Here is a 57671-nt window from a genome sequence, read left to right as displayed (position 1 = left end):
CAGCAAGACGGCCAGCAGCAGTGTCAATACGCTGCCCTTGAGTGGAACGTCGAAAGCGAAGTGCGCGAGCAACGCCATCAAGACGAAGTTGAGCATCGCGAGCAACACGTACGGCACCTGCTTGCCGACTAAAAACTCGGTTCGTGTGACGGGCGTCACATAGAGGTTCACGATCGATCCCAGCTCGCGCTCGCGCACGACCGATAGCGCCGTCAGCATGGCCGGCAGCATCAGGAGCAGCAGCGGGATCACGGCCGGCACCATCGCCGGCAAGCTTTTGACGTCGGGGTTATAGCGGAATCGCGTCTCGATCGTGACGCGCTCGACGGCCTCGACACCTAACCGATGGCGCATCTGATCGCGCAACCATTGCTCGTGCATGCCGACCACGTAGCCGCGGATCGTTTCGGCCCGCAGCGGCATGGCGCCGTCGATCCATATGCCCAGTTGAACGGGCCGGCCGTGCGTCAAGTCGCGCGCGAAGCCGGACGGGATCTCGACGGCCAACGACAATTCGCCCGCGCGCATGCGGCGATCGAGATCGTCGTAATCGACGATCGGGCGCTGCTCGATGAAGTAGCGCGAGCCCGAAATGCCGAGCGCATAGTCGTGACTCAAGCCCGACTGATCTCGATCCAGCACCGCGAAGGTCAAGTTCTCGACGTCGAGGCTGATCCCGAGTCCGATCACGCACATGAGCACGAGCGATCCGAGCAGCGCCAGCGCGCCGCGCACAGGATCGCGGCGCAACTCCAAAGCTTCGCGCCAAAGATACGTGATCGCACGCGCGAGGCTGAACGCCCGCCGCGCCGCGGGGAGCGCATCCCTTGCCGGTTCGGCCGACGCGTCGGCGGGCTCCGGCGTAGGTTGGGGCTCGGCCTGCGCTTGCCCGCCCGCATCGACCAAGTAACCGACGAACGCTTCCTCGAGCGTGTGCGCGCCGCGCTCGCGGACGAGTTGCGCCGGCGGCCCGCTCGCGAGAACGCGCCCCGCATGCATCAGCGAAATTCTGTCGCAGCGCGCGGCTTCGTTCATGAAATGCGTGGAAATGAAGATCGTCACACGGTCGCGCCGCGCGAGATCGATCATCAGCCGCCAAAAGTCGTCGCGGGCGACGGGATCGACGCCCGAGGTCGGCTCGTCGAGAATCAGCATCTCGGGCCGATGGACCATCGCCACCGCCAGCGACAAACGCTGCCGAATGCCGAGCGGCAAGCGATCGGGCAACGCATCCAATACGCCCGTCAAGCCGAAACGTTCGCTCATCTCGCGCACGCGCTCGCCGATATGCTCCGGCGCGACTTGGAACAACCGCGCGTGCAGGACGAGATTTTGCCGGACGGTCAGTTCGCTGTAGAGCGAGAATGCCTGGGACATGTACCCGACGCGGCGCCGCGTATCGAGGTCGTTCGCATCGACGTGACGGCCGAACAGCGTGGCCTTGCCTTCGGTCGCACTGAGCAGCCCCGTGAGCATTTTCATCGTCGTCGATTTGCCGCAGCCGTTGGAGCCGAGAAATCCGAAGATTTCGCCACGGCGAATGCGGAAGCTCACGTGATCGACGGCAACGAATGCGCCGAAGCGCATCGTCAAGCCTTCGGCCTCGATCGCCGCTTCGTCGCCCTCGTCCCCTTGCCATGGTTCGACGACGACGCTCTGATGGCCGCGCCGTTTTTCTTCCGGAAGCAGTGCGATGAACGCCTGCTCGAGCGTATCGGCATGCGTGCGTTCGAGCAGCGCCTGGGGCGTGCCCGTCGCCAGCACCCGACCCGCATCCATGGCCACGAGCCAATCGAGCCGCGCCGCTTCGTCCATATAAGCGGTGGCGACCATGACCGTCATCGCTGGACGCGCGTTGCGCAGCGTCTCGATCAAGTTCCAAAACTGCGCCCGTGCGAGCGGATCGACGCCGGTCGTCGGCTCGTCCAGGATCAAGAGATCGGGATCGTGGATGAGCGCGCAGCACAAGCCGAGCTTTTGCTTCATGCCTCCCGATAGCTTCCCCGCGGGGCGCGATAGAAACGGGTACAGCCCCGTGCTATGCGTCAACGCATCGATGCGGCGCCCGCGCTCGGTTGCGCCGTGACCGAACAAGCGCGCGAAAAACTGCAGGTTCTCCTCGACCGAGAGCGTCGCATAAAGATTTTTGCCGAGCCCTTGCGGCATATAGGCAATATTCGGGCAGACCGTTTCCCGATGGCGGGCCGAACCCATGTCGCCCCCCAGCGCGTGTACGCTGCCCGATTGAATGGCCCTCGCACCCGAGACCAGCGCAAGCAGGCTCGATTTGCCTACCCCGTCCGGTCCGATCAATCCCACCGTTCGGCCCTTGGGGATGTCGAGCGTCACATCCTCGAGCGCCACGCTCTTTCCGTAGCGCAGACAGACGTTGCGCATGCTGACGACAGGCGCCGCCGCGTCCGTCGCCTCGACGCGCGCGTCGGCACTCGCCATGTCCGCGACCCCGGTCACCGCGGAACCCTGACTTCGAGCTGCCGCGGCCAAACGGCTTTGGGATCGATCTTGACCCAAGCGACACCGGGCACGCCCGTCTTGACGATCTTCAGGTGCCGCAGCAACAAGTCCCGGTTGATGCGCGCCTTCACGCGGAACATGAGTTTCTGCCGCTCGCTTTGGGTCTCGACGGTTTTCGGCGTGAACTGAGCGGTGGCGGAGACGAACGATACCGTCGCCGGAATGACGTACTGCGGCGCCGCGTCGAGCACCAAATGCACTTCGGCCCCCATGGCCACCTTGCCCGCCACGGTCTCCGGCAGGAAGAACGTCATGTACACGTCGGACAAGTCGACGAGGTTGAGAACCTTGCCGCCGGCAGGCAGTACCTCCCCCGCCTGCGCGACACGGTACTGGACGCGGCCGTCGCGCGGCGCCAGAAGCCGTGTATCGTCGATGTCGGACTGCACGCGCTGGACCGTCGCTTTCGCGGCCGCCACCGTCGAGCGCGCGGCGACGAGTTGCGCGCGCGTCGCATCGATAGCCGCTTGCGCGGCGGCCACCTGGGCTTGCGCCGCACGCACCGTCGCCTCCATGCCGCGCACCCGCGCGCGATCGTCGTCCCGCTCTTGCATCGACGACGCCCCTTCGCGCGAGAGCGTTTCCGACCGCGCTAGACGCCGGCTGGCCGCGTCGAGTTCGCTGGCCCGCTGGGCGACGATCGATTGCGCCGCGACCTTGTCACTTTCGCGCTGTACGACGAGCGCCGCCACGCTCGCCACCGTATTGACCGCTTCTTGCTCGCGCGCGCGAGCCTCGTCCAATTGGGCATCGAGGGCCAGTACCTCCATCTTCGCGAGCGGCTGTCCGGCTTTCACGAAGTCGCCTTCGTCGACGAGAATGTCGTCGATACGGCCAGGCAGCTTCGTCGCCACGTCGATTTCGGTCGCCTCGATCCTGCCGTTGCCGCTGGCGAAGCCATCGCCAGGCCCCGTGTCGTGCCAGTGGAGCCATGCGTAGCCGCCGGCCAGCGCGATCGCCGCGGCCACGACCAATGCGATCAGCGTCGATTTATTCGTGAGTTTCATGGTCGGTCCGGGAGTTGCGCACGGCCGCGAGACCGTCCGAATCGTTCGCAAGGCCGGCGCTCGAGGCGGCGGTTGCACCGCCGAGCGCCGTATAAAGTGCGACGCGGCTCGAAAGCAATGCACGACGCGTCTGCACGAGTTGCTGCTCGGCGCTGAGCGAATCGCGCTGCGCATCGAGCACTTCAAGGAACGGCGTCACGCCGTCGTCATAACGCAGACGGGCAAGGCGCGCTCGTTCCGTCTGCGCATCGAGCGTCGCGCGCGCCGTCTCCACTTGCGCGCCGAGCCACGTCGTCGCGGACAACGCATCGGCCACGTCGCGGAACGCGTTTTGTATCGCCTGCTCGTACTGCGCGGTCGCTTCGTCGCGCTGCGCCTTCGCCAATTGGAGGTTCGAGCGGTTGCGGCCCGCATCGAAGATCGGCAGCGTGAGATTCGGAATAAACGCCCAGGCCCCCGCGCTCGTGGAAAAGAGGTTGCTCAATTCGGTGCTGCTGCTGCCGAACGAACTCGTCAAGGCGATACGCGGAAAAAACGCCGCACGCGCCACGCCGATGTTCGCGTTCGCCGCCCGCAGACGCTGCTCCGCGGCGACGATATCGGGTCTGGCCTCCAGGAGCGAGGACGGCAAGCCGGCTACGAGCGAAGGCATCACCGCCGCATCGTCGAGCGGCCGGTCGCGCATCTCCAAGTGCGCCGGTGCACCGATCAAGACATCGAGCGCATGCGCCTCCCCAGCGCGCGCCTGAGCGAGTTGCGCCTCCAAGGTCCGCGCTTGTTCGAGCAATATTTCGGACTGCTCGAGATCGAGCTTCGAGGTGGCGCCCACTTCGTAGCGCCGCGCAAAGATATGGCGGGAGCGCTCGCGGCTGGCGATCGTCTCCCGCGTAAATGCGAGACGCTCGTCGAGTTCGCAGATCCCGAAGTACGTGTCGGCCACGCGGGCGATCAAACTCAACGCCACGGCCTTGCGCGTCGATTCCACCGCGAACAACGTATCGAGCGCGGCCGCCTTGGCCTCGCGCACGCGTCCCCATAGATCGATTTCCCAACTGCTTTCCAGCAGCCCCGCGTCGTACAGATCGCCGACGACGGGCCGCGGACTCAATAGCCCGGCCGGCAGCCGAAAGCGCGCCGCCGTGGCCGTCGCGTCGATACCGGGGAACTGCGCCGAACGGCGAATGCCGACAACCGCGCGCGCCTGCTCGATCCGCGCCGATGCGACGCGCAGATCGCGATTGTTCGTCATCGCTTCGTCGATGAGCGCACGCAAACGCGGATCGCGAAAGTAATCGTGCCAATCGGGCAGCACCGGCTCAGCCGCGTCGTTGCGAGTATCCGCGCTCCCGGTGTCGGCCGGGTAGCTCGTCGGCACGGGCAGCGCGGGGCGCGTATAGCCGGGCGCGAGCGAGATGCATCCCGCCAACGTCGCGATCGACGCGGCCGCGAGCAACCGACGCACGCATGACCGACCGATGCGATGGGCCGACGGTTGCGCGTGCTCGTTCTCGATTGACGCTGGATGGGACATAGCGGCGGCTGATGAATGGCGTTGATGATGGCCCGGCCGGATATCGGCTGATCGGGTGCGCTTCGTACGATCGTTCGTTCGAGCCGCATGCCCTTTATATCCGAGGAAACCCTAGGCGGGTCTTGATCCACGTCAACCGCGATCCGTCCCTGACTCGCCGCGCGGGCGTCGCGAGACGGTCGAGGCCAGTCTAGGCCGAGCCGGCAACGTGGCGTTGATCGACGTCAACGGGGACCTCTTGACTCGCGTCAAGTCGCGCCGAGGCCTCGCGGCGAACAATGGAGGCACGAACACGCACCTTCCATCAACAGGAATCGAACGATGAAACTACCCTTGGAGATCTCTTTCGAAGGCCTCGCACGCTCCGAAGCCATTGAAGCCGCGGTGACGAAACAGGCCGATAAGCTCGATCGCTACTACGGCGAACTGATGCGCTGTCAGGTTCGAATCGTCAGCGACGACAAGCACAAGCATCAAGGAAAATCGTTCGCGGTTCGGATCGATCTGACCTTTCCCGGTCATGAAATCGTCTCGAACCGCGAATCGGACGAGGATGTCTACGTGGCGCTGCGCGACGCGTTCGATGCCACCGCGCGGCAATTGGAAGATGCGGTGAGGAAGATGCGCGGCAACGTGAAGACGCATGCCGCGCCGCAGCCATAAAGCGAAACCACAAACGCACGTAGCCGCGGCGCCCCGGGCAATCCGGGGCACTGCGGCTGCGCACGTTCGGTCCCGGTCAGGCTAGCCCTTCGTCATCGGGCTCTTCCGCCAGCAAAATGTCGTACACGCGGGCGGCCTTGCCGTGCAGTTCGTATTCGAGCTTCTTTTCCTGCAATTGATCGGATCGATAGCGTGTGTAGGCATCGAGCACTTCGGCGCTCGTGGCCCCGACCTCCACGATCCGCGCAATGACTTCATCTTCGAGTGGACCGACGATCCCACGGATATCGCTAGCCGTGGCAGCCGGCAATTGAGGGCTTGAATGGGCGCTCATCATGCTTCTCCAGTCGACGCGCAGCATGCGTTAGCGTACCGAAGCCGCTCCGAATATGCACGAGGCACGTGACGTCAAGTCGGCAAATACCGCGAAAGATGTTTGAATGCGTTTTCCACGTACGCGTCCTTCTCTCCGACCGGCGCCACATAGTGCAGCGCCGCCCGGGCGGCTTCGACGCCCTCCGAACGCGCGATGATCCACGCCGCCAAATACGGCGAAGCCATGCACCCGCCGGCCGTGGCGATATTTCCTTCGGCGAAGAACGGCGCGTCGAGCACGCGCACGCCGGCTTCTTGCATCCAAGGTTTGGTCGTCAAGTCCGTGCAAGCGGGGATGTCGGCGAGCAACCCTAGTTTCGCCAAAATCAATGCACCGGAGCACTGGGCGGCGATGAGTTGCCGGGACGCGTTCAGCGCGAGGCGCGACATCATCGACGGATCGGCGGCTACTTGCAGCGTCTTCGAACCGCTGCCGATCAGCACGGCGTCGGCTTCGCGCGCCTCTTCGAGCAATGATTGTGCGCGAACCAAGAGCCCGTTCATCGATTCGATTTCGGCAGTCGGGCCGCAGAGCGACACGCGCCAATCCGGCTTTTTGATGCGGTTGAGAATGCCGTAGGCGATCAGGGAATCGAGTTCGTTGAATCCGTCGAACGAGACGATGGCGATGTGCATGTAAGGACCCAGGTGATGGCGGTTTGAATGAAGGCGCAAGCCATCTTATGACCAAGATCCAATACAATCAAAAAATTGTACTCAATACATCGCCCAATGACGAAGCCGCGATTTCAACCGCTCGTCGACGAGTTGGCTTCCCAGATACGCAGCGGCCGCTACGCGCCCGGCACACGGTTGCCGACGCATCGACGCTTTGCGCAGATGCATGGCATCGCGTTGGTCACCGCCACGCGCGTATACGCTCGGTTGGAAGAGATGGGCCTAGTCAGCGGCGAGGTGGGCCGGGGCACGTTCGTCCGCGAGGGCGCCTTGCCCCGAGAACTCGGCGTCGACCAAGTGGCGGTCGCCGAAGGTCTCGTCGACTTGAACTTCAACTACCCTTCGCTGCCCGAACAAGCCAAGCTACTGAGCGGTGCGCTGCGGCGGATCGCGGGCGGCGGTGATCTCGAAGCCTTACTGCGCTATGGCCCCCACGGCGGGCGCCCGCACGAACGCGCTTGCGTCGCACGGCATCTGGCATCGCACGGACTCGCCGTGCCGCCCGAGCAGGTGCTGATCGTCGATGGCGCCCAGCACGGCTTGGCCGTGGCGGCGCTGGCGATGCTCAAACCGGGCGACGTCGTTGCCGTCGATGCCCTCACCTATCCCGGTTTCAAGGTCGTCGCCGAGATGCTGCGCCTCGAACTGGCGCCTGTCCCGGCTGCCGGAGAGGGCTGCGATTTGGATGCATTGGAGCGGCTTTGCACACGCCGCCGCGTGCGCGCGATCTACGTCATGCCGACGCTTCACAACCCGCTCGGCTGGGTTAGCTCCCTGGCTTGGCGCCGGCGATTGGCCGCGATCGTACGCAAGCACGGGCTCACCGCGATCGAAGACGCGGCGTACGCATTCCTCGACGAACGCCCGCCCACGCCCCTCGCGGCGATTGCGCCGGAAGCGACGATCTACGTCTCGGGCATTTCCAAAAGCGTGGCGACGGGCCTGCGGTTCGGATTCATGGTCGTGCCTCCGCCCTGCGTGCCGGACTGCGTGCGCGCGATCCGCGCGACCACGTGGAGCACGCCGGGCATCGTGACGAGCCTGGCCTGCGCTTGGCTCGAAGACGGCACGGTACGCCGTCTCGAAGCCGAAAAGCGCCGCGACGCGGCGGCCCGGCAAGCAATTGCCCGGCGAGCGCTGGCGGGTCTCACGCTGACCGCGCATCGGGCGTCGTACTTCACTTGGCTCTCGCTACCGCAAGACGTGCGCGCCGAGCGCGTTGCCGCCGCTCTGCTGGAACGAGGGATCTCGGTATCGATCGCGACACCATTCGCCACGACGAAGCAAGCGCCGCAGGCGATGCGCCTCGCCCTCGGGTCCGTCCCACTGGAGCGGCTGAACGAATCGCTTGACGCCGTCAAACGTTTGGTCGATCGGGAAACGTATTGATCGGACGCCGGCATTCCCGTTGTCCGACGATTTTTCGCCGCGCCGGCAACTCGCCGGTCTTGGCGAAGTCGAAGTCTTTTGGATCGCAGGCGCGGCGTTTCTCCCGGCTTGATGCCGATCAACAGCCGCTTCACGAGCGGTGCCTACCATAGCGATAATTGTCGCGTGTGCCCGTGGCGCCGAGGCGCGTACCGAAACGAGGGCCGCATCGATGCGGCAAGGAGCATCGAATGGACGAGAACCACGAACGCCGGGCCTTGCTGTTGCACTTGGGCGGCGTGTTGCAGACGGCGAGCCTGCTGATGGAGCACGAGGGCGCAGACCAAACGCTGGGCGAGCTGATCGAGCTGCAGCCGCTGCTGGCCGACGTTCCACTGCTCGAATACGCCTACGAACGCATGACCGTGCCGGAGTTCGCGGCGGCAACGCTGCGCGCGTTCTGCCTATGGCCGCAACTGCTGCTCGAAACGCCGCTCGATCACGCGGCCCTGGCCACGCCGGTACGCGAGCATTTGTTCGCGGGCAACCCTCAAGGCTGGTCCGCCTACGCGGCCTCGTTGCAAACCGAAGTGCCGTGGTTCGGCAAGCCCGTGGCCGTGCCGAACGGTCAGTCCGGCGATATCGACGTACGGCGCACCGCATAGCGCGACGACGCCCGCAAACGGCACGCACACGCGCGATTGGATTGAACTCGCGCCGATCGTCCCCAGATGAGACCTCGTACGAGCGCCGCGCATGCGCGAGCGCTTTCGTAGGGTTCCTCGCGGGCTGCACGCGCAACCCGGGGGTGTCGTCTCTCTGCACGAGCGGGTCGTTCCCGTCGATCACATGAATCTGCATACGAACGCATCGTCCGGCGCGCGCGCTCCCGGCATGAGCACCGAGCACCCCATCCATGCCGACACGCTCGCCCAGTTGCTCGCAGTCGCCGCGCGGCAAGGCTATTTGACCGAAGCGGATCTGGCCGATGCGCTGCCCGACGATCAAAGTCTCGCCGATACCGTACGCACCGCCTTAGCGGAGACAGGCATCGCCATACTCGAGGAACGGCCGCCGGCCGACGGCTTCCAAATGGAGGAACCGTCGGGATACATGGACAGCGACTCGCTCGAACAGGCCGGCGACGTGCTGCGAGAAGCCGCGGCGGGCACGCGCGCATCGACGGAGCCGTTGGCCGTCTTCACGCGGCGCATGCACGCGGTGCCCCTGCTCACCCGTGAAGACGAAATCGCGCTGGCGATGGAAATCGAAGCCGGACGCGAGATATTGGCGCAGGCCGCCGCGAACGAGCCCGCGAGCCCGGCCCGGCGGCGCGACCTCGCGGCCGCCCAGGCGCGCGTTGCACGCGCCACGGCGCGCATGGTCGAGGCCAACCTTCGACTCGTGCTGTCGATCGCCAAGCGCTACCAACATCGAGGGCTCGACCTGGCCGATCTCGTCCAAGAAGGGAGCCTCGGGCTCATGCGCGCGGTCGAGAAATTCGAGTACCGGCGTGGCTTCAAGTTCTCGACTTATGCCACGTGGTGGATCCGCCAAGCCGTGTCGCGCGCCGTGGCCGACCGCGCCCGCACGATTCGCGTGCCGGTGCACGTGAGCGACGAGGCAAGCCGCGTCCGGCGCATCGCCCACCAAGCGCATCAACGTACGGGGGCGAAAGCCGGCGTCGACGAACTGGCCGAACTCACCGGTCTGCCGCGGGAGAAATTGCGGATGTTACTCGCTTTGCCGGCCGAACCGCTGTCGCTCGACGCGCCCATGGCCGACGGCGAAGCGCCGCTCGTCGATGCGCTCGAGGATGAGGCGGGCACGGACCCGTTCCAGGTGCTAGCGGCTCACCGTCTGAACGCTTGCGTCGCCGCGCTGCTGCAGACGATGCCGGCCGCCCAGGCCGACGTCTTACGTCAGCGCTTCGGCATCGGCGACGACGTCCCGCGCACCTATGATGAAATCGCGCAGCGCACGGGTTTGTCGCGCGAGCGCATCCGGCGGATCGAAAGGCAAGCGCTCGACGCGCTGCGCGCATCGGCCGACGCGCGCGCGGCCCACACGTTTATCGAGGCGGCTTGATTCGATTAGCCGGCAAGAAAACACGGCCGTGAACCGCCCGCCCGGCATTTCACCGGGCGGGCGAAACGGCTCAATGCGATTTCGGCTGGAAGGCGCCAGCGCCGGTCTGCCAGAGCGAGAACGCCCATTCGTCCGCGTAGCGGTCGGCCGTTTGCTTCACGCTCGAGCCGATGCCGTGGCCCGCGTCGTAGTCGACGCGCAGCAAAACCGGGCGCCCGCTCGATGTGGCCGCTTGGACGCGCGCCGTCATCTTGAGCATGTGCCACGGCGATACGCGCGGATCGTTCGCGCCCGTCGTGAACATGACCGCCGGATACGGCGTGCCGTCGTGGATGTGCGCATAGGCGCTCATCGAATAGACGCCGTGAAAGCCGGCTTCCGTTGCCGTGGATCCCATCTCGGGCACGTTCGGCGGTCCGTTCGGCTCCGTCTCGAAGCGCAGCGTATCGGAGACGCCGACATCGTCGAGCACCACGCGGAACAGGCCCGGATCGATCGTCAACGCGCCGCCCATGACGATGCCGCCCGCGCTGCGGCCGTTCGCGACGAGGTATTGGCGCTGCGTATAGCCATGATCGATCATGTAATGCGCGCCCGCTAGGAAGTCGAACATCGTATTGATCTTCCACTGCTTCTGGCCGGCTCGATGCCAAGCGTCGCCGTACTCGCCGCCGCCGCGCATATGCACCACCGTCATGACGCCGCCTTGCTCGAACCAGGCGCGCCAGGCCGGCTGGTAGCTCGGATCCATCGACAAGCCGTAGCTGCCGTAGCCGTAGATGATCGTCGGGTGCGTGCCGTCGAGCTTGATGTCCTTTTTCGAAATGATCGACACCGGCACGCGCGTGCCGTCGTAGCTCGTGGCGAACGTCTCTTGCGCCTGCAAGTCGTCCGCTTCCGTCTTCGACGGCGGAATCAGGCCCGTATCGGCCGCGGCCGGCGCGCCCGGCGCATAGGCAAGCTCGCGCGGCGATTGGGTCCAGCTATGCAGCGCGAACATGACGCCGGGCAACGTCGAGTCGACGGCCAGATCGTGGATCGCGCCCGCGAACGGCAGCGCGATATTCGTATCGCTCTTGCCGTCAAAGCCGGTTCGATGCAATTCGAACGTGGCCCCCGCGCGCTCCGACAAATAAATGCCGTCGGCGCCCAGTTCGAACGAATCGATGACGTTCGCGCCCTCGGGCACGATCGCTTGCGCGCGTGCGAGATCGGGATGCGCGAGCGGCGCCGAAACGACCTTGAAACGCGGGGCGTCTTTGCCGGTCAGCGCATAAAGCCGGTCGCCGCGCAGTTGGACATCGACCACGCCGTCTTCCGGGGTGGCGATCTTGCGCCACGGCGTATCGGCGCCGTGAATGTCCGCGATGCGCGCGACATAGAACGTGTTCGGGTTGTTATCCATGTTGTGGTTGGCCACGGCCACCGCGTAAGGCGAACCGGGCGAGACCATGACATAGGCGGCCTGCCCTTCCGGCACGTCCACCTTCGGCGATACGCCACGGCCGAATACGGCCACGTCGCCGTCGCCGTTCTCGTGTTGCCCGAGAACGTGCACGTGCGCCACGGCGTTGTATTCCTGCAGCGCCGGCGGCGTATCGGGGCCGACCTTCGGGTAGCGCAGGTAGAAGAAGGACCGGTTGTCGCTGCGCCAAGAGACGACACACGAACTCGTCCGGTCGATCGATTCGGCAAGCTGGCGCCCCGTTTGAACGTCGATCACATGCAAGACGCTCTGCTCCGAGCCGCCTTCCGAAATGCCATAGGCGACATAACGGCCGTCCCACGACGGCATGTACCAATCGAGCGCGAAATGGCGCGCGCTGTCGGTGGAAAGCTTCGCCGGATCGACGAGTACGTGCTCTTCTCCGTTCACGCCGTCGCGATACGCGAGCTTGAGCAGGTTATCGCCCGCGGCCGCCGTCTGATAGAACAGGCGATGGCCGCGGCGGGTGAAGGTCACACGGCGCAAATCGCCGCCCATCAACGTTTCGACGCGCTGGGCGAGCGCCTCGCGCGCCGGAATCCCCGCGAGGACCCGACGCGTGTAATCGTTCTGCCCCTTCATCCAGCTTTGGACCTCGGGGTCCTGCAGGTTCTCCATGTAGCGGTAATTGTCCACGACGGGCGTGCCGAAGTAGACGTTCTGGACGGGACGCACGGGGGCGACGGGGGGAAGATCGGCGGACCAGGAAGCGCTCGAGGCGGTCAGACAGGACAACAGTGTTACGGCTAACAACGGATTGTTTTGTTTCATTGTTGTGTTCGCTCCAAGTAACGACGCGCAAGATTAACGTGCCGCGCGCAACGGCGATAGTAGAGCGTTTGATCGAGTTTCGACGTGAACCGCGCACGCGCGCGGCCAGCGGGATTCAGAGCGCGCCCTCGAACGCCTGCGCGACGACGTCGATGAACGCCTGGATACGGGCTGTTTTGTACAAATCCGCATGGGCCACGAGCCAAACGTCGAAACGATCGGCGCGGTTGGGCATCACGCGCACGAGCTCGGGCTCCTCGTCGGCGCGGAAACACGGCAGTTCGGTCACGCCGATACCGGCCACCGCGGCTTCGAGCAGCATCGTGGTGGATGAGGTCTGGAACGCCACGCGTCCGCGGTGGGTGGGCTCCCCGCACAGGGAATCCCACATCGACGGTACCAGGTTGCGCTGGTACATGAGAAGGTCATGGCCTTCGAACGCACTGCCCTCGCTCGGCGCGCCGCGTGCCGCCACATAGGCGCGGGAGGCGTAGATGCCCGCCTCTAGCTGAGCCAGGCGGCGCACGATGAGATCGGGCGATTCCGGCCGCAAGGTGCGGATCGCGACGTCCGCCTCGCGCCGCGTCAAATTCGCAATCCCGGGCGACGTGACGCACACCACCTCGATTCCCGGATGCGCGGCGTGCAGCTTCGCGATCGCGGGCACGACGAACCGTTTGCCGAGGGAATCGGTCGTGGCGACGCGGATCGTCCCGCACAATTGATCGTCCATGCCGACGATGCGGCGCTCGATCTGATGCACGGCCTGCTCCATCGCCTCGGCCGGCGCGATCAGCGCCTCGCCCGCGCTCGTCAGGACGTACATCGCGGGCGTGCGCAAGAAGAGTCTCGCCGACAGCGTCTGTTCCAGCGCGGCGATGCGCCGGCCAACCGTCGCCTGATCGACACCAAGCCGCGACGCGGCGCCGCGCAGCGTGCCCGTGCGCGCCACAGCGAGGAAATAGCGGGCATTATCCCAGTTCATCATGGTTTTACGAGCATTCGTAGTGCTTCGAGTGCGAATCGGCGTGATGCATATTTGCATCGCCCTCCTGCAGATTCACTACTTTATCGCAGCAATACCGGTCTATACACTTCGGCTATTGGCGGTATCGAACGATGCCGAGATCCGGAGGCGTGTATGACCGACTGTGCAGTGGAACCGCTCTACCCCAACCCCGCGCGCGGGCGCGCCGCCATCCTGCGCCGGCGCTTGGCGCTCGTGCTCGTCGCAAGCGGGATGTTCATGGCGGTGCTCGATACGACGATCGTCAACGTTGCGCTGCCGTCGATGCGCGCGCGTCTCGATGCGTCCGTGGCGGGCTTGGCGTGGATCGTCGATGCCTACACGCTCAGTTTCGCCGCGCTGATCCTGGCCGGCGGCGTCGCATCCGACCGTTTCGGCGCAAAAACGATCTATCTGTCGGGTCTCGCGCTGTTCGTCGCGGCGTCGGCCGCATGCGGGCTCGCGCCCTCCGTGGGTACGCTCATCGCGGCCCGCTTCGCCCAAGGCACGGGCGCGGCGCTGTTCCTGCCTGCTTCGCTCTCGATCGTGCGCGCCACCTTCACCGATCCCGCCGAGCGCGCGCGTGCGATCGCCGCCTGGGCCGGCATCGCATCGGTTGCCGCGGCGATCGGCCCGGTGGCCGGGGGACTACTCGTCGATGGGTTTGGCTGGCGGAGCGCGTTCCTCGTGAACGTGCCGACCGGCCTCGTCGCGTTGGCGGGCGCTTGGATGGTCGTGCGGGCCGATGTCAAGCCGGCGCGCCCGAGCGCCTTCGATTTGGGCGGCCAACTCGCCAGTACGATTGCGCTGGCCGCGCTGTGTTTCACCGCGATCGAGTTGCCGACGCGCGGCATCGCGTCGCCGCAGGTTTGGATCGCCGTACTGGTCGCGATCGGCTCCACCGCCGCCCTGATCGCGATCGAACGGCGCGCGGCAGAGCCGATGGTGCCGCTCGCCTGGTTTGGCAATGCGAAGTTCGTCGCCATGAACGCAAGCGGAACGCTCGTTTATATCGGCTACTTCGCCGTACTGTTCCTGTTGAGCCTTTATCTGCACGGCGTGCGCGGGCTCGATGCGCGGCACACGGGACTTGCGATGTTGCCGATGGCCGCGAGCCTATCGTTCGGCAATGTGCTGGCGGGCAAGCTGCAAGGCCGCCTGAGCGCCACGCGCATGATGACGATCGGTCTTGCGACCGCCACGCTCGCCGGCCCGGCCATGACCGCGCTGTTGGAGACGAGCGCGCCCTGGGCGTTCGTGGTGGCGGCGATGGCCGCCTTCGGCGCGGGTACGGCGCTATCAGTGCCGCCGATGATTTCGACGATTCTCGAACAAGTGCCGGGCGAATCGGCCGGGGTGGCGTCGGGCTTGCTCAACGCCTTGCGCCAAGCAGGCAGTTTGCTCGGCGTTGCCTTCGCCGGCGCCAGCGCCGTGCTCACCACTCATTTATCGATCGCGCTGACGATCGTGGGCGTGCTGGCAGGCGTGACGTACGCGGGTGCCGCTTGCCTTGCGGCAAGAGCGAGCCGTACGCGCCCGTTACCGCACCGTGAGGGCCTCGCGCCGCGTTAACCATCCACTCGGGCCGAGCATCGCCTGCCGGTCGCCCTCACGCCGACGTCAGCCCGACCTTGCGTTGGCGCCATAAGCACAGCAAATCGCAGGCAACGTGCGCCGCGGCGATCGATGTGATGTCGGCATGATCATAAGCGGGCGCCACTTCCACGACGTCGGCCCCGACGATGTCGAACCGGCTCATTGCGCGCACGATGGCGAGCGCTTGCGCCGACGAAAGCCCCCCTGCCACGGGCGTGCCCGTGCCCGGCGCGAACGCGGGATCGAGACAGTCGATATCGAACGTCAAATAAGCGGCCCGCTCGCCCACCACCGCGCCGATTCGCTCGACCGCCGCGCGCGTGCCGTGTTCGTGAATCCAACCGGCGTCGATCACGTGCATGCCCATGAAGTCGTCGTTCCACGTCCGGATACCGATTTGCACCGACCTGGCCGGATCGATGAGCCCATCTTTCACGGCCTTGTAGAACATCGTGCCGTGATTGAGGCTATCGGGCGTCTCATCGGGCCATGTATCGCAATGCGCATCGAAGTGGATCAGCGAGAGCGGCGCGCCGTATCGCTCGGCGTGCGCAATCAAGAGCGGATAGGTGATGAAATGGTCGCCCCCGAACGTCAGCATCTTTGTGCCGCTGCGCAAGATCGTGCGCGCATGCTCGACGATGGCGGGCTTGATCGTCAGCGGGTTATGCGCATCGAGCCAGCAATCGCCGTAATCGACGACGGCCAGATCGTCGAACGGATCGAAGCCCCACGGATAGGGTTTCAGTTCGGCCAACTGTACGCTGGCAGCGCGTATCGCCGCCGGCCCGAAGCGGGCACCGGCGCGGAACGTCGTCGCGAGATCGAGCGGGATGCCCGAGATCGCCACATCCACCCCGTCGAGCTCGCGCGTGTACCGCCGCCGCATAAACGAGAGCACGCCCGCGTACGTGCTTTCGATCGAAGAACCATAAAGTGAAGAACGGCGAATGGCGCCGTCGCCGTATATCCGATCCGTCATGAATGAAACCTAGTGTCCCTTAGTGCAACCTAATTAGCGTCGACTTCAATTCGGTGTACTTCTCGAGCGCATGCAAGGACTTGTCGCGTCCGTTGCCCGACTGCCGATAGCCGCCGAACGGGAAGTTCATATCCCCGCCCTCATCGTAACAGTTGACCCATACCGTACCGGCTCGCAGCCGGCGCGCCACTTCGTGCGCACGCGTGAGGCTCGCGGTCCATACAGCCGCGGCGAGACCATACTCGGTGTCGTTTGCGATCGCAACGGCTTCGTCCACGTCATCGAACGAGATCACGGACAACACCGGCCCGAAAATCTCTTCGCGGGCAATACGCGTATCGCGCCGAGTCACATCGAAGATGGTCGGCTCGATGTAGAGCCCGCCGGCGACCACGTTCGCGGGACTTCCCCCGGCCAGCAACCGCGCTTGCGCCCGGCCCGCTTCGATGTAGCCAAGGACCCGCTCGAACTGCACGCCGTCGATGATCGCGCCCATCGACGTGCGCGGATCGAGCGGATGGCCAGGCGCATAGGTACGCGCGGCGTCCAATAGCTTATCGAGAAAGGCGTCCTTGATACTGCGATGGACCAGCAAACGCGATCCGGCCGTGCACATCTCGCCCATGTTGTAGAAGATCGCGCCGGCCGCGGCCTTCGCCGCCCGCTCCAGGTCCGGGCAATCGTCCAATACGATGTTCGGCGATTTGCCGCCGAGTTCCAGCCACACGCGTTTCAGATTCGATTGCCCCGCATATTGCATGATCAGCTTGCCGACCTGCGTCGAGCCCGTGAACGCGATGCAATCGACGTCGCCATGCAACGCCAGCAACTTGCCCGTCTCGCCCGCGCCCGGCACGACATTGAACACGCCGGCCGGAACGCCGGCCTCATGCGCGAGTTGCGCAATGCGAATGGCGGTGAGCGGCGACTTCTCCGACGGCTTGAGCACGACGCTATTGCCCGCGGCCAGCGCGGGCGCGAATTTCCAAGCCGCCATGAGGAGCGGAAAATTCCACGGCACGACGGCGGCCACGACACCGATCGGCTCACGCGTGACGAGCCCCACGAGATGCAGATCGGCCGGCACCACTTCGCCGCTCACTTTATCGATCGCTTCGGCGAACCATTCGAGGCAATAGGCGGCGCCCGGGATATCGACCGTCGTCGTATCGCCGATCGGCTTGCCCGCATCGAGCGTCTCGAGCAACGCCAACTCTCGCGCATGCGTGCGGATCGAAGCTGCCCAACGCAACAAGACCGCCTTGCGCTCGCGCGGATTGAGTCCACGCCAAACGCCCTGCTCGAACGCGCGTCGCGCGGCGTCCACTGCCGCGCCGACGTCGGCTTCGCCGCATTCGGCGACGCGCGCGAGCAAGCGCCCATCGATCGGGCTTTTGCAATCGAACGTGCGGCCGCTCGCCGCCGCTCGATAGACGCCGTCGATGAATGCGCGGCTTTCGATGGACAGCGCCGCCGCGCTCGACTCCCATTGCTCGAATGTCGTTTCGCTCATGAATTCGTCTCCGTCATGCGAGCCGGACCGATCCGCCCGCGCCCCGCCCGCCGATCGAACGCAAGATTCGACCGGCGGGCGAATAATCTCAAAAAAGTGGAACCTGCTCTGCTTCGCCGACCATTCTAGTCAGATGGCGATCAGCGTGGAGAAGCGAACTGCAATCGCGCGTATCGGTCCTATGCCACATGGCGTTGGAACACCCGCCGGCCCAGCCGATAGGCATACATCGCACGTAAAACGGTGCCTGCTTTTTTCGAAAGGGTTGACGGCGCGCTTAGCTGATATATGCTGACACTTAGATTGTCACCGAGTCGAGTCATCCCGTGAGAGTCCGAGGCCCTTTGGTTAGATGGAACCGCAAGCAGGTCGCGAATCGCATTCGCGCCGGCCGCGCCATCGCCGACGGCAGCAACGGCCCGCTTGCGTTCCGCCGGTTTCTGTCCGTCTTCACGATCTTGTCCCGCCGCTGCGTGCGCCGTCATAACGTGACGTCCGCGCGCGCCTACATCGCCGTCCACCTAGACGACGTCGCTTCGCTGCTGCCGTAGCGCCTCTCGCCCGCAGATCTTTCGTTTGAATCGTTTCGGCGTCGCGTAACGCGACCGCGCGTTGTTGCGCGCCTGGCGTAGCTAGCGAGGCCCGCGGCCGGGCTGCGCATCGCCGAACGATGCACCCGCTGAGCTTGCGCCGGTCATCTCCACCGCCGCTCGAGCTGCCTTCGCTCAATCAAAAACAATAGTTAGTTATGCTAATTAAACCGCTTGTCGGCGTCACGGCCGACAGTACCGAAATCGGAATGCATCGCGCCCATGCCGTCGGCGAAAAGTACCTCACTGCTGTCGTCGAAGGCGCCGATGCGCTGGCGCTCGCCGTGCCCGCCCTAGGCGAACGTCAATCCGCCGTCGCGCTCGTTCATGCGCTGGACGGTCTCGTTTTCACGGGCAGTCCCTCGAACGTCGATCCCCGCCACTACGGCGGCGCCCCAAGCGCGCCGGGCACATTGCATGATCCGTCGCGCGACGCGACGACGCTGCCGCTCATGCTGGCGGCCATCGAGGCCGGCGTACCGGTGCTCGCGATCTGCCGCGGCTTTCAGGAGATGAACGTCGTATTGGGCGGCACGCTTTATCAAAACGTGCATGAAGTGCACGGCTATGACGATCATCGCGAGAAACAAGGCGACCCGCTCGACAGGCAATACGGTCCCGCGCATACCGTGCGCCTTTGCGCGGATGGTCTCTTGCGGTCGCTGGCCGGCGCACGCGCCGAGGCACGCGTGAATTCGCTGCATGCGCAAGGTATCGACAAGCTCGCCGCGCCGCTTGCCGTGGAGGCCGTCTCTCCCGACGGTCTGATCGAAGCCGCGCGTGTGTCCGATGCGCGCGCGTTCGCGCTCGGGGTTCAATGGCATCCCGAATGGCGCCACGCCGACGATGCGCTGTCCAGCGCGATCTTCCGCGCGTTCGGCGAGGCCTGCCGGGCGAGACGCGCCGCGCGCTCGAATGCGCCCGCGTGAAGCCCCTTCCCCTACTCCCATCACGACGAATCGAGGACTCTCATGATCGAGATCGACGAATTTCTCAAGCGACATCGTATTACCGAGATCGAGGCGATCATCCCCGATATGGCCGGTATCGCGCGCGGCAAAATCATCCCTCGCAGCAAGTTCGAATCGGGCGAATCGATGCGGCTTCCGCAGGCGGTCATGATTCAGACCGTCACCGGCGAGTACCCCGACGACGGCAGCTTGACCGGCGTCACGGACCCCGACATGGTGTGCGTGCCCGACGCCTCGACGATCCGGCTCATCCCCTGGGCCGTCGATCCCACCGCACAGGTGATTCACGACTGTGTGCATTTCGACGGCTCGCCCGTCGAGATCTCGCCGCGACGCGTCTTGCGGCGCGTACTCGATCTTTATCACGCAAAGGGCTGGAAGCCCGTGATCGCACCGGAGCTCGAGTTCTATCTCGTGGAAATGAATAAAGATCCGGACTTGCCGCTGCAACCGCCGATCGGGCGCACCGGCCGGCCCGAGACCGGCCGTCAGGCGTATTCGATCGAAGCGGTCAACGAGTTCGATCCGCTTTTCGAAGACATCTACGAATACTGCGAGATTCAGGAGCTCGAAGTCGATACGCTGATCCACGAAGTGGGCGCGGCGCAAATGGAAATCAACTTTCTGCACGGCGATCCGCTCAATCTGGCCGATCGCGTGTTCCTGTTCAAGCGCACCGTGCGCGAGGCCGCGCTACGCCACCATATGTATGCGACGTTCATGGCCAAGCCGATGGAAGGCGAGCCCGGTTCCGCCATGCACGTGCACCAGAGCATCGTCGATGCGCAGACGGGGCGGAACCTGTTTACGGGCGCCGACGGCGCGCCGACCGAGATGTTCTATCAATACATCGCCGGCTTGCAAAAATATACGCCCGCGCTGATGCCGATTTTCGCGCCGTATATCAATTCGTACCGGCGCCTGTCGCGCTTCATGGCCGCGCCGATCAACGTCCAGTGGGGATACGACAACCGCACGGTGGGTTTTCGCGTGCCGCATGCCGCCCCCGCGGCGCGGCGTATCGAAAACCGGATTCCCGGCGTGGACTGCAATCCCTATCTGGCGATCGCGGGGACGCTAGCCGCCGGGTATCTCGGCCTCACGCAACGGCTCGTTCCCACCGAGCCGCTCGCCAACGACGGCTATCGCATGCCCTACCAATTGCCGCGCAATCTCGAGGACGGGCTCACGCTGATGGCGGCATCCGAGCCGCTTGCGTCGATTCTCGGCGACGCGTTCGTCAAGTCTTACGTGGCGTTGAAGGAAACCGAATACGACGCGTTCTTCCGGGTGATCAGCTCGTGGGAACGAAAGCATCTATTGCTGCACGTTTAGACCCTACACGCCGCTTGTTTCCCCTGGAGGATTCATGAATCAAGCTTTCGATCCGATCACCGCCACGGTCCAAGAGCGCACGCTGCTGCCTACCACCGCCGACTATCGCGCACTCGACGCCGCGCATCATTTGCATCCGTTCTCCGATATGGGAGCACTGAACGAGGCAGGCAGCCGCGTCATCGTCAAGGCCGACGGCGTCTACCTGTGGGACTCCGACGGTAACCGCATCATCGACGGCATGGCCGGGCTCTGGTGCGTCAACATCGGCTACGGCCGCGAGGAGCTTGCGCAGGCCGCGTATCGGCAACTTCGCGAACTGCCCTACTACAACACGTTCTTCAAGACGACGCATCCGCCCGTCATCGCACTGTCCGCCCTGCTCTCCGAGCTCACGCCCCCGCCGTTCAACCACTTCTTCTACTGCAATAGCGGCTCCGAAGGCAACGATACGGTATTGCGCATCGTCTACCGATACTGGGCCGCCCAAGGCAAACCGTCGAAAAAATACGTGATTGCCCGCAAGAACGGCTATCACGGCTCGACGATCGCCGGCGCGACCCTCGGCGGCATGGCGTACATGCATGAGCAGATGCCATCGAAGGTCGAGCACATCGTGCATATCGATCAACCGTATTTCTTCGGCGAAGCGCCCGAGCACATGTCGCCCGAGGCGTTCGGAATCGAGCGCGCGCGGCAACTCGAGGCGAAGATTCTCGAGTTGGGGCCGGAGAACGTGGCCGCGTTCGTCGCAGAGCCGTTCCAAGGCGCGGGGGGTGTCATCTTCCCGCCCTCGAGCTACTGGCCCGAGATCGAACGCATCTGCCGCCGCTACGACGTCCTGCTCGTGGCCGACGAAGTGATCGGCGGCTTCGGGCGCACCGGGGAGTGGTTTTCGCATCAGCATTTCGGTTTCGCGCCCGATTTGCTTACCCTCGCCAAGGGGCTGACGAGCGGCTATGTGCCGATGGGGGCCGTCGCATTGCACGAGCGCGTCGCGAAACCGATCGTCGAAAACGGCGAATTCAATCACGGCCATACGTACTCGGGCCATCCGGTCGCGGCCGCCGTCGCCGTGGCCAATCTCACACTGCTGCGGGACGAAGGCATCGTCGAGCGCGTCAAGCATGACACGGGCCCCTACCTCCAATCGAGCTTGCGCCAGGTCTTCGGCGATCACCCGTGCGTCGGCGAAGTGACGGGTGCGGGCCTCGTCGCGGCCATCCAGCTCGCCCAGGCACCGCGCGAGCGACAGCGCTTCGCCAACGGGAACGAAATCGCCCTGGCTTGTCGCGAACGCTGCTTCAATAGCAATCTCATCATGCGTGCCTCGGGCGACCGCTTGATGCTTTCTCCGCCGCTCGTCGTCTCGCACGCTGAAATCGACGAAATCGTGGAAAAGGCGAAACGAGCGATCGATGCGGCCTTGCGGCAGTTGAAATTGCTATGAGCCCCCCGCCGCTCCGCCATAGCCGCGGCGCAACCGGCTAAGCGGGGCGCCCCTCGTCGAGCCGCCGCGCGAGTTCGCGCAACGCGTCGGAGACGGCGACGGGGTACGGCTCGTCGACATCCAACGAACGCTGCGCGCTCGGTAGCGCGCGCAGTTGCCGCCGGGCGTGTTCTCGAGCGCCTTCGAGCGTGACCGGCGGCTCGCAGCGTATGCCGTTTCGCATCGCCGGCTCCAGCAGCGGCTCGGCGTCGCGCCGCTCGCGCGCGAGCGTGATCAAATCCCCCGCCATCACGCCGTTCGGCCCCCAGAGCCGGTATACGGCCTTGCACCCGGGCCAGGTCGCCTTTCCCTCGGAACGTTTTCGGCGCGGCTCGCCGGCATATTCGACGAGCTTGTACGCGCAATCGAGATATGGCGCGTCGGCCGAGGTGTTCATGCACGTGCCCACCCCGAACGCATCGATGGGGGCTTGCTGCGCAACGAGTTCGCGTAGCCGGTAATCGTCGAGGTTGCCGCTCGCGAAGATCGTCACGGCGCCAAGGCCGCCATCGTCGAGAATGCGGCGCACGCGCCGCGCATGCTCGCCGAGGTCGCCGCTGTCCAGGCGTACGCCGTCGATCGCGATCCCGTCCTTGGCGAGTACGGGCGCCAACGCAACGACCTTGCGCGCGGCGGCTTCGGTATCGTAGGTGTCGAGCAGCAACGTCGTATGCGCCGGTTGCGAGCGTGCGAAACCCTCGAAGGCAAGCGCCTCGTCGGCGTACGTCTGCACATACGAGTGTGCCATCGTCCCGTACAACGGGATGTCGAACGCCATGCCGGCCGCCACGGTCGCCGTGCCGCCGAAGCCGGCCAAATACGACGCGCGCGCCGACAGCAATGCCGCCTCCGCGCCGTGCGCGCGGCGCAAACCGAAATCGACGAGCAACGTGTCGGGTGCGGCCAAGACGCAGCGAGCGGCCTTGCTGGCGACGACGGTCTCGTAATGGGCCAGGTTCATGACGCGGCTTTCGACGAACTGTGCTTCGCGCATCGGAGCCGTAATGCGGATGACGGGCTCATCGGGGAAGAACACCGTGCCCTCGCGCATCGCATCGACGTCGCCCGTGAAGCGCAGGTGTTCGAGCGAGCGAAGAAAAGGGACCGAAAATCGCCCCGTTTTGGACAGCGCGGACAATTCCTCGGGCATGAACCGAAGCTGCTGCAGATAGGCGAGCACTTGCTCGAGACCCGCCGCCATGAGGAAATTTCGCTCTATCGGCAACGCGCGGACGGTGAGCTCGAACGACGCGGTTTCGTTCAGGCCCGCGTCGAAGTACGCCTGCAGCATCGTCAACTCGTAAAGGTCGGTCAACAGCACTGTGCCCGGCGAGTACTTCATGAAGTGGCCTCCACATGCGGTGCCGGCCCCTCGCGGCGGCAACGGCCGCAGTGCGCTCGGCGCCAGGTAGCGCGATGATGACTCACCTGGCGCTTCGCGCTCCGCGCGTTTGCGCACATAGTCGGACTAGCGCCGCCAATGAACCCGCGCCAGATCCTGGTCGCGGCTGTACTTGATATCGAGCGTGCCTTGAAACGCCGACTTCAACGCCTCGCCCAAGTCGCGCGTGTAATGAACGTCGGTGACCTGAACGAGCGTCGCGCCGCCGTTCGACTCGATCGACATGATGCGTTTCATCGGATGTTGCGCGCGCGTTCGTGTCTCGTCACGGCGCAGCAAGTCGATGATTTCGACTTGATGCTGCGCGGCGAAGTCGCCGTCGATCGTCAAATAACCCGCGGGCAGGCGATCGGCTGTGCGCCGGCAAGCAATGCAGGCCGCCTCTTGCGCATCGGCCGGACGCGGCAGCCATTGCCAGCGCCCGCCCGTATAGACGACACCGCAACTCGGGCATACCGAAGGTTCATGCAGCTTGCCGCGCAACTGGTACGGATCATGCCCAAGCCCGGGAAAGACTTCCGCATGATCGCCCGCTTTGAACGGCCTCGTGTGATCGCTCATAGGATGCTCCTCGTCGTCGGTTACGCAACGTGCGCCGGTATCTCGAATCAGCCTATGACGAGTGCCGCCGCTGCGCTTGACTTGTATCAACGAAGGACCAGCCACCGGTCACTAAGCTGCCGCTATCGCTATCGGCCCTCGCCTGGCCTGGCCGCGGCTACGGCGATGCGGCCGCCTACGAGTCACACACGGGATCGAGTCGGACGAATCGATGCGTCATCCTTACGTACGTCGCCCACCGCGCCATGCGCGCGATCCGCGCTCGACACGCGGTCAACGCCGCGCCCTCGAGCGCGCCTTGCGGCGGCCGCAAGCCTATCCGCACCGCACGGGTCGGGTGCGCCGGATCGAAACGCATATTTCGATCGTCTCTCTGGCCGGACCCTTTCCCTATAAGCGCTGCAAACGTATCGACCTGGGCTTCGCAGACTTTACGCGGCCCGAAGCCCGCTATCGGGCCTGTGCCGATTCGCTGCGTTTGAACCGGCGGCTCGCGCCGGCGATCTACTTGGCCGTCGTCGAAGTGACCGGGCGCGCGCCCAAGTACGCATTCGCGACCGAGCGCAGTGGGCATCGCGGCCCGGTCGTCGATTACGCACTGAAGATGCGGCGCTTCCGTCAAGTCGATCTGCTCAGCGCGCGCGCGAAACGCGGCGTGCTTCGTCGCGACGAGATCGAGCGAAGCGCCGAGCGTATCGCCCGCTTCCATCGTCGAGCGAGCGCTTGCCCGCCCGAGCATCGCTTCGGCTCGGAAGAGTACGTGCGCGGTCAGATCGAGGAGGTGCTGGCCGGCCTCGAGCGCGAAGCGCCCGGCTGCCTGCCCGAGACAATCGCCCAGGCGCAACGGCGGCTCGCCGACGACCTTGCCGAGCATTTCGCGTACCGCCGTGCCGCGGGGTTCGTGCGCGAGTGCCACGGCGATTTGCACCTCGAAAACATCGTGCGCCGCGGCAACGATGTCGCACCGTTCGATTGCATCGAATTCTCGCCGGGACTGCGTTGGATCGACGTCACCTCCGATTTGGCCTTTCTCGCCATGGATCTGCTCGCCTACGGCCGCGGCGATCTAGCGACGCGGCTCGTCGATCGATGGCTGCTGGCAACGGGCGACTACGCCGGCATGCGCGCGTTGCAGTGCTATGTCGTCTACCGCGCCCTCGTGCGAGCGTACGTATCGATCTTGAAGGCCCCGGCGCCCACGCCAGGCGAAACGCGGATGATTCCCGCCGCGGCTACCCGTTATCTCGCACTCGCGCGACATATAAGCGGCCCACAGTCTGTTTCGCTCGTGCTGTGCCACGGCTTTTCAGGCTCGGGCAAATCGGTCGTCGCCGACGAGCTTGCGTCCCACCTTGGTGCGGTCGTCGTCAGCAGCGACGTCGAGCGAAAACGCGCCTCCTCGCCGCTGGCCGGCGCGCGCAACACGCGCATGCCCGCGACCGCCTATTCGAGCGCCTCGGTCGATGCCAACTATCGGCACTTAGCCTCGTTGACCGGTACCCTGCTCGACGCGGGGCTGCCGGTCGTCGTGGACGCGAGCTTTCTCAGACGAAGCCATCGCACGTGCTTTCTCGAACTGGCGAAACGGCATGGCGCGAGCGCGTGCATCGTCGATGTCGATGCGCCGCCTGCGCTGCTTCTCGAACGCCTACGCCGGCGCGCGAAGTCGCGAGACGAACCGTCGGACGCCGATGAAGCGATCCTTACTCGGCAAACGATAGAGTCCGAGCCGCTCGATGCATCAGAGGCGTCGCTCAGCGTCACGATCGACGCGACGAGCCCGCGCGAGGCGATGCGACGCGTCGAATTTTGGCAACCGGTGCTGACGCGCGTCGGCAAACCGGGGTGGCTCGCCGGCACCGTAGCGGTTGATTGACATTCGGGCCGCCGTGCAGCGAGCGCCAAGGATTCAACCGGGTTTTCCGTCGATGCGCGGCGCGCTCAGATACGGAACATAGCGAATCAAGTAGACGACGAGCGAAGCGCACCACAAGGCGCCCGCCACGTCGAGCGACGCGGCGTACGAGCCGGCCGATACCATCGGTCCCACCACGCGAACGAGGGCTGCCGCGATCATGAGCCAGTAGGCGGCCACTTCGAACGGACCGGCAATCAGCATCCGTCCCGTATGCCCGAGCGCCGTCCGCGTGATCATGGCGACGATCGCGCCTCCCATCGCTCCGACCGTCAGCGCATGCATCGCCAACGAATGCGAGACGAGCCCCAATGCGGCGCCCGCCAGCAATGCGAAGCCGATCGGTATCCACAGACAAGCGATATGCAAGATCAACAAAATGGGACGTGCGCCGACGCGCCACGAACGCCAACCGGCGATCCGAGCCGCGTGCAACAGCGCGGTAGCCAGCGCGCAGAGGGCGACCAGCATCGCCGGCGCGCCTAATGCATCGACGATAAGCGTGACGAGCGGCGCCAAGGTCGAGCCATGGTCGACGAACTTCCAGCGTTTGAGCGTGAATCCCGCGATCGCATTGGTCGTAAACATCGGCACGACGCGGCCCGTGATCACCGAGACGAACATGATGATGAGACCCGTGGTCGCGTAAGCCACGCGTAGCGCCAAGTCGATGCGGCCCTGCCACGCGTACCAGTGAAATAGCGCATTAAGCAGCCCATACAATCCCAGCGCTACCGGCAAAAAGATGTTGTGCCGATTTTTGGCGGCGATCAGCACGCGCAGCAAGACCACGGCCGAGACCGGCAGGAAGGCGATATCGACGAGCGCGGCCACGCGCTCCGGCCCAGTCCAGACGAGCACGCGACCCGCTGCCCAAAGCCCCCAAAGCGCGGCCAATGAGGTGCCCGTGGGCGTCGCGCGAGCGGTCCACGCGCGCACGGCCGTCAATAGGAAACCGACGACGATCGCTCCGACGAAACCGAACAGCATCTCGTGCACATGCCACGCGACGCCCGTCAACGCGGCTTGCCCGGCCGCCGCGGCCCCGTGCAGCGCGGCCAGCCATAGCGCGACGGCCAGGACGCCGAACAGCGCACCGCCAAGATAGAAGGGGCGGAACCCCAGCCGCAGCAGCGGCAGTCCCATTGCTTGCTTCGATGCGCCGCGCCCGAGCCGCTCGCTGATCTTCATCATGCAGACTTCCCCTCGGCGGCATAGCCGCCTCAGGCTTCGGAGTTAGGCGCGCTCGCGCGCCGGCTTCGCGATCCGGACAGAATACTGAATAGATCACGACTTGATACGAATATCGTCAGCATAGCGCGCCGTGGTTTCGTTTAGCGTGTCTGCGACAATTCGCGCGCCGTCACACGGCTGACAGGTTCTATCTTGATAGTGATAGCCCCTGTTCAACGATTCGCCATGGAGGAAGAAATGCTCAGTCCGCACGAATTCGCCGCGCTGCTGCTCGTGGGCGAGCCGCGTGCCTTGGACGATCTCGATCGAGGCGATTTGGCCTCGCTGGTGGAGAGCCAGTTGGTTGCATTGGAGGAATTGACATCGGGCCGCCGCCTGCGTTTGACAGAGCGCGGCGATTCGCTGGTCAAGGCCGTGACGCGACGGCCGCATTAGGACGCTGCCGGCACCGCCAACGCCGTCTCCGGCCGCTCCGGCGAATCTGAGGTAGTATCCGCACCGAAGCCGGTTGCCGCACAGCGTCGCCCGCGCGCGTGGCGCCAACCTTGCTCGCTTGCCGATGAACCGATTCCTAGTGTCCTGCCTCGTAAGCTCGCCGTGCCACAGCCTCCGATTTCCGCCCCACACAATTTCGACGACTACTGCGCGCAAAAAGCGGCGCCTGCCGGTTCGAGCGCCTATTACGCGCTGCGGCAAGCGCCCCTGTCGCGACAACCGTTCTTAACCGCGCTCTTCGCGCTGCGCCGCGAACTCGAAGAGACGGTCAAGGACACGAGCGATCCGACGGTCGGGCGCACCAAACTCGCGTGGTGGCAAAAGGAAACGGGCGCGTTGGCCGTGGGGCAACCGTCTCATCCGGTCTCGCACGCGCTCGCCCGGCACTGTAAAGACATCGAAGCCGAGGCGCCGACGCTGCGCACGCTCGTCGCCGGCTTCGAGATGGATTTGGACCAAGCGCGATACCTGGACTTCCCGAACCTCGCGCGCTATATCGAGCGAGTCGGCGGCACGTTCGCCGGCGCGGTCGCACGCGCCACGGCGCATGAGCCGCAGGCGGCCGGCGCATGGGCCGCTCCGATCGGCAATGCGCTGATGCTCGCGCAATTCGTTCAGGAACTCGGCAACGATGCACGACATGGCCGTATCTACCTGCCGATCGACGAGTTGCAGCGCTTCGGCGTGACGGCGGCCGAAATCGTCAACCGCAAGTACAGCCCGGCGTTTTCGGAGCTCATGCGGTTCCAGACGAACCGCGCGCGCGAAGCGTTGCGCACGGCGCTGGACGGCATTCCCCCCAACGAACGCGCCACGCAACGCACGTTGAAGGCCCAAGCGGCGATGGCGCTCGCCCTGCTCGACGAAATCGAGCGCGATCAATTCCAAGTGCTCCACCAACGGATCGCACTGACGCCGATCCGCAAGCTCTGGATCGCATGGCGGGCGGCGCGCAAGCGTTGATAGCGCGACCGGTTCGCACGGGGCTCGTCCTTCTTTTCCTGGAACCGGCAACAACGACCCGGCGCAAGCTCAGTGATCGTCAATCACGATACGCTGAGATTCCGATCGATAGTAATGACTCCAGTTATCACTATCCTTGTCGTCCAGCACCATCGATTTGAACGTGGAAAGACATGGATCGTGTTTATCTCCGTTGCACTCGAAATGCATGAATGACGGCGGCGGATTCCCCCCATCATATTCATTTTCAAAATCCAAAGGGTTCAACCAGTTGATATAGAAAAAGCCGTTATACCAATCTCCGAAACGGCCATCTATTTTTCGGTGCACGGATCCGATCTTCAAGATGCCATCAGGATGGCTGGGATCGCCAGGAAGCGCGGGATCGTCGCTGCTATAAATCATAAAAATATCGAATTTCGGTGCCCGCCAGCACTCCTGGAAGTGATTGCTGTCGTCCCAAGTGTACGTCCGATCCGAACTGTACGAAGGAATAACCATTGGCTGGCCTAGATTATCGCCCTTGACGCACGACTCCATCTCGTTGCCGGAGCTTTTCCAATCAAAAACCTCGGCAATAGTATATGAATATTTACTGTTATTAATTATATTGACCGTATGTCCTTGCTCCGCCAAACTCACGAAAGATATAAGGAAAAGCACAACAAGCGCCATTAGACGAAGAATCATTCGATCCTCGCTGAAATTCAATCCAAAATAGATCGTCCCATCACCCTCACACAATGTACTTCCCGCAATACTGAATTCAAGTCTTGCCTTGCCCTACGGATATCGTCGATATCAAATAGTGCGACGAAGGCTCGCACGAACGCGCAATCTCACGAGAAAGGTAGAAAGAAGCGCTCGTCCCTAGCTCCGCAGCAGCGGCAACGGATCGAAACGTCCGCGCAGCACTCGGCTCGCGTCGAGGCCCCACCACGGCCCAAGTACGGTGGCATACATCCGGCGGAAGTCGACGCCGACGGGCAAGTTGCCGTTGCCGTCGAGGCGCGCCAGGTCGGGGGCAGCACCATAGAGCCCGCCGCGCACACGCCCGCCCGCGACGAAATGCGGCGCCACGGTGCCATGATCGGTCCCGTTGCTCTCGTTCTCGTGCGGCCGGCGGCCGAATTCCGCGTAGGTCATGATGAGCGTATCGTCCCACCGGCCCAACTCGATCAACGAGGATCGCATCGCCGCCAAGCCTTGCGCCAGTTGCGCGAGCAACGCGGCGTGTTGCCCTAGCTGGTTTTGATGCGTGTCGAAGCCGTTCAGCGTCAGACGAATCGCGGCCACGCCCTGCCCGGCGATGGGCTGACCGCGCGGCGTTTCGGCACTCGCGAGCGCTTGCATGGCCGTTTTGACGGAGGCGCCGAATGCGCCCGCGGGAAAAGCCGTCTTCAATACGAACTGGCCCGGGTGCGGAGTCAAGCGCAGCGCGGCATGGACGATATCGTTTTCGACATCGAGGATGTGCGCGAGCTGCGCATTGCGCTCGCGTAGCGCCACGGCGCGCACGAGCCGCGATGCCTGCGCGAACTGCGCCGGATTGACGAGCGCGACCGCTCGGGCCCCGCCATCGAACGGCCCCATCTCGGCGCTGCCGATCACGAGGGCGTCGGCCGCGAAGCCGGCGGGTACCGGCGCTTCGGCGAACGCGCGGGTCAACCAGCCGTCGTTCAGATATTCGTCGGCGCGCGATGCCGTGTTCCAGATCTCGATGGAACGGAAGTGCGAGAGGTTGGGCTGCGCGTAGCTGACGCCCTGCACGATCGCCAAGTGGCCGTCGCGCCACAACGGCATCAGCGGTTCCAACGCGGGATGCAGACCTGTGCGCTCATCGAGCGCGATGACACGCTCGCGATCGATACCGATATGTTTGCGCAACAGCCGGTAGTTCGGATCGTCATAGGGAACGACCGTGTTCAGGCCGTCATTGCCGCCTTTGAGTTCAACGAGAATCAAGAGGTTTCGATAGGCGCCGGCGCGAGGCGGCGCCGGTGCGAGCGTCGATGCGGATTGCGCGAGCGCGCGCCGGATCGGCATCGAGAGTCCCACGGCGGCCGCGGCCGTCATCGAGCGGAGAAAGCGGCGTCGCAACATCGCGTTAGTCCAGTTGGTACACGGGATCCATCAACAACGCGCGCAAGTACGCCGCGCTCGATGCGCCGGTATCGATCGGATCGACCGGCGAGAGCGGCAACACCGCGTGCTGCCATTGCAACTCGATCGAGAGCCCGGGATGCTGCGCCGGCGTCATACTGTAACGCGCGAGCCAGCCTTCGAGATCGAACCGCATGCCGTGCGCGCGTGCGGGACCGCCCGGCGCGGACTGCATTGTCACGGCCATCTGTTTGCCCGCGCGTGCCCGGCGCGGTTCCGTCGCACGAAAGAGCTGCTCGACGAACTGCTCGCGGGCCAGCAGCGTCGTGCTGTTGATCCATGTCGTCCCGCCCGGCCAGCCCTTGACGTTCGGCGGTGCGAACAAGTTTTGCCCGAGATTGCGAACCGTGCCCGCGAGCCCGGCCGTATCGTCGTCGTCCACGTCGAACGAACGTAACGTGCCGACGACGAATTGCACGGGCGATTTGACGAGCAGGCCCCGGTTGCGTTCGTCCCAGAATGCGTCGCTCAGGAATAGCCCACGCAAGGCCACGGCGATGTCGTAATCGCTCGCACGCAAGCGCGCGGCGATCGACTCGATTTGAGCCGCGTCGGGTGTATCGGAAACGAACTCGCGCCATAGCTGCGTCACGATGAACGTCGCGGTTTGCGGCTGCGCCAGCAACAGGTCGAGCACCGCATCGCCGTCGAACGCCCCCGTCCGGCCGAGTACCGTTTTCATGCCGGAGTCGTGCCAATCGGCCCGCCAAACGAACTCGCGCGTATCGGGATCGAGGCTCCAGCCCGTGTAAGCGCGCGCCGCCTCGCTGACATCATGCTGGGCGTACTGTCCTTCGCCGAGCGTGAAGAGTTCCATGACCTCTCGCGCGAAATTCTCGTTCGGATGGCCTTTCCGATTACCCGCGCCGTCGAGGTAAAGGAGCATCGCCGGATCCTTCGCGATCGCATGCAGCATGTGCGCAAAGCTGCCGAGCGCGTCACGGCGCAATAACGCATTTTGCCGCGCCATCAGTTGCGGGTACGGTACTTTGTCCTGCGACGACGTAAAGTGCCCATGCCAGAACAGCGTCATGCGCTCCGTGAGCGGCGACGGCGTGACGACCATCTCGTTGAGCCACCATCCGCGCAGCGCGTCGTAGCGGCGTGCGCGTTCGGCCGCTGCGGCGCGGCGGGCGTCGGCATCGAGCGCATGCTCTTGCGCGCGCGTGGGAATCGCCTCGTCCACCCAGGCGGGCATCGCGGTGACGGGCGTCGTGCGAGCCGAGGCCAGCAATTGATCGACGGCCTGCCGGCGCGAGAGCCCAACGTACGGCTCGAGCGTTTGCGCGTCCGGCGCGAAGCCGGTGCGAGTGAGCAAGTACCGAGCGTCGTCTTCGTCGAGCAGCGGCGAAGACGAAGCGGCGCCGGCCGGATCGGATTGCTGCGCATCCGCTTCGGCCCGAGCCGAATACGCGATCGGCGTATGCGTCGAATGCGGGCGATGGGGCGCCGCCGCGGCGCTCGAAACGAACGTGACGACGAGCAGACCGGCGCCGAAGATCGCGCATGGCGAACGCCGCAGACGTTTTCGCATCGCCCTCCCCTTAGGCGTCGAATTCGAGTTACCGCTTGTAAAGCTCGCGCACCGCGTCTTCGATATGCTGACGCAATAAACGCCGCTCCTCGACCGTCATATGACCGTCACGCTGACGTTCTCCGAATTCGGCCGGCGACGAGGCCGTGCGCACGATGGACGCGGCCGGAGGCGCGCTGGCCGGAATGGAACGAGAGGCGCTTTCGGAAGGCAGGTAGCGATGATGGAACGATCGGGACGGCTCGGCTCGGCGCGCGCGCAGCGGCGGCTGCGCCTGAACATCGGCGGCAACGACCCAACTCGCGACAGCACCCGCGATGGCAACCGCGACAATCCGCGCTCGCACGCGCGGCACCGCGTATTCCACCGTCATCTTGTTCCCTTCGTCATGCGGCAACCGGCTACCTCGAATTACGTGTACTGATGCTCGATCCATCATCGAGCGCGAGAGAGAGGTGTTAATGGGATGAAGTATCCACCGAACAGCCGCTATCAGTGAAGAAGTTTATGTGCGCACCGTTTACGCCGCGCATCAAGACGGGTAAATTTTGTAACTGTCTGTAACCCGATAAATCGCACTTTCGCGTGCCGGTTTGCAATCGCGCTAAGATGCCGCCCATGGAAACGAAAAACCCTTCGAAGATTCTGGTCGTCGACGACGACCCCCGCTTGCGTGACCTGCTGCGCCGCTACCTCGGCGAGCAAGGCTTTAACGTCTACGTCGCGGAGAACGCGCCGGCAATGAACAAGCTCTGGGTGCGCGAGCGGTTCGACCTGCTCGTCCTCGATCTGATGCTGCCCGGCGAGGATGGCCTTTCGATTTGCCGCAGGCTGCGCGGCAGCAACGATCGCACGCCGATCATCATGCTGACCGCCAAGGGCGAGGACGTCGATCGTATCGTCGGGCTCGAAATGGGCGCCGACGACTACCTGCCCAAGCCCTTCAATCCGCGCGAGCTCGTGGCGCGCATTCATGCGGTCTTGCGCCGTCAGTCGCCGTCGGAGCTGCCCGGCGCGCCGTCGGAGACGGCCGAGGTATTCGAGTTCGGCGACTTCGCGCTGAACCTTGCCACGCGCACGTTGACGAAATCCGGTCAGGAAATTCCGCTCACGACCGGCGAATTCTCGGTGCTGAAGGTTTTCGCACGCCATCCGCGCCAGCCGCTCTCGCGCGAGAAGCTGATGGAACTCGCGCGCGGCCGGGAATACGAAGTGTTCGATCGCAGCCTCGACGTGCAGATCTCGCGTCTGCGTAAGCTGATCGAGGTCGATCCGAGCAGCCCCCGCTTCATTCAAACGGTTTGGGGTCTCGGCTACGTGTTCATTCCCGACGGCTCCGCGTGACGCACGTTCGCGCGCTTCGGACGCCACGATAGGTCCCCATGCGTATCAACCGGCGGTTTCTCGCCCACGCATTCGGGGGCCTGTTTTGGCGCACCTTTTTATTGATCGCGCTGCTGATCGCGGTCAGTCTCGCCGCGTGGTTTCAAAGCTTTCGCGTGATCGAGCGCGAGCCGCGCGCGCAGCGCGTCGCGCTGCAGCTCGTTGCCGTCGTCAAGCTCACCCGAACGGCGCTGCTCTACTCCGATCCCGATCTACGTCGCGCGCTGTTGCAAGATCTCGAAAGCAACGAAGGGGTGCGCGTCTATCCGCGCGAGAGCACCGATAAATTCACGCTGCAGCCCGACGAATCGCTGAACCGCCTCATCGAGCACGATATCCGCGGCCGCCTCGGCGACGACACGGTAATCGCACAGTCGGTCAACGACATTCCCGGCGTGTGGATCAGTTTCAAAATCGACGACGACGACTACTGGGTCGCGCTCGACCGCGATCAACTCGATAACGTCACGGGCCTGCAATGGGCCGGCTGGGGCATCTTCGCGTTGGCGCTTTCGCTATTCGGCGCGGCCTTTATTACGAGCCTCGTGAACCGGCCGTTCGCGCGGCTCGCGGCCGCGGCGCGTAGGGTCGGTTCGGGGCAGGCGCCCGAACCGTTGCCCGAGCAAGGCCTCGGGGTCGCCGCCGAGACAAATCGCAGCTTCAATCAGATGGTGCGCGACCTCGAACAGCTCGAGGCCGACCGTGCGCTGATGCTCGCGGGCATCTCGCACGACTTGCGCACACCGCTCGCACGCCTGCGGCTCGAAACGGAAATGAGCCCGTCCGATCAAGCGACGAAAGACGCGATGATCGACGACATCGAACAGATGGATTCCATCATCGGGCGCTTCCTCGACTACGCCCGGCCGCCTCAGCACTTCTCCCGCCCCGTCGATCTGTCGCTGATCGCGGGCGACATGGCGGCGCGCCTGGCCAGCGAAGACGGTGTGCGTCTAACCGTCCGTCTGGCCGAATCGGCCGTCATCGAAGCCGACGAAACGGACTTGCGGCGCGTGGTCGGCAACTTGCTTGAGAATGCGCGCAAGTACGGGTTGAGCGAAACGGACGGTATTCCGCACATCATGGTCGAAACCCGGGTGTCCCATTCTCGGGCCGAATTGTCGGTGCTCGATGAAGGGCCCGGTATTCCGGAAGACCAAATCGGCCTCGTCACGCGTCCGTTCTACCGCGTCGATTCGGCCCGCACGCAGGCGAACGGAACGGGCCTGGGCATGGCGATCGTGCAGCGGCTCGTCAGCCGCCATCGCGGCCAGCTCAAGCTGCGCAACCGCACGCCGGGCCCGGGGCTCGAAGTTACCATCGACTTTCCGCTGGCCAAGAGCAACTAAGCGCCCGCCCCCGCTACGCGCGGGAATAGGCATCGTCGAATGCCAGGCGACCGCGCGTTAGTTATTTTCTATTTGAATGAAAGTTTGATAGCACTATAGTTTTCGTTGTCGCGGCGTCACGCATCCGTTACAGCGAGCCGGTAGTTTTGAGCAAGGTCTCACCCTTCTTCAACCAGAGATAGGAGTCACCGCATGAAAACCGTGGGCGATAAACTCGAAGCGTTCACCGTCACGGCCGCCAAGCCGGGCTTCAACCAGCATGAAGAAAACGGTCAGTCGGCGTTCGAAGAGATCACCGAGCAATCCTTCCCGGGCAAATGGAAAATCATTTATTTCTACCCGAAGGACTTCACGTTCGTCTGTCCGACCGAGATCGTCGAATTCGCGAAGCTCCAGAAGGATTTCGAGGAGCGCGACGCCGTGCTGCTCGGCGGGAGCGTGGACAACGAATTCGTGAAGCTTGCCTGGCGCCGTGAGCACAAGGATCTCGACAAGCTGAATCATTACTCGTTCGGCGACGTCAAGGGCGAACTGATCGACCAGCTCGGCGTGCGCGACAAGGAAGCGGGCGTGGCGCTGCGGGCGACGTTCATCGTCGACCCCGATAATACGATCCAGCACGTTTCGGTCAATAACCTCAACGTCGGCCGAAACCCGCAAGAAATCCTGCGCATCCTCGACGGCTTGCAAACGGACGAATTATGCCCGTGCAACCGCTCGATCGGCGGCGCGACGCTGTAAGCGCCCCTGCCGCTCAAGGCCCGCTAGGGACTCGGTCCGGCGGGCTTTTTGATCGATGCAGCGATAGGAGAAAGCGATGGAATTCCTCAATTCGATTAAGGAACACATCCCCGACTACGCCAAGGATATCCGCCTGAATCTGGACGGTACGATCGCGCGTTCATCGCTCGAAGGGCATGACGCGGTCGGCGTTGCACTGGCGGCCGCGTTCGCGGCGAAATGCCCGATCATCATCGAAGCGATTCGCACCGCCGGGGTGCTGACGCCCGAGGAAGTCACCGGTGCGCAAACGGCTGCGGCGCTGATGGGCATGAACAACGTCTGGTATCCGTTCGTCGAGATGGCCGACGATGCCGACTTGAAAACGCAGCGTGCCGAGCTGCGCATGGGCGCCTATGCGTCGCACGGCGGCGTGGATAAACGCCGCTTCGAGATGTATGCCCTCGCGGCATCGATCGTCGGCAAGTGCCATTTCTGCGTCAAATCGCACTACGCGCTGCTCAAAAGCGAGCAAGGGATGTCGGTGCTGCAGTTGCGCGATGTGGGCCGCATCGCCGCCGTCGTGAACGCCGCCGCGCTCGTCATCGCCGCGCAAGGCAAGTAGTCGCCCCAACGAACCAATGAGGGAACCGCCGTTTCATGTTCGGCGCTCCCCTCGCCAAGCGTTACGCGTCCTCGCCTTTGACGCTGAGCATGACGGCGGCTTGCGCCTCGATCCCCTCGCCTCGCCCGAGGTAGCCGAGCTTCTCGTTCGTCTTCGCCTTGACGTTGACGCGCGTGAGCGGCAGGCCGAGATCCTCGGCAATGTGGGCTCGCATGGCGTCGATATGCGGGGCGAGCTTCGGTGCTTGCGCAATGACCGTGCTATCGACGTTGACGATGTCGAAGCCCGCTGCCCTGACGCGCGCCGCGCATTCGCGCAGCAGCACGCGACTATCGGCGCCCGCGAAACGCTTGTCCGTATCGGGGAAATGACGCCCGATGTCGCCGAGCGCGGCGGCGCCGAACAGCGCATCGGTCACGGCATGCAGCAATACGTCGGCGTCGGAGTGGCCAAGCAAGCCGCGCTCGTAAGGCACCGTTACGCCGCCGATGATGAGCGGGCGGCCCGCGACGAGCGCGTGTACGTCATAGCCTTGTCCGATTCTGAAATTCATTTGCAAGTCTCGCTGCTGTCGCGGCCGGCTGGCCGCGGGTGGGGTGATAAGGGATGGCGCGGGGCCGCCGCGGCCCCGCGCGCTGATCGGATCGAACGGGTCAGCGGCCCGAGTCGTGCGTCAAGATCGCCTCGGCGAGCGCGAAGTCTTCCGGGTATGTGACCTTGAAATTGCGCAAACTGCCTTGGACGAGACGCGGCGCATGGCCCAGCCACTCGATGGCGCTCGCTTCGTCGGTGAGGTCGTGCCCGTCGCGTTCGGCACGGCCGATCGCCTCGCGCAGCATGCCGATACGGAACATCTGCGGCGTTTGCGCCTGCCATAGACCGTTGCGCGATTCGGTTCGCGCGATCCTCTCGCCGCTTGCCGCATCTACGCGCTTGAGCGTATCGGCAACGGGCAGCGCCATGATGCCGCCCACGGCGTCGTCCGCCAACGCCGAGATCAGCGAACGGATCAACTCGGGCGTGATGCCGGGGCGCGCCGCATCGTGCACGAGCACCCAGTCGTCGTCGCCGGCGCCCATCTCGCCGAGCGCATCGAGCCCGTTGCGCACCGACGCTTGCCGCGACGCGCCACCGCAACGCCGCACGTCGAAACGAAGCGGCGCGAAACGCGCGGCATCGAAATGCGAGTCGTCGGGCGAAATGACGACGAGCGTTCGGGCCAACTCCGCGCAGGCATCGAAGGCGGCTAGCGTGAAATGCAGCAACTCGCGCCCGGCCACGGAGCGGTATTGCTTGGGCATGGGCGCGCCGGAACGGCTGCCGGTGCCGGCGCAGGGAATCAAGGCGAAAAAGCGGGAAGTCACGAGGTCGGAGTCGGGCCGTGCGCGGCCGCCAGTCAAAAATGGACGACGGATTTTATAATAGGCGCTTTGTTCCGGGCACCTCGTTTGCAAACGAGGCGAGGCCCGGTACTCGAAAACCCGCCGCGGCGGGCTTTCGCCACGTTCCAGCTAAGGCCGCTCGCCCTTCGTCATGCCGCAATCCGATTCCTCGTTAGCCTCGTCCAATCTGCCGCTCCCGCTCGTCAAAGCCGGTCAACGCTTTTCGTTCGACGGCACGCACGGCTCGTCCGATGCCCTGCTGATCGCGCGCTACAGCGAGGCGGCGCGCCTGCAAGCGGCGCAAGGAGGGCAGCCACCCGCGCGGCAACCTCTGCTGGCCGTCGTCTGCGCGAGCGCCGTCGATGCCCAACGCCTCGCTCAAGAAATCCCCTGGTTCGCGCCGAACGCCCGCGTCCGGCTGCTCCCCGACTGGGAAACGCTGCCCTACGACACCTTTTCGCCGCACCAAGACCTGGTCTCGGAACGGCTCGCAACGCTGCACGACCTCGGCGAAGGCCGCTGCGACATCTTGCTCGTCCCGGCCACGACGGCGCTGTACCGGATGCCGCCCGCCGCCTTCTTGGCCGCCTACACGTTCTCGTTCACGCAAGGCGAGCGGCTCGACGAGGCCAAGCTCAAAGCGCAATTAACGCTGGCGGGCTACGAGCACGTGAGCCAAGTCGTGCGTCCCGGCGAATACTGCGTGCGCGGCTCGCTGATCGATCTGTTTCCGATGGGCTCGCCGCTGCCGTACCGGCTCGACTTGTTCGACGACCAAGTCGATTCGATCCGCGCGTTCGACCCCGACACGCAGCGCAGCCTCTATCCCGTGCGCGACGTGCGCCTGCTGCCCGGGCGCGAGTTTCCGTTCGACGAAGCCGCGCGCACGGCGTTCCGCAGCCGCTGGCGCGAGGTATTCGAGGGCGATCCGAGCCGCTCCTCGATCTACAAGGACATCGGCAACGGCGTGCCCTCGGCCGGCATCGAGTACTACTTGCCGCTGTTCTTCGACGAGACGGCCACGCTGTTCCATTACCTGCCGGACGATGCGCATCTTGCGTTCGTCGGCGATTTGGACGGCGCCATTCGCCGTTTTACGGCCGACACCAAACAGCGCTACAACTTCCTGTCGCATGATCGCGAACGTCCGATTCTCGAACCGCAACGCTTGTTTTTGTCGGATGACGATTTCTATACGCTGGCCAAGCCGTTCGCCCGGCTCGTCTTGCCCGCGGGGAGCGGCGGCGCATGGTCCACGGCGCTTCCCACGCTCGCGATCGACCGTCACGCCGACGATCCCGTGCTCGCGTTGCGCCGCTACGTCGAGGATAGCGGCCGGCGCGTGCTCGTCGCCGCCGAATCGGCCGGCCGGCGCGAAACCATCGCGCAGCTCTTCGCCGAGCATGGTCTGCGCCCCGAATCGATCGATAGTTTCGAAGACTGGCTCACGTGCGACGCCCGCTTCACGCTTGGCGTCGCACCGCTGACGAGCGGCTTTTCGCTGCCCGGGGAGGGCGTCTCGATCGTCACGGAGACCGAGCTATACGGCGCCCTCGCCCGCCGCGCGGGCCGCCGCCGCCAAGAACAGGCAAGCAGCGTCGATTCGATGGTGCGCGACCTGTCCGAACTGAAGGTCGGCGACCCCGTCGTGCATGCACAGCATGGCATCGGCCGCTATATGGGCCTCGTGACGATGGACCTCGGCGAAGGCGAAACCGAGTTCCTGCACCTCGAGTACGCGGGAGACAGCAAGCTGTACGTGCCCGTCGCCCAGCTTCACGTGATCTCGCGCTACAGCGGCGCGGATCCCGAAAGCGCCCCGCTGCACGCGCTCGGTTCCGGTCAGTGGGAAAAAGCCAAACGCAAGGCCGCGCAGCAAATCCGCGATACGGCCGCCGAGTTGCTGAACCTCTATGCCCGCCGCGCCGCGCGGGAAGGTCACGCGTTCAAACTGGAGCCGCGCGATTACGCCAAGTTCGCGGAAAGCTTCGGCTTCGAGGAAACGCCCGACCAAGCCGCCGCGATCGCCGCCGTGATCGGCGACATGACGGCGGGCCGGCCGATGGACCGGCTCGTCTGCGGCGACGTGGGCTTCGGCAAGACCGAAGTCGCCCTGCGCGCCGCCTTCATCGCCGTGATGGCGGGCAAGCAAGTCGCGCTGCTCTCGCCCACCACGCTACTCGCCGAACAGCATACGCAGACCTTCTCCGACCGCTTTGCCGATTGGCCCGTGCGCATCGCCGAACTGTCGCGGTTCAAATCGACGAAGGAAGTCAATGCGGCCGTCGCCCAGATCAACGACGGCTCGGTCGACATTGTCATCGGCACGCACAAGCTGCTTTCGTCGGACGTGCGCTTCAAGCGGCTGGGGCTCGTCATCATCGACGAGGAGCACCGTTTCGGCGTACGGCAAAAGGAGGCGCTCAAAGCGTTGCGCGCCGAGGTGGACGTGCTGACGCTGACAGCCACCCCGATCCCGCGGACGCTGGGCATGGCGCTCGAAGGACTGCGCGATTTTTCGGTGATCGCGACCGCGCCGCAAAAGCGGCTCGCGATCAAAACCTTCGTGCGGCGCGAGGAAGACGGCGTGATTCGCGAGGCCATGCTGCGCGAATTGAAGCGCGGCGGGCAGGTCTATTTCCTTCACAACGAGGTGGAGACCATCGAAAACCGACGCGCGATGCTCGAAGCGCTCGTGCCGGAGGCCCGCATCGCCGTGGCGCACGGCCAGATGCACGAGCGGGAACTCGAGCGCGTGATGCGCGAGTTCGTGGCGCAGCGGGCCAACGTCCTCCTTTGCACGACGATCATCGAGACCGGCATCGACGTGCCTAGTTCGAACACGATCATCATTCACCGCGCCGACAAGTTCGGTCTCGCGCAGTTGCATCAGTTGCGCGGCCGCGTCGGGCGTTCGCATCACCAGGCCTATGCATATCTGCTCGTACACGATCCCCAAGGGCTGACGAAGCAAGCACAACGCCGGCTCGAGGCGATTCAGCAGATGGAGGAACTCGGTTCGGGCTTTTATCTGGCGATGCACGACCTCGAGATCCGCGGCACGGGCGAAGTGCTCGGCGACAAGCAATCGGGCGAAATCCACGAAATCGGCTTCCAGTTGTACTCGGACATGCTCGCCGACGCCGTGAAAGCGTTGAAGAACGGCAAGGAGCCCGATCTCACGGCCCCGCTTGCCGCGACGACCGAAATCAACCTGCACGCACCCGCGATCTTGCCGGCCGATTACTGCGGCGACGTCCAAGAGCGGCTCTCGATCTACAAGCGGCTCGCCAGTTGCGAAACGAGCGATGCCATCGACGACATCCAGGAAGAGCTCATCGACCGCTTCGGCAAACTGCCGCCGCAGGCGCATGCGCTCGTCGAAACGCACCGATTGCGGCTCGCGGCGAAACCGCTCGGAATCTCGAAGATCGATGCTGGCGAAGCCGCCATCAGCTTGCAATTCGTGCCGAACCCGCCGATCGACGCGATGCGTATCATCGAGATGGTGCAGAAGCACAAGAACATCAAGCTAGCCGGGCAAGACAAGCTGCGCATCGAAACGCGCAGCCCCGACCTGTCCGTACGCCTTGCCACGGTCAAGGAATCGTTGCGGGCGCTTGGCGCGCCGGCGCGGCAAAGCGCGGGCGCGGCGGCACGCTGATCCCACGCCATGGCGCAGTGCACAAACGGGAAGGAGGCCGGCGCCGGACCCTTCCCGTTTTTTTCGGTATGATCGGAGCCACTCAAAAGCTGGAGTTTCGTCATGTCGCAGGCTGCTGAAACGGCACCGCTTTCCCCTCCTTCGTCTTCGTCCGAGCCGGCTTCGGCTCTTTCCGCCCAATCCGAGCTCTCGCCGCTCGGCCTGTCCTGGGTCCAGCGCCTCGTCTCCATCGACACCACCAGCCGCGTCCCCAACCTCGGTTTGATCGAGATGGTGCGCGATGCATTGGCAGAACAAGGCATTGTCTCGACGCTCACGCACGATCATCGCGGACAATGGGCCAACCTGTTCGCCACGATCCCCGCTCACGACGGACAAACGAACGGCGGCGTGGTGCTGTCGGGACATACGGACGTCGTGCCCGTCGACGGTCAGGCATGGGATAGCGATCCGTTCAAGCCCGAGGTGCGCGACGGACGGCTTTACGGACGCGGCACATGCGACATGAAGGGCTTCATCGGCATGGCGCTCGGACTCGTGCCCGACATGCTGGCGGCGAGGCTCGCCAAGCCGATTCACCTTGCGCTTTCGTTCGACGAGGAGATCGGCTGCGCCGGTGCGCCCTATATGATCGACGAGCTCGTGTCGCGCGGCCTGAAACCCGAAGGATGCATCGTGGGCGAGCCCACCAGCATGCGCCCCATCGTCGCCCATAAAGGCATCAACGCCTACCGCTGCTGCGTGAGCGGCCACGCGGCCCACTCTTCGCTGACGCCGAAGGGGCTCAATGCGATCGAGTACGCGGCGCGGCTCATTTGCCATATCCGCGATCTGGCCGACGCGATGCGTCGCGACGGCCCCTTCGACGAGCATTACGACGTCCCGTTCACTACGGCGCAAACGAGCACGATCGAAGGCGGCAACGCGATCAACACCGTTCCCGCGCAATGCCGCTTCGCGTTCGAATTCCGCAACCTGCCCACGCTCGATCCCGACGCGATCTTCGCGCGTATCGAACGCTACGCGCAGGAAACGCTGCTGCCGCAGATGCGCCGCGAGCACCCCAGCGCCGCGATCGAGTTCACGAGAATCGCCGCGGCACCGGGGCTCGACGCGTCGGAGCAAGCGGCGATCACGGCTCTCGTGCGCGCGCTCACGGCAAATCGCGAAACGCGCAAGGTCGCCTACGGCACCGAGGCGGGACTCTTCGCGCGCGCCGGTGTGCCGAGCATCGTCTGCGGCCCGGGCGATATCGAACAAGCGCACAAGCCCAACGAATACGTCGAACTCGCGCAACTGTCGGCGTGCGAGACGTTCTTGCGCAAGTTCATCCGCAGTATGTCGGCCGGCGCGCAGGGTTAGCGCGCCGTTTTTCCACCCTCGACGCGCGCCGAATCATGTCCACCGCCATGCCGCAACCCACCGATCGCACGATCGACGGCGAGCCGATTCCCACGCTCGATGCCATCGCCACGCAGCATTTCGCGCTGACGCCCTGGGTGTTGCGCACGCCCGTGTTCGAGCGGCATGACTTCCCGTCGCTCGAAGACACGTCGGTGAACTTCAAGTTCGAACTGCTGCAGGCGAGCGGCAGTTTCAAGGTGCGCGGCGCGTTTACGAATCTGCTCGCACTCGATGCGGGGCAGCGCAGCGTCGGCGTGACCTGCGTATCGGGCGGCAATCATGCGGCGGGCGTGGCCTATGCGGCGATGCGGCTCGGCGTCAGCGCGAAGGTGGTGTTGCCGCGCGCGACGAGCGCCGCGCGGCTCGCGCTGTGTCAGCAATATCGCGCGGAAGTGGTCCTGGCCGACACGGCGGCCGAAGCGTTCGAACTCGTGCGCCGTATCGAAGCGGAGGAAGGCCGCTTCTTCGTCCACCCGTTCAACGGCTACCGGACCGTGCTCGGTACCGCGACGCTCGGCTACGAATGGGCTACGCAAACGCCCGACCTCGACGCCGTCATCGTCCCGATCGGGGGCGGCGGGCTCGCCGCGGGCGTGTCGACGGCCCTGCGGCTGGCCAACACGCGGGTGCACGTATTCGGCGTCGAACCGGAGGGCGCCGACGTCATGAGTAAGAGCTTCGCGGCCAATCACACGATCAAGATGGGTGCAATGCACACGATCGCCGATTCGCTGGCCGCGCCCCATACCGAGCAATACAGCTACGAGCTATGCCGGCGCCATATCGATCGGATCGTGACGGTCTCGGACGATGCGTTGCGCGGCGCGATGGCGAAGCTGTTCAAGCGGTTGAAGGTCGCCGTGGAGCCGGCCTGCGCGGCACCGCTCGCGGCCCTGCTCGGCCCGCTGCGCGAGACCTTGCAAGGCAAGCGCGTCGGCGTCTTGTTGGCCGGTTCGAATACCGATCCCGCCACGTTTGCGGCGCAAGTCAGCGACGGCAGCGCTTAGTCGCATAGGTCCCCGGGATGCGCCGATGTTATCCCCAGAAAATGTTGACAGACCTGTTGATAAGCAGGGGGAGATGGCGCTAACCGGTTGTACGCACAACGATTTTTCCGCCGCGCTCGATTTGCGGCAGCGCCCGGCAAAGCGCCGCCTTCAGACGCCCGGTCCCGCCCGATAAACCGCGATCCCCTCCATCGGATCCATCGCTTCTTGCCAAGGCGCGCGTTCGATCATGCGGCGCGTGTCCTCATATCCGGCCGCGCGGCGACGTTCGATTCCGGCCGGAGAAAAGTCGATATCCTTATGCAGATCGTCGTTGCCGAAACTCGGCGCGTCGAGTTCGATGACTCGCATCGTCGTGCCACAGCCCCATGCCAGCAGATCGCGCACGGCCTGCGAATCGCGTTGCGGTTCGGCGATGTATTGCTCCAACTCCCGAATGACGTGGCGCAACCGGTGAATCTGCTTCTGCCGTTCGAGATGACTTTGCGCGCGGCTCGAATATTGGATGTCGCGCTGGCGCACCATCGCTTCGACGATCGATTCGGGCTCGCGCCCGTTGGCGGGCCATAGCTGCACCGCAAAGATCACCGAGCTGCGGCGCGGACGATCGTCGAGCACGGCTTCGAGCGGCGTATTCGAATAAATGCCGCCGTCCCAATACGATTCGCCGTCCAATTGAACGGACGGAAACCCAGGCGGAAACGCGGCCGATGCCATGACGTGTTCGACGTTCATCCGCTCGTCGCGATTCGTGAAATAGCGCATCCGTGCTTGCGCCACATGCACGGCGCCGACCGTCAAGCGAACGGCTTGCGTATTGAGGTAGTCGAAATCGACGAGACGATCGAGCGTTTCGCGCAACGGCTGCGTCGTATAGAACGCCGCATGCTCGCGGCCAAGAGGCGTGCCGAGCGCCCACCACGCATATGGCGACGGCGTGAAAAAGGCGGGGATGCCCTGCAAAAAGATCGATGCGCGGCGCCACCAATCGTCGAGCGCGGGCAGCCATCCCGCGCTTGCGCTGCCCGTCGCCGCTACCCGGGACCAAAACTCGCGGAGCCGGTCCAATCGGGCGCCGGGCGGATTGCCGGCGATGATCGCGCCGTTGACCGCGCCGATCGACGTGCCGATCACCCAATCGGGCTCGATGCCCGCATCGTGCAGCGCCTCATAGACGCCCGCTTGATAGGCGCCGAGCGCCCCGCCGCCTTGCAGCACCAGCACGATTTGCCCGGCGATATCGCCGCGCCGCGCGCATGTTTTGGGCGCCGTGCCGGCGCCGCCCGCCCCGTTCTCGTCCATCCGCCTCTCCGTGCCCCACGCGAAGCAACTGCCCGATATACGCAAGCGAGCGGTCCTCGGATGCGCCAGTCAGTTACGGCCGATTGTCCTCGAACAAATTGAGGATTTGCTTTTGTTCTTGCTGCGTCACATTGGGCGCGGGCGTCGCCATCCCTGCCGGGCCGACGGAACCGACTGCCGCGCTCGCATCGCCGGCGCCACCGGCCAGCGCCGTCCCCGAGTCCATGCCGATGCTGGCCACGAAACCGTTGCCCGGCACCTTGTCGGCCAGATAAACCTCGCCGTCGAGCGACACCACGTCCTGCGGCATCGGCATCGGCTGATCGGGCACGCCACGCAGCGCGCGGCCCATGTACTCGACCCAGATCGGCAGCGCGAGCTGGGCGCCGAACTCGCGGCTACCGAGGCTCTTGGGCTGGTCGTAGCCCATCCAAGCCACGGCGACGAGCGTCGGCTGATAACCGGCGAACCAGCCGTCTTTCGCGTCGTTCGTCGTACCGGTCTTGCCCGACAAATCGGAGCGATGCAACACATTGGTGCCTGCGCCCGTACCCGCGGTGGCCACCGAATGCAACAGGCTGTTGATCAGATAGGCGTTGCCGGCGCTGATGGCGCGCGGTGCATCGCGGCCCGCGACGATCGGCTGCGCCTTCGAGATCGGCTGGCCGCGCGCATCGTCGACTTCGGCGATCAAATACGGATTGACGCGATAGCCGCCGTTGGCGAACACCGAATAGGCCACCGCCGACTGCAGCGGCGTGACGAGGCCCGCCCCCAGCGCCATCGGCAGATACGGCGGGGTTTTGTCGGCGTCGAAGCCGAAGTGCTGGGTCACGAAGTCTTGGGCGTATTTCGTTCCGATGAACGACAAGATCCGGATCGAAACCAAGTTCTTCGATTTTTCGAGCGCGACGCGCATCGACATCGGCCCTTCCGGATGATCGTCGTCCTTCGGCTCCCACGGCTGACCGCCCGGCGTGCTCGGTGGGAAGTACAGCGGCGCGTCGTCGATGATCGTGGCCGGCGCGAGGCCCTTCTCGAGCGATGCCGAGTAGATGAAAGGTTTGAAGCTCGAACCCGGTTGACGCCACGCCTGCGTGACGTGGTTGAACTTGTTCTTGTTGAAGTCGAAACCGCCGACGAGGGCACGCACGGCGCCGTCTTGCGGCGCGAGCGAAACGAGCGCGCCTTCGACCTGCGGCAGTTGCGTGATCTGCCAATTGCCCTTCGCATCGGGCATCAAGCGCACGATCGAGCCGGCGCGGATGCGCTGCGCTTGCGGTGCGCGGGCACTGAGCGCGAACGCCGCGAAACGCAGCCCTTCACCCGTGACTTGCGCCGTGCCGCCGTCGACGAACTGCACGGTGATTTGCTTCGGGCTCGCCTCGGTGACGACCCCGGCGACGAGCTCCCCGTCGTCCGGGTGGTCGGCCAGCGCGTCGTCGATTGCCTCGTCGCGCTGATCGCCGGCCGCCGGCAGCTCGACGAAGCCTTCCGGCCCGCGATAGCCGTGGCGGCGTTCATAATCCATCACGCCCTTGCGCACCGCGCGATAGGCGGCGTCTTGATCGGCCGAGTCGAGCGTCGTCGTGACCGTCAAGCCGCGCGTATAGGTCTCGTCCTTGTACTGCGCGTACATCATCTGCCGCACCATTTCGGCGACGTATTCGGCGTGCACGCTATATTCGTTGCCCGCGACCTTGGTGTGGATCGGCTCCTTGACGGCTTCGTCGTATTGCGCCTGCGTGATATAGCCGAGTTCGAACATCCGCTTCAGGATGTACGCCTGGCGGATCTTCGCGCGCTTCGGATTGACGATCGGGTTATAGGCCGACGGCGCCTTGGGCAGTCCCGCCAGCATCGCTGCCTGCGCGAGCGTGATGTCCTTCAAGTCCTTGCCGAAGTACACGCGCGCGGCCGCGGCGAAGCCGTAGGCGCGCTCGCCCAGATAGATCTGGTTCATGTACAGCTCGAGGATCTGATCTTTCGTCAGCGCGCGCTCGATCTTGTACGCGAGCATCATTTCGTAGATCTTGCGCGTGTATGTCTTTTCACTCGAGAGGAAGAAGTTGCGCGCCACCTGCATCGTGATCGTGCTCGCGCCTTGCGACGCGCCGCCGTGCATCAGATCGGTCGTGCCGGCTCGCAGGATCCCCAAGAAATCCACGCCGCCGTGCTCGTAGAATCGATAGTCCTCGATCGCGAGCACCGCCTTCTTCATGATGTCGGGGATGTCCTGAAACCGCACGAGGCTACGCCGCTCCTCGCCGAACTCGCCGATCAGCACGTGATCGGCCGTATAGACGCGCAATGGGACTTTCGGGCGATAGTCGGTTAATGCCTCGAGCGACGGCAATTGCGGCGCCATGACGATCAAGGCATAACCGACGATCAGCGCACCGACGATCGCAAGCGTCGCCACGAGCCCGGCGAACGTCAGCGCGATACGTGAGCCAATGGAACGGCGGCTATCTGGAGCGGAGCGGGAAGGTTCTCGGTCGGCCGGACGGTCGACGGAAGGCGGTCGTTTGATAATAGGCATGACGGCATGAATGGCGCGGCTCTCAGCGCCTCTCTCGCGCGGGCGGTATCCGCCGCGCAACTCGTAGTAGTCGTGTGGTCGGCCGTATTCGGCGGTCAACCGCCGGGGACGGGCCAACAGCGCATTCTAATGAAATCGCCGCGACCGCATCGGAATTTTTTTGTAAGAATTAACCAAAAGCGGCACATTCGCCCGATAGCCTGAAGTTATCAACAGAAAATGTTGAAAGACCTGTGGAGAAGCGGCCAAAAACGCTTCCAAGTGATTGATCGGGCACGGATAACGCTACTTCGCTCGTTTTGAGGCAGCGTGCCGCCTTATGATGGGGGGTGAAGTCCACCGCCCGTGCCTTGCGCGCCGCGCCGCGCATCCAAACTAGCGAGCCGCCCATGAACGCACCCAGCAGCGAACGCCTCGTCGTCTTCGTCACGCCCGCGCAAAAGCGGGTGCTCGCGGCCCGCGCACAGCGCATGGGAATCAGCTTGAGCGAACTCGTGCGCCGCGCGGTGCTTGCCTTCGATGAGACCGGCCAGGAGGTTCGGGCCGCGGGGCTCGTCGATCGGCTAGGCGCGGCAAGCGTTTCCCGCCGCGACGATGCATTGCGGCGTCTCGCACAGGGCCAGCGCGCCCCGCAAACGCCTCGCGAGGCTAAAGCGGCGTCGCCGATGGCCGAGGCGTCCGCCGCCGAGACGACCTGCTTGCCCGTAGCCGCGGCGGTCGCGCAAGCGCTGGCGGCGCAAGCGGTCGCGCCGCCGGCGGAGGATACCGCCTCGGAGACGCAGACGCTCGTCGCGCGCGTGCTCGCGAACAAAGCGTACGCGGGCGCGATCGAAGAGGAGCGGCCCGGCCACGCGCAGCCGGCGATCGAAAGCGGCCGCCGCGCCTGAACCGCCCCGGCGCCCAAGTGGCCGCATTCGATTTAAGCGGGTTTTAACGAAGGCCTGATGTACTATCCGCGGGCGGCAAAATTAGGAAGCGATCGTGAGACGGATCTTGCAATCGCCTTCGTTGCCCCGACATTCGGGCCGAGCGCCGCGCCGCCCACGGCGAGGCGGCGTAGCATGTAGAGATCGGTACTTGACGAACTGCCACACGCTCGCGCCCGGCGCCGACTTAAATTCACGGAGGTTTTCATGTCGTTGTTCGACTCTATTTCGCGTACCGTCAAAGGCTTGCTCAACGATGCGGCCGATTCCGTCCAGGACCCCTCGCGCGACGCGCGTCAGATCGTGCGCGAGCTCGACGAGAGCATCGGCAAGGCCGAAAACGCGCTGATCGAAATCGAGGCGCAAGTGGCCATGCAGCAAAGCAAGCGCGACGCCGCCGCCGAGAAAGCCAAGAAGTACGAGGACGGCGCCAAGCGCGCGCTGCAATCGGGCGATGAAGCGCTCGCGCGCGAAGCGTTGGCCGCGCAAGCGAACGCCGAGGCGGAACGCGATGCGTTGGCGAAGGAATTGGCCACGCTCGAGCCGTCCGTCGATCAGCTCAAGAGCCAAATCGCCGATATGCGCCAGCGCCGCAACGATTTGAACGCGCGCTCGAACATCCTTCAGGCCAAGCAGGAGATCTCGCAAGCCAAGGACGTGGCGGCGACGGCGCTCGGCGGCATCGGCGGTAAAAACCTCTCGGAAGATTTCCGCAAGCTCGAAGATAAGGTCGCGCTCTCGAACGCCCGCTCCGATGCGCGCCTGAACTCGGCCGACACCTCGTCGGGCAAGGCGCTCGAGGACAAGCTCGCGGCGCTCGATCGCGGCCCCTCGGTGGAAGATCGTCTCGAAGCGCTCAAAAAGCAGATGAATCAAAACACGCCGGCGCAGTGACGCATGGCGATGCGGGCACGCCGCGGCGCGCCCGCTCGAATAGGTCGATGGTTATGGAGACGGGCTCGGTTCGCCCGGTTCACTGAATGAAGACATTTCTCGCAGCCTTGGGCGCGGCCCTGCTATTGATCTCGAGCGCGGCCTTCGCCGTGCCGAGCGCCGGCGACGTGGAACGCGCGATGGCGCAAGGCCGTTGGCAGCAAGCCGATGCCGAGCTTTCGCAGGTGCTCGCGGCCCATCCGAATAACGCTCACGCGCATTACCTGTACGGGCAAGTGCTCGAGAACGAGGGCCGGTATGCCGACGCGCTCGCGCAAGTCGAGCAGGCCAAGACGCTCGATCCGCAGATCCGCTTCACGAGCCCCGGCCGCTTCGCGCAAATCGAGGCGCGGATTCGCTCGGCGGCAAGCCGCAACGGCGCAGCCGTTGCGCCCGCGCCGACGAAGAGCGGCGGCGACTCGTTCGCCGCGGCGTTGCCTGCCACGCCGGCGCCGACTCATCGCGGCCCCTCGATGGGTATGTGGATCGGGCTGGCGATCCTCGTCATCGCCGTGGTCTTGATCCTGCGCTGGACATTGCGGCGCGCGCGCTCGACCGAGGACGGCCGAGCCGGCGAGGAGCGCCGGGCGCAACTGAAGCGCGCCACCGAGCTATTGAACGCCACGCGCTCGCTCAAGCTCGATGCGCGGCTATCGACCGCGCCGGGCCACGAAACGCTGACCAACGAAATCGAGAACGTCGAAAACCAATTGCGCGCGCTCGTCGAATCGCTCTCGAACAACGGCAATCCGGTGCCCGCTTATCAGTTGGACGATCTGGCTCGCCAGCTCGACAGCCTGCGCGCGCGCGTCGAAGGCCGCCCCGACCCGAACGCTCAAACGCCGGGCGCCGGGCCCTCGGCCTATGCGCAGGAAGCCGAACGCCTGCAGCAACAGCAAGCTCCGTACGGGACGCAGCAACCGTATCCACCGCAGCAACAGCCGCCCATCGTCGTTCAACAAGGCGGTGGCGGCATGGGTGGCATGGGCGGCCTGTTGACGGGCGTGCTGCTCGGTGAAGCGCTCTCACATGGGCGCGATCGCGTCATCGAGCGCGACGTGTATGTCGACGACGATGAAGCGCGCCGCCGGGCCGCCGAACGCAACGATGGCGGCGATATCGACTTCGGCCAGGGGTCGAACGACTGGAACGACGGCGGCGGAGGCGGAAGCGACGGCGGCGTCGATTTCGGCAGCAACGACTCGGGCGGCTGGAGCGATACCTGAGCGTGAGCAGTTCGAGCAAGATTGCGCTGCGCGTGGCGATCGTCGGCAGCGGGTTCGCCGGCATCGGCATGGCAATCCGGCTGCGGCGCATGGGCGTGGCGTCGCTGACGGTCTATGAAGCGGCGCCCGAGATCGGCGGCACTTGGCGTGATAACGCCTATCCCGGTGCCGCCTGCGATATCCCCTCGCACCTTTACTCGTTCTCGTTCGCGCCGAACCCATCCTGGTCGCGCACGTTCGCCTCGCAGCGGGAAATCCTCGACTATTTGCGGCGCTGCGCACGCGAGCATGGCATCGAATCGCTGATCCGCTGCAACGCTCGCGTCACGGCCGCGCGCTTCGACGACGACGCCCGCGTCTGGCGGCTCGACGTGTCGACGCCGCAAGCCGCGACCTCGGCGTCTCGACCGAACGAAAGCAATGAAACGGGCCTAGCCGGCGAAACCGTCGAAGCCGATATCGTGATCATGGCGAGCGGCCCCCTCTCGCGTCCCGCCATGCCCGGCATCACCGGCATCGAACGCTTTCGCGGCGCGCTCTTTCATTCGGCGCGCTGGGATCATGACTATGTCCTCGAGGGCAAAACGGTAGCCGTCATCGGCACTGGTGCGAGTGCCGTGCAATTCATCCCGCATCTGCAGCGGCGCGTCACCCGCCTGCTCGTCTTCCAACGAACGCCGCCCTGGATCATGCCAAGGCCCGACCGCCCGATCGGCGAGCGCGCCCAGCGTGTATTCCGCGCATTGCCGCTCGCGCAGCGGTTCGCGCGCTGGTCTCTTTATTGGCAACATGAGGCCCGCGCCCTCGCCTTCGTCGTCAATCCGAAGTGGATGCGCGCGCCGATGCGCTTCGCCTCGAGCTACCTCGCGCGGCGCGTCGGCGACCCCGAACTGCGCGCCAAGCTCACGCCCGATTACGTGCTCGGCTGCAAGCGCGTCTTGCTATCGAGCGATTACTACCCCGCGCTTACGCAGCCGAACGTCGACGTCATCACTGCCCCGATACGCGAAATCGTCGAGGACGGCATCGTGACCGAGGACGGCCGGCGCCGGCACGTCGACGCGATCGTCTGCGCGACAGGCTTCGAGGTGGCCGACGCGGGCGCCCCCTTCCCGATCATCGGCGCGCACGGTGCCGATCTCGATGCGCGCTGGCGCAGCGAAGGTCCGCAAGCGTACTTGGGTGCGAGCATCGCCGGCTTTCCGAACTTGTTCATGATGATCGGACCCAACACCGGGCTCGGTCACAATTCGATGATCTACATGATCGAGTCGCACATCGCTTACATCGCGAGTTGTTTGCGCCTGCTGTGCCGGCGCGGCGCGCGCACGATGCAGGTGCGAGAAGACGTCGAGCATGCGTTCAACGAATGGCTGCGGCAGGCGTTTCAAAAAACCGTCTGGGCGAGCGGCTGCCGCAGTTGGTACCTCTCCGAGCGCGGCCGGAACGCGGCTCTATGGCCGGGCTTCACCTTCACGTTCCGCCGACTCACGCGGCGCGTTCGCCCCGGCGATTACGTCTTCGAAAAATAACCCCGAGCCTCATCCGTTTAGACCTCGAATACCGCCTCTAAAGGACGGCAAACGCTTGCGTTCGCCGACACAATAGCGGACGGGTTTGCCAACGATATCGATACATATCAACGGAGAGCGCTCGACGCCGCGGCTTCGAGCGCAGGGAGAGGATCATGCAAGCCACGCCGTCTCGCGCCGCGTTGCCGCGGCGCTCGTGGCTCGAGCGCCTGGGGGTGATCAGCCTCGGGCGCGACGAGCTCGTCCGCCGCTATGGCCGTCCGCATTCGCGTTTTCTCTCGCTTATGGGCGCGCGCGTCCACTATTTGGACGAAGGCATCGGCACGGCCGAGGGTCCGCCCATCGTTCTCTTGCATGGATTCGGCGCGTCGCTCGATACCTGGGATGGGGTGGCCGCCGGACTCGCGCGCGAGCATCGCGTCATCCGCGTCGATCTCCCGCCATTCGGTATCACCGGGCCCTTGCGCGCGGCCTCCGGCGACATCGCCACCATGGACTTGCCCTCGTATCGCGCGTTTATCGACGCCTTCGTCGCGGCGCTCGGGATCGACCGCGCGATTTTCATCGGCAACTCCCTCGGCGGTCTCATCGCGTGGGACTACGCACTGCGTCATCGCGCGGGCGTCGATAGGCTGGTGCTCGTGGATGCGGCGGGCTTTCGCATGCGGCTGCCCCGGCACATCGCGCTGTTCACCCAGCCGCTCGTACGCGCAACGGTCGCTCATTGCATGCCCGATGCGTTCATCGTCGATGCGATTCGCTCGGTGTACGGCAATCCGCGCCTACCGGATACCGCCACGCTGCGACGCTATGCGGACTTCTTTCATGGCGAGGGCACGCGCGAAGCCGTGGTCAAGATGGTGCCGACGCTCGATTTCGCCAAGCTCGACGTCGAATCGCTTGCGAGGCTCGATGTGCCCACGCTCGTCTTGTGGGGCGGCAAGGATCGTTGGATTCCGCTTGCGCATGCGAACGAATTTGTCAGGCGCATTCGAGGGGCCCATTCGGTGGTCTACCCCGAACTCGGCCATATCCCCATGGAAGAAGCGCCGGAGCGTGTGCTCGCCGACTTGCAGGCATTCTTGGAACGCACGAGCGGCGCCGCGCTACGCGTCGCCGGGTAAGCTCGGGCCGCCGGGCGATCGGCGGCCCCTGTGCGGCTTGACGAGTAAAGCCTAGCTTGCCAAAACAGCGTGCGCGCCGAGCGGCTCGCGCGTCAGCCGAGCCGCGGCCGTTCTGGACGAAGACTCGAGCGAATGGCCCTGCACGCGGAAAGCCGCGACGGCGGCGTCCAGTTGGGCCGCTTGCTCTTGCAGCGAAGCGGCGGCCGCGGCGGCTTGCTCCACCAGCGCGGCGTTTTGCTGCGTGACCGAATCCATCTGCACCACCGCGAGATTGATCTGCTCGATCCCGGTCGATTGTTCTCCCGACGCCGCGCTGATCTTGCCGATGATATCCGTCACGCGATGCACGGCGGCGACCACTTGATCCATCGTTTCGCCGGCGCGGCCCACGAGCGCACTGCCGTTATGGACCTTGTCGGCCGAGGCCGCGATCAGCGATTTGATTTCCTTGGCGGCGCTCGCGCTGCGCTGCGCGAGGCTGCGCACCTCTCCGGCCACGACCGCGAAGCCGCGTCCTTGCTCGCCGGCTCGCGCCGCTTCCACGGCCGCGTTCAACGCCAAGATGTTCGTTTGGAACGCGATGCCTTCGATCACGCCGATGATGTCGCCGATTTGATGCGAACTCGACGCGATGTCCTCCATCGTGCGCACGACGTCGCCCACCACTTCGCCGCCGCGCGTCGCGGTATCCGACGCATCGCGCGCGAGCTCGCTCGCTTCGATGGCATGCGCGGCATTGAGCTTCACCGTCGCCGTCAATTGCTCCATGCTCGAGGCGGTTTCCTGCAGCGAGGCCGCCTGCTGTTCCGTGCGCTGCGACAGATCGGCATTGCCGGTGGCGATTTCGCGCGCACCGTGCATGATCGCCTCCGACCCGGTACGCACGCGAGAGACCGTCGCCACGAGCGCGACCTGCATCTGCTGGAGCGCCACGAGCAGGCGCCCCATTTCGTTCTGCCGATCGACCGAGATCGACCCCGTCAGGTCCCCCGCCGCGATGCGCTCGAAATGTTTGATGACCGCATCGATGGGCCGCACGACAGCCGCCACCAGTGCGCCACGCGCGAACAGACCGATCAGTAGCGCCAGCACGGCGATCGCCGCGGCACCCGTGGCCAAGGTGTGGAACATGGCTTGGGCGTCCGCGTAGCGCGTCTCTTGATGCGCAACCTGCAGCGCCTCGAGATCCGCGATCGCCTTTTCATAGCGTCCGTAGAGCTCGTTCGCCGTCTGCCCTTGGATCGTGCGGAACGTATTGAAGTCGTTTTGCTCGAGCGCCTGGAATTCCGGCTCGATCGCCTGCTGCACGAGCGCCGTGCGCGCCGCGCCGACGGCATCGGCCAAGCGCGACTCGTTCGAGTCGCGCGGCTTCGACAAGTAGGCGTTCCACTGCGTATCGCTGTCCTTCAATACGCCGTGCGCTTTCGGCAGCAGATCGTCGCCCGCTTTACCCATCGAAAACAGGGTCTCATAGCTGCCCAGCGCGAGCCGTACTTGCAACATGCGCTCGGAGCTCGTTTTCAAATGGGTCAAGGCGGCCGTATCGGTCGCATACATTTGCTTGAGCGCGTCGTTGCTCTGCTGCAAGCCCAGCATCCCCGCGCCCATGGCTGCCATCAGGGCCAGCGTATAGCCCGCGATCGTGAGCGTCAGCCCACCGCGAATCGTGAATCGTTTGAACATGGCATCGACGTGCGCGCTCTCGACGAGGCGTCGCACGGTCCCCTCCGTGGTGGTGGTAAAGCGCGCACATGCGGCTCTCTGCGGAGCGTCGGTGAAAGGCCCGGCCTGCTGCGAGTGGTCTGTTCGGGCGCGTCGTGCGTGCGAAGGTTCACGCGCAATCTAAGCGTTTCGCGGCGATTGCGCAATGGCTAAAAGCACTATAGTCATACTATCGTCATCCCCTCTCAAGTCGAGCCGCGCATCGTCCGTTAACACAAAGGAGAGCCTATCGACCGAGGCGGCGGGGCCTGGTTTTTACGGAGCGACACCCGCCCTTGCGCGCGCGTACAACGCGTAAGTGCCGCGTAAGCGGAATCGGATAGATATGGGCCGCGGGCGTCCTCGGAGTCGAGGCGGCGGCAATAACGAATGGCACGCGCAAGCCCATGGCGAATGCGCGCGAAGGAGACAGCATCATGCGCTTGACGTTGCGGCGGCCCGGGGCCGCCCGTTCGATCGTGGGAGACATCGCCGAATACGCCGGCAAGCTCGGCATCGAGATTTGCGACGTCTCGGGTCACGTCGAGGAAGTCGCGGGCCGCGTGGCGCAGCATGCGAACGTGTGCCGCTCGCTGCGCGAGTCGGCCTCCGTCACGATGCAAGGCAATCATCGGATCGCGCAGGCGGCCCAGCAAGTGCGCGTCGTCAGCAGCGAGGCGTCGAGCGCGGTCGAGCAATCGCGGCAAACGCTCGATGCGTCGCTGGCCGATATCCACGGCCTCGTCGAAGGCGTGACCGGCATCGCCACGCAAATCGAAGCGCTGCGCGAAGCACTCGATCACGTCAGCACCGTCTCCGAGGAAATCTCGCTGATCGCAAGGCAAACGCATCTACTCGCGATCAACGCCGCCATCGAAGCCGCGCGCGCCGGCGAATCGGGCAAGAGCTTCGCCGTCGTCGCGGCCGAGGTCAAGAATCTGTCGAGCAAGACCGCGCAAGCGACGGCTCAAATCGAAGCGACGCTCGCGCGCTTGACGCAGCAAACCGAACAACTGATCGCCGACGGCACCGAGAACACGGCGCGCGCGCATCGCGTGAAGGAAGGCTCGGCGACGATCGGCGCGATCGTCGAATCGACGGGTACCGCGATCACTCAGTTGCACGAAGAAGCCGAACAGATCGCCACGCTAACCGGCGATATCGAAACGCAATGCCACCACCTCGAGGAGCAAGTGGGCGAGATGGCGACCGGCGTCGAGCATTCGAGCGCGAACTTCCTCAAAGCGAAAGACCGCCTCGCCACCCTGCTTTCCGTTTCGGAAACGCTGATCGAATTGACGGCCGCCACCGGCGTCGAGACGCCCGACACGCCCTTCATCGCAGCCGCGCAGCGCACGGCCGCCGCGATCGGCAAGCGCTTCGAGCAAGCGCTCGCGCGCGGCGAGATCACCGAGGCCGCGCTGTTCGATGCACGGTACGTACCGGTCCCGGGCACCGAGCCGCAGCAGTTCACGACGCAATTCACCGCCTTCACCGATCGCGCGTTGCCCGAGATCCAAGAACCGTTGCTCGCGTTGGACCCGCGCGTCGCGTTTTGCGCCGCCGTGGACGTGCGCGGCTATCTGCCCACGCATAATCGAAAGTTCTCTCAGCCGCAACGCCCGGGGGATACGGTATGGAACGCGGCCAACAGCCGGAACCGACGCATGTTCGCGGATCGAACGGGACTCGCGGCGGCAACGCACACGAAGCCGTTCCTTTTGCAGACCTATCGGCGTGACATGGGCGGCGGCGCCTACGCGATGATGAAGGATGCCTCGGCGCCGATCTACGTGAACGGCCGCCACTGGGGCGGCCTGCGGCTCGCGTATAAGACTTGAGGAGCGCGCCGCGCGCGCAAATTCTTCCGTGACGGGCGCGCGGCCCTTCGCTATCATGGCCGCGATGGCATGCACCTTGCACATTCGATGCGATTCGCATGCACCCCGTCAAGCAAGGAGGAAAAACAATATGGGCATCGTCAAGGAATTCAGGGAATTCGCCGTCAAGGGCAACGTGATGGACTTGGCCGTGGGCGTCATCATCGGCGGCGCATTCTCGACCATCGTCAATTCGATCGTCAAAGATCTGATCATGCCGATCGTCGGCGTCGCCACGGGCGGCCTCGACTTCTCCAACAAGTTCGTCCGGCTCGGCGACATACCGCCCTCGTTCAAGGGCAACCCCGATTCGTTCAAGGATCTGCAAACGGCCGGCGTGGCTGTTTTCGGCTACGGCTCGTTCATCACGGCGGTCATCAACTTCCTGATTCTCGCCGTCATCGTGTTCGGGATCGTCAAGCTCATGAACACGATGCGCAAGAGCCATGAAGAAGCGCCGGCCGCGCCGCCGCCCACACCGGAAGACGTCCTGCTGCTGCGCGAAATCCGCGACGCCCTCAAGCAACGCTGAACGCGGCGCGGGTCCGCCTCAGCGTTTATTCTCGGCGGCCCGCTGAATCAGCACCTCGAGTTGCCCGAAGTTGACGGGCTTGGTCAAGTGCGCCGTGAAGCCCGCGGCGAGGCAGCGCCGGATATCTTCGTCCGATCCGTATCCCGTCAATGCGATCGCGGGCACCTGCGAATGCTTGCGCACCGCGCTGACGAAATCGAGCCCCGTGCCATCGGGCAGCCCCACGTC

48 protein-coding genes (2 of these 48 running past the window's edge) are annotated in these 57671 nt (G+C 64.7%); 26 read left to right on the top strand and 22 right to left on the bottom strand.

Features of this window, described 5'->3' with window-relative positions:
• The 3 genes in view from rbbA to DXT59_RS25330 are tightly spaced (at most 14 nt apart) and all read right to left on the bottom strand, a layout consistent with a single transcriptional unit that may run on beyond the window.
• Positions 1-2454: the 5' portion of a ribosome-associated ATPase/putative transporter RbbA gene (gene rbbA, locus DXT59_RS25340; RefSeq protein WP_116140387.1), read on the bottom strand. Its footprint begins 324 nt before the window's first position; only the first 2454 of its 2778 coding nucleotides appear in the window; the start codon lies at positions 2452-2454; its stop codon lies beyond the left edge, outside the window.
• Between the two features lie 14 nt (positions 2455-2468).
• Positions 2469-3542 carry an HlyD family secretion protein gene (locus tag DXT59_RS25335; protein WP_116140385.1) on the bottom strand — a complete coding sequence of 358 codons (1074 nt, stop codon included), beginning with the start codon at positions 3540-3542 and terminating at the stop codon, positions 2469-2471.
• Positions 3526-5073, bottom strand: coding sequence for an efflux transporter outer membrane subunit (locus DXT59_RS25330; RefSeq protein WP_116140383.1), 1548 nt, complete (start codon positions 5071-5073; stop codon positions 3526-3528). Before DXT59_RS25330 ends, DXT59_RS25335 begins: the two co-directional genes overlap by 17 nt.
• Before the next feature lie 321 nt (positions 5074-5394).
• On the opposite strand from DXT59_RS25330, the gene DXT59_RS25325 reads away from it, so the two are divergent.
• The gene (locus DXT59_RS25325; RefSeq protein ID WP_116140380.1) at positions 5395-5736 is read left to right on the top strand and encodes an HPF/RaiA family ribosome-associated protein; all 342 of its coding nucleotides are present in this window, start codon (positions 5395-5397) and stop codon (positions 5734-5736) included.
• A 76-nt stretch (positions 5737-5812) separates the two neighbouring features.
• Here DXT59_RS25325 and DXT59_RS25320 read toward each other — a convergent pair whose 3' ends face one another.
• Positions 5813-6070, bottom strand: a complete 258-nt coding sequence (locus DXT59_RS25320) for a hypothetical protein (RefSeq protein ID WP_116140756.1) — start codon at positions 6068-6070, stop codon at positions 5813-5815.
• Between the two features lie 74 nt (positions 6071-6144).
• Complete coding sequence (locus DXT59_RS25315; RefSeq protein WP_116140378.1) at positions 6145-6747, bottom strand: DJ-1/PfpI family protein; 603 nt, start codon at positions 6745-6747, stop codon at positions 6145-6147.
• A 96-nt stretch (positions 6748-6843) separates the two neighbouring features.
• Between DXT59_RS25315 and DXT59_RS25310 the strand changes: the two genes are divergently transcribed.
• The 3 genes from DXT59_RS25310 to DXT59_RS25300 all read left to right on the top strand — a co-directional run bounded on the left by DXT59_RS25310 (position 6844) and on the right by DXT59_RS25300 (position 10245).
• Positions 6844-8178 carry an aminotransferase-like domain-containing protein gene (locus DXT59_RS25310; RefSeq protein ID WP_116140376.1) on the top strand — a complete coding sequence of 445 codons (1335 nt, stop codon included), beginning with the start codon at positions 6844-6846 and terminating at the stop codon, positions 8176-8178.
• A 230-nt stretch (positions 8179-8408) separates the two neighbouring features.
• Positions 8409-8822 (top strand): hypothetical protein, encoded by a 414-nt coding sequence (locus DXT59_RS25305; RefSeq protein ID WP_116140374.1) that lies wholly within the window; start codon positions 8409-8411, stop codon positions 8820-8822.
• 229 nt (positions 8823-9051) lie between these two features.
• Positions 9052-10245: a sigma-70 family RNA polymerase sigma factor gene (locus DXT59_RS25300; RefSeq protein ID WP_116140754.1), complete on the top strand. Its 1194-nt coding sequence runs from the start codon at positions 9052-9054 to the stop codon at positions 10243-10245.
• Between the two features lie 70 nt (positions 10246-10315).
• Here DXT59_RS25300 and DXT59_RS25295 read toward each other — a convergent pair whose 3' ends face one another.
• Both DXT59_RS25295 and DXT59_RS25290 read right to left on the bottom strand, forming a co-directional pair.
• On the bottom strand, positions 10316-12502 hold the full coding sequence (locus tag DXT59_RS25295; RefSeq protein ID WP_116140372.1) for a prolyl oligopeptidase family serine peptidase: 2187 nt from the start codon (positions 12500-12502) through the stop codon (positions 10316-10318).
• 115 nt (positions 12503-12617) lie between these two features.
• Positions 12618-13487: a LysR family transcriptional regulator gene (locus DXT59_RS25290; RefSeq protein WP_116140752.1), complete on the bottom strand. Its 870-nt coding sequence runs from the start codon at positions 13485-13487 to the stop codon at positions 12618-12620.
• Between the two features lie 156 nt (positions 13488-13643).
• Between DXT59_RS25290 and DXT59_RS25285 the strand changes: the two genes are divergently transcribed.
• A complete protein-coding gene (locus DXT59_RS25285) occupies positions 13644-15080 on the top strand; it encodes an MFS transporter (protein ID WP_116140370.1) in 1437 nt (478 codons plus the stop codon).
• 37 nt (positions 15081-15117) lie between these two features.
• Here DXT59_RS25285 and speB read toward each other — a convergent pair whose 3' ends face one another.
• Together speB and DXT59_RS25275 are read right to left on the bottom strand one after the other, a co-directional pair.
• Entirely contained in the window at positions 15118-16086 is a 969-nt protein-coding gene (gene speB / locus DXT59_RS25280; protein ID WP_116140368.1) for an agmatinase, read from the bottom strand.
• 19 nt (positions 16087-16105) lie between these two features.
• Entirely contained in the window at positions 16106-17599 is a 1494-nt protein-coding gene (locus DXT59_RS25275) for an aldehyde dehydrogenase (protein WP_116140366.1), read from the bottom strand.
• A 344-nt stretch (positions 17600-17943) separates the two neighbouring features.
• Between DXT59_RS25275 and DXT59_RS25270 the strand changes: the two genes are divergently transcribed.
• From DXT59_RS25270 to DXT59_RS25255, 4 genes are all read left to right on the top strand, one after another.
• Complete coding sequence (locus tag DXT59_RS25270; RefSeq protein WP_102643343.1) at positions 17944-18150, top strand: hypothetical protein; 207 nt, start codon at positions 17944-17946, stop codon at positions 18148-18150.
• 197 nt (positions 18151-18347) lie between these two features.
• Positions 18348-19118 (top strand): gamma-glutamyl-gamma-aminobutyrate hydrolase family protein, encoded by a 771-nt coding sequence (locus DXT59_RS25265; protein WP_116140364.1) that lies wholly within the window; start codon positions 18348-18350, stop codon positions 19116-19118.
• Between the two features lie 42 nt (positions 19119-19160).
• Positions 19161-20495 (top strand): glutamine synthetase family protein, encoded by a 1335-nt coding sequence (locus tag DXT59_RS25260; protein WP_116140362.1) that lies wholly within the window; start codon positions 19161-19163, stop codon positions 20493-20495.
• 34 nt (positions 20496-20529) lie between these two features.
• Positions 20530-21945 carry an aspartate aminotransferase family protein gene (locus tag DXT59_RS25255; RefSeq protein WP_116140360.1) on the top strand — a complete coding sequence of 472 codons (1416 nt, stop codon included), beginning with the start codon at positions 20530-20532 and terminating at the stop codon, positions 21943-21945.
• Between the two features lie 37 nt (positions 21946-21982).
• Here the strand turns inward: DXT59_RS25255 and DXT59_RS25250 are convergent, their stop codons facing one another.
• Both DXT59_RS25250 and DXT59_RS25245 read right to left on the bottom strand, forming a co-directional pair.
• Positions 21983-23326, bottom strand: a complete 1344-nt coding sequence (locus DXT59_RS25250; protein ID WP_116140358.1) for a nicotinate phosphoribosyltransferase — start codon at positions 23324-23326, stop codon at positions 21983-21985.
• Positions 23327-23452: 126 nt separating this feature from the next.
• Entirely contained in the window at positions 23453-23947 is a 495-nt protein-coding gene (locus DXT59_RS25245; RefSeq protein WP_116140356.1) for a BCAM0308 family protein, read from the bottom strand.
• Between the two features lie 211 nt (positions 23948-24158).
• Here DXT59_RS25245 and DXT59_RS25240 point away from each other — a divergent pair, with 211 nt between their 5' ends.
• Complete coding sequence (locus DXT59_RS25240; protein ID WP_116140354.1) at positions 24159-25823, top strand: bifunctional aminoglycoside phosphotransferase/ATP-binding protein; 1665 nt, start codon at positions 24159-24161, stop codon at positions 25821-25823.
• A gap of 33 nt (positions 25824-25856) precedes the next feature.
• Here the strand turns inward: DXT59_RS25240 and DXT59_RS25235 are convergent, their stop codons facing one another.
• Complete coding sequence (locus tag DXT59_RS25235; protein WP_116140750.1) at positions 25857-27053, bottom strand: NnrS family protein; 1197 nt, start codon at positions 27051-27053, stop codon at positions 25857-25859.
• A gap of 240 nt (positions 27054-27293) precedes the next feature.
• Here DXT59_RS25235 and DXT59_RS25230 point away from each other — a divergent pair, with 240 nt between their 5' ends.
• Together DXT59_RS25230 and hpnD are read left to right on the top strand one after the other, a co-directional pair.
• A complete protein-coding gene (locus tag DXT59_RS25230; RefSeq protein WP_116140748.1) occupies positions 27294-27491 on the top strand; it encodes a hypothetical protein in 198 nt (65 codons plus the stop codon).
• Positions 27492-27653: 162 nt separating this feature from the next.
• A complete protein-coding gene (gene hpnD, locus DXT59_RS25225) occupies positions 27654-28514 on the top strand; it encodes a presqualene diphosphate synthase HpnD (RefSeq protein ID WP_240324668.1) in 861 nt (286 codons plus the stop codon).
• Between the two features lie 69 nt (positions 28515-28583).
• Here hpnD and DXT59_RS25220 read toward each other — a convergent pair whose 3' ends face one another.
• The 4 genes from DXT59_RS25220 to DXT59_RS25205 form a co-directional block, all read right to left on the bottom strand.
• Positions 28584-29204 (bottom strand): hypothetical protein, encoded by a 621-nt coding sequence (locus DXT59_RS25220; RefSeq protein WP_162878239.1) that lies wholly within the window; start codon positions 29202-29204, stop codon positions 28584-28586.
• A 180-nt stretch (positions 29205-29384) separates the two neighbouring features.
• On the bottom strand, positions 29385-30617 hold the full coding sequence (locus DXT59_RS25215) for a DUF1501 domain-containing protein (protein WP_116140348.1): 1233 nt from the start codon (positions 30615-30617) through the stop codon (positions 29385-29387).
• Positions 30618-30621: 4 nt separating this feature from the next.
• Positions 30622-32211 (bottom strand): DUF1800 domain-containing protein, encoded by a 1590-nt coding sequence (locus DXT59_RS25210; protein ID WP_116140345.1) that lies wholly within the window; start codon positions 32209-32211, stop codon positions 30622-30624.
• A gap of 28 nt (positions 32212-32239) precedes the next feature.
• Positions 32240-32584 carry a hypothetical protein gene (locus DXT59_RS25205; protein WP_240324667.1) on the bottom strand — a complete coding sequence of 115 codons (345 nt, stop codon included), beginning with the start codon at positions 32582-32584 and terminating at the stop codon, positions 32240-32242.
• Between the two features lie 236 nt (positions 32585-32820).
• Here DXT59_RS25205 and ompR point away from each other — a divergent pair, with 236 nt between their 5' ends.
• The 4 genes from ompR to DXT59_RS25185 all read left to right on the top strand — a co-directional run bounded on the left by ompR (position 32821) and on the right by DXT59_RS25185 (position 36288).
• Entirely contained in the window at positions 32821-33555 is a 735-nt protein-coding gene (gene ompR / locus DXT59_RS25200) for an osmolarity response regulator transcription factor OmpR (protein ID WP_420823430.1), read from the top strand.
• 38 nt (positions 33556-33593) lie between these two features.
• Positions 33594-34943: an ATP-binding protein gene (locus DXT59_RS25195; protein WP_116140340.1), complete on the top strand. Its 1350-nt coding sequence runs from the start codon at positions 33594-33596 to the stop codon at positions 34941-34943.
• A 192-nt stretch (positions 34944-35135) separates the two neighbouring features.
• Positions 35136-35684 carry a peroxiredoxin gene (locus DXT59_RS25190; RefSeq protein ID WP_116140338.1) on the top strand — a complete coding sequence of 183 codons (549 nt, stop codon included), beginning with the start codon at positions 35136-35138 and terminating at the stop codon, positions 35682-35684.
• 76 nt (positions 35685-35760) lie between these two features.
• A complete protein-coding gene (locus DXT59_RS25185; protein ID WP_116140336.1) occupies positions 35761-36288 on the top strand; it encodes a carboxymuconolactone decarboxylase family protein in 528 nt (175 codons plus the stop codon).
• A gap of 61 nt (positions 36289-36349) precedes the next feature.
• On the opposite strand, the gene ispF is transcribed toward DXT59_RS25185, so the two are convergent.
• Positions 36350-36841 (bottom strand): 2-C-methyl-D-erythritol 2,4-cyclodiphosphate synthase, encoded by a 492-nt coding sequence (gene ispF / locus DXT59_RS25180; protein WP_116140334.1) that lies wholly within the window; start codon positions 36839-36841, stop codon positions 36350-36352.
• Positions 36842-36941: 100 nt separating this feature from the next.
• On the bottom strand, positions 36942-37652 hold the full coding sequence (ispD, locus tag DXT59_RS25175) for a 2-C-methyl-D-erythritol 4-phosphate cytidylyltransferase (protein ID WP_116140332.1): 711 nt from the start codon (positions 37650-37652) through the stop codon (positions 36942-36944).
• 169 nt (positions 37653-37821) lie between these two features.
• On the opposite strand from ispD, the gene mfd reads away from it, so the two are divergent.
• The 3 genes from mfd to DXT59_RS25160 all read left to right on the top strand — a co-directional run bounded on the left by mfd (position 37822) and on the right by DXT59_RS25160 (position 43745).
• Positions 37822-41334, top strand: coding sequence for a transcription-repair coupling factor (gene mfd / locus DXT59_RS25170; protein ID WP_116140330.1), 3513 nt, complete (start codon positions 37822-37824; stop codon positions 41332-41334).
• Between the two features lie 102 nt (positions 41335-41436).
• Positions 41437-42696 carry an acetylornithine deacetylase gene (gene argE, locus DXT59_RS25165; RefSeq protein WP_116140328.1) on the top strand — a complete coding sequence of 420 codons (1260 nt, stop codon included), beginning with the start codon at positions 41437-41439 and terminating at the stop codon, positions 42694-42696.
• Between the two features lie 35 nt (positions 42697-42731).
• On the top strand, positions 42732-43745 hold the full coding sequence (locus DXT59_RS25160) for a threonine/serine dehydratase family protein (protein WP_116140326.1): 1014 nt from the start codon (positions 42732-42734) through the stop codon (positions 43743-43745).
• A gap of 150 nt (positions 43746-43895) precedes the next feature.
• Here DXT59_RS25160 and DXT59_RS25155 read toward each other — a convergent pair whose 3' ends face one another.
• Positions 43896-45047, bottom strand: a complete 1152-nt coding sequence (locus DXT59_RS25155; RefSeq protein WP_116140324.1) for a patatin-like phospholipase family protein — start codon at positions 45045-45047, stop codon at positions 43896-43898.
• 73 nt (positions 45048-45120) lie between these two features.
• Complete coding sequence (locus DXT59_RS25150; RefSeq protein WP_116140744.1) at positions 45121-47589, bottom strand: penicillin-binding protein 1A; 2469 nt, start codon at positions 47587-47589, stop codon at positions 45121-45123.
• A gap of 389 nt (positions 47590-47978) precedes the next feature.
• Between DXT59_RS25150 and DXT59_RS25145 the strand changes: the two genes are divergently transcribed.
• The 5 genes from DXT59_RS25145 (at position 47979) to DXT59_RS25125 (ending at position 53330) form a co-directional block, all read left to right on the top strand.
• Positions 47979-48476: a hypothetical protein gene (locus DXT59_RS25145; protein WP_162878238.1), complete on the top strand. Its 498-nt coding sequence runs from the start codon at positions 47979-47981 to the stop codon at positions 48474-48476.
• Between the two features lie 246 nt (positions 48477-48722).
• Positions 48723-49409, top strand: coding sequence for a PspA/IM30 family protein (locus DXT59_RS25140; RefSeq protein ID WP_116140320.1), 687 nt, complete (start codon positions 48723-48725; stop codon positions 49407-49409).
• 86 nt (positions 49410-49495) lie between these two features.
• Positions 49496-50674 (top strand): tetratricopeptide repeat protein, encoded by a 1179-nt coding sequence (locus tag DXT59_RS25135; RefSeq protein ID WP_116140318.1) that lies wholly within the window; start codon positions 49496-49498, stop codon positions 50672-50674.
• Between the two features lie 2 nt (positions 50675-50676).
• Positions 50677-52206, top strand: a complete 1530-nt coding sequence (locus tag DXT59_RS25130; RefSeq protein WP_240324666.1) for a flavin-containing monooxygenase — start codon at positions 50677-50679, stop codon at positions 52204-52206.
• 155 nt (positions 52207-52361) lie between these two features.
• A complete protein-coding gene (locus DXT59_RS25125; RefSeq protein ID WP_116140316.1) occupies positions 52362-53330 on the top strand; it encodes an alpha/beta fold hydrolase in 969 nt (322 codons plus the stop codon).
• A 51-nt stretch (positions 53331-53381) separates the two neighbouring features.
• Here the strand turns inward: DXT59_RS25125 and DXT59_RS25120 are convergent, their stop codons facing one another.
• Positions 53382-55013 (bottom strand): methyl-accepting chemotaxis protein, encoded by a 1632-nt coding sequence (locus tag DXT59_RS25120; protein WP_116140740.1) that lies wholly within the window; start codon positions 55011-55013, stop codon positions 53382-53384.
• A gap of 455 nt (positions 55014-55468) precedes the next feature.
• On the opposite strand from DXT59_RS25120, the gene DXT59_RS25115 reads away from it, so the two are divergent.
• Together DXT59_RS25115 and mscL are read left to right on the top strand one after the other, a co-directional pair.
• Positions 55469-56872, top strand: coding sequence for a methyl-accepting chemotaxis protein (locus DXT59_RS25115; protein WP_116140738.1), 1404 nt, complete (start codon positions 55469-55471; stop codon positions 56870-56872).
• A gap of 130 nt (positions 56873-57002) precedes the next feature.
• Positions 57003-57443 carry a large conductance mechanosensitive channel protein MscL gene (mscL, locus tag DXT59_RS25110; protein WP_116140314.1) on the top strand — a complete coding sequence of 147 codons (441 nt, stop codon included), beginning with the start codon at positions 57003-57005 and terminating at the stop codon, positions 57441-57443.
• 18 nt (positions 57444-57461) lie between these two features.
• Here the strand turns inward: mscL and DXT59_RS25105 are convergent, their stop codons facing one another.
• Positions 57462-57671 carry the end of a hybrid sensor histidine kinase/response regulator gene (locus DXT59_RS25105; RefSeq protein ID WP_116140312.1) on the bottom strand. 1752 nt of this gene lie beyond the right edge of the window, so 210 of the gene's 1962 nt are visible here — the last part of the coding sequence; its start codon lies beyond the right edge, outside the window; it ends in the stop codon at positions 57462-57464.

Origin of the sequence: Trinickia diaoshuihuensis, assembly GCF_003390925.1 — a bacterium.
Lineage (GTDB): Bacteria > Pseudomonadota > Gammaproteobacteria > Burkholderiales > Burkholderiaceae > Trinickia > Trinickia diaoshuihuensis.
The sequence above is the reverse complement of the archived record's forward strand: the minus strand, read 5'-3'. Positions and strand labels throughout refer to the sequence as shown.

Coding starts and splice junctions, on each gene's coding strand:
- DXT59_RS25335 (WP_116140385.1), bottom strand. CDS start 3,542: ATGAAACTCACGAATAAATCGACGCTGATCGCATTGGTCGTGGCCGCG.
- DXT59_RS25330 (WP_116140383.1), bottom strand. CDS start 5,073: ATGTCCCATCCAGCGTCAATCGAGAACGAGCACGCGCAACCGTCGGCC.
- DXT59_RS25325 (WP_116140380.1), top strand. CDS start 5,395: ATGAAACTACCCTTGGAGATCTCTTTCGAAGGCCTCGCACGCTCCGAA.
- DXT59_RS25320 (WP_116140756.1), bottom strand. CDS start 6,070: ATGAGCGCCCATTCAAGCCCTCAATTGCCGGCTGCCACGGCTAGCGAT.
- DXT59_RS25315 (WP_116140378.1), bottom strand. CDS start 6,747: ATGCACATCGCCATCGTCTCGTTCGACGGATTCAACGAACTCGATTCC.
- DXT59_RS25310 (WP_116140376.1), top strand. CDS start 6,844: ATGACGAAGCCGCGATTTCAACCGCTCGTCGACGAGTTGGCTTCCCAG.
- DXT59_RS25305 (WP_116140374.1), top strand. CDS start 8,409: ATGGACGAGAACCACGAACGCCGGGCCTTGCTGTTGCACTTGGGCGGC.
- DXT59_RS25300 (WP_116140754.1), top strand. CDS start 9,052: ATGAGCACCGAGCACCCCATCCATGCCGACACGCTCGCCCAGTTGCTC.
- DXT59_RS25295 (WP_116140372.1), bottom strand. CDS start 12,502: ATGAAACAAAACAATCCGTTGTTAGCCGTAACACTGTTGTCCTGTCTG.
- DXT59_RS25290 (WP_116140752.1), bottom strand. CDS start 13,487: ATGAACTGGGATAATGCCCGCTATTTCCTCGCTGTGGCGCGCACGGGC.
- DXT59_RS25285 (WP_116140370.1), top strand. CDS start 13,644: ATGACCGACTGTGCAGTGGAACCGCTCTACCCCAACCCCGCGCGCGGG.
- speB (WP_116140368.1), bottom strand. CDS start 16,086: ATGACGGATCGGATATACGGCGACGGCGCCATTCGCCGTTCTTCACTT.
- DXT59_RS25275 (WP_116140366.1), bottom strand. CDS start 17,599: ATGAGCGAAACGACATTCGAGCAATGGGAGTCGAGCGCGGCGGCGCTG.
- DXT59_RS25265 (WP_116140364.1), top strand. CDS start 18,348: ATGCTAATTAAACCGCTTGTCGGCGTCACGGCCGACAGTACCGAAATC.
- DXT59_RS25260 (WP_116140362.1), top strand. CDS start 19,161: ATGATCGAGATCGACGAATTTCTCAAGCGACATCGTATTACCGAGATC.
- DXT59_RS25255 (WP_116140360.1), top strand. CDS start 20,530: ATGAATCAAGCTTTCGATCCGATCACCGCCACGGTCCAAGAGCGCACG.
- DXT59_RS25250 (WP_116140358.1), bottom strand. CDS start 23,326: ATGAAGTACTCGCCGGGCACAGTGCTGTTGACCGACCTTTACGAGTTG.
- DXT59_RS25245 (WP_116140356.1), bottom strand. CDS start 23,947: ATGAGCGATCACACGAGGCCGTTCAAAGCGGGCGATCATGCGGAAGTC.
- DXT59_RS25240 (WP_116140354.1), top strand. CDS start 24,159: ATGCGTCATCCTTACGTACGTCGCCCACCGCGCCATGCGCGCGATCCG.
- DXT59_RS25235 (WP_116140750.1), bottom strand. CDS start 27,053: ATGAAGATCAGCGAGCGGCTCGGGCGCGGCGCATCGAAGCAAGCAATG.
- DXT59_RS25230 (WP_116140748.1), top strand. CDS start 27,294: ATGCTCAGTCCGCACGAATTCGCCGCGCTGCTGCTCGTGGGCGAGCCG.
- DXT59_RS25220 (WP_162878239.1), bottom strand. CDS start 29,204: ATGATTCTTCGTCTAATGGCGCTTGTTGTGCTTTTCCTTATATCTTTC.
- DXT59_RS25215 (WP_116140348.1), bottom strand. CDS start 30,617: ATGTTGCGACGCCGCTTTCTCCGCTCGATGACGGCCGCGGCCGCCGTG.
- DXT59_RS25210 (WP_116140345.1), bottom strand. CDS start 32,211: ATGCGAAAACGTCTGCGGCGTTCGCCATGCGCGATCTTCGGCGCCGGT.
- DXT59_RS25205 (WP_240324667.1), bottom strand. CDS start 32,584: ATGACGGTGGAATACGCGGTGCCGCGCGTGCGAGCGCGGATTGTCGCG.
- ompR (WP_420823430.1), top strand. CDS start 32,821: ATGCCGCCCATGGAAACGAAAAACCCTTCGAAGATTCTGGTCGTCGAC.
- DXT59_RS25195 (WP_116140340.1), top strand. CDS start 33,594: ATGCGTATCAACCGGCGGTTTCTCGCCCACGCATTCGGGGGCCTGTTT.
- DXT59_RS25190 (WP_116140338.1), top strand. CDS start 35,136: ATGAAAACCGTGGGCGATAAACTCGAAGCGTTCACCGTCACGGCCGCC.
- DXT59_RS25185 (WP_116140336.1), top strand. CDS start 35,761: ATGGAATTCCTCAATTCGATTAAGGAACACATCCCCGACTACGCCAAG.
- ispF (WP_116140334.1), bottom strand. CDS start 36,841: ATGAATTTCAGAATCGGACAAGGCTATGACGTACACGCGCTCGTCGCG.
- mfd (WP_116140330.1), top strand. CDS start 37,822: ATGCCGCAATCCGATTCCTCGTTAGCCTCGTCCAATCTGCCGCTCCCG.
- argE (WP_116140328.1), top strand. CDS start 41,437: ATGTCGCAGGCTGCTGAAACGGCACCGCTTTCCCCTCCTTCGTCTTCG.
- DXT59_RS25160 (WP_116140326.1), top strand. CDS start 42,732: ATGTCCACCGCCATGCCGCAACCCACCGATCGCACGATCGACGGCGAG.
- DXT59_RS25155 (WP_116140324.1), bottom strand. CDS start 45,047: ATGGACGAGAACGGGGCGGGCGGCGCCGGCACGGCGCCCAAAACATGC.
- DXT59_RS25150 (WP_116140744.1), bottom strand. CDS start 47,589: ATGCCTATTATCAAACGACCGCCTTCCGTCGACCGTCCGGCCGACCGA.
- DXT59_RS25145 (WP_162878238.1), top strand. CDS start 47,979: ATGAACGCACCCAGCAGCGAACGCCTCGTCGTCTTCGTCACGCCCGCG.
- DXT59_RS25140 (WP_116140320.1), top strand. CDS start 48,723: ATGTCGTTGTTCGACTCTATTTCGCGTACCGTCAAAGGCTTGCTCAAC.
- DXT59_RS25135 (WP_116140318.1), top strand. CDS start 49,496: ATGAAGACATTTCTCGCAGCCTTGGGCGCGGCCCTGCTATTGATCTCG.
- DXT59_RS25125 (WP_116140316.1), top strand. CDS start 52,362: ATGCAAGCCACGCCGTCTCGCGCCGCGTTGCCGCGGCGCTCGTGGCTC.
- DXT59_RS25120 (WP_116140740.1), bottom strand. CDS start 55,013: ATGTTCAAACGATTCACGATTCGCGGTGGGCTGACGCTCACGATCGCG.
- DXT59_RS25115 (WP_116140738.1), top strand. CDS start 55,469: ATGCGCTTGACGTTGCGGCGGCCCGGGGCCGCCCGTTCGATCGTGGGA.
- mscL (WP_116140314.1), top strand. CDS start 57,003: ATGGGCATCGTCAAGGAATTCAGGGAATTCGCCGTCAAGGGCAACGTG.